The 51,771-nt window shown below is 42.5% G+C and carries 50 protein-coding genes and 1 tRNA gene (1 of these 51 cut by a window edge); 27 read left to right on the top strand and 24 right to left on the bottom strand.

The features are described from left to right. Positions 1-513: 513 nt before the first annotated feature. A complete protein-coding gene (locus tag ACFSR5_RS14015; RefSeq protein WP_380904835.1) occupies positions 514-1,281 on the top strand; it encodes a hypothetical protein in 768 nt (255 codons plus the stop codon). A gap of 185 nt (positions 1,282-1,466) precedes the next feature. On the opposite strand, the gene ACFSR5_RS14010 is transcribed toward ACFSR5_RS14015, so the two are convergent. The 4 genes from ACFSR5_RS14010 to ACFSR5_RS13995 form a co-directional block, all read right to left on the bottom strand. After that, entirely contained in the window at positions 1,467-2,090 is a 624-nt protein-coding gene (locus tag ACFSR5_RS14010) for an AbiU2 domain-containing protein (protein ID WP_380904833.1), read from the bottom strand. A 99-nt stretch (positions 2,091-2,189) separates the two neighbouring features. Further along, positions 2,190-3,752, bottom strand: coding sequence for a hypothetical protein (locus ACFSR5_RS14005; protein ID WP_380904831.1), 1,563 nt, complete (start codon positions 3,750-3,752; stop codon positions 2,190-2,192). 47 nt (positions 3,753-3,799) lie between these two features. Further along, positions 3,800-4,177, bottom strand: a complete 378-nt coding sequence (locus ACFSR5_RS14000) for a DUF2513 domain-containing protein (RefSeq protein ID WP_380904829.1) — start codon at positions 4,175-4,177, stop codon at positions 3,800-3,802. Positions 4,178-4,309: 132 nt separating this feature from the next. Then, positions 4,310-4,462, bottom strand: coding sequence for a hypothetical protein (locus ACFSR5_RS13995; RefSeq protein WP_380904827.1), 153 nt, complete (start codon positions 4,460-4,462; stop codon positions 4,310-4,312). A gap of 271 nt (positions 4,463-4,733) precedes the next feature. Here ACFSR5_RS13995 and ACFSR5_RS13990 point away from each other — a divergent pair, with 271 nt between their 5' ends. Then, the gene (locus ACFSR5_RS13990) at positions 4,734-6,203 is read left to right on the top strand and encodes a recombinase family protein (RefSeq protein WP_380904825.1); all 1,470 of its coding nucleotides are present in this window, start codon (positions 4,734-4,736) and stop codon (positions 6,201-6,203) included. A 2-nt stretch (positions 6,204-6,205) separates the two neighbouring features. Continuing rightward, positions 6,206-6,403, top strand: coding sequence for a hypothetical protein (locus ACFSR5_RS13985; protein WP_380904823.1), 198 nt, complete (start codon positions 6,206-6,208; stop codon positions 6,401-6,403). Positions 6,404-6,561: 158 nt separating this feature from the next. On the opposite strand, the gene ACFSR5_RS13980 is transcribed toward ACFSR5_RS13985, so the two are convergent. After that, a tRNA-Glu gene (locus ACFSR5_RS13980) sits at positions 6,562-6,633 on the bottom strand. A gap of 121 nt (positions 6,634-6,754) precedes the next feature. Between ACFSR5_RS13980 and ACFSR5_RS13975 the strand changes: the two genes are divergently transcribed. Further along, the gene (locus ACFSR5_RS13975; RefSeq protein WP_380904821.1) at positions 6,755-9,235 is read left to right on the top strand and encodes a family 20 glycosylhydrolase; all 2,481 of its coding nucleotides are present in this window, start codon (positions 6,755-6,757) and stop codon (positions 9,233-9,235) included. On the opposite strand, the gene ytxJ is transcribed toward ACFSR5_RS13975, so the two are convergent. The 5 genes from ytxJ to ACFSR5_RS13950 all read right to left on the bottom strand — a co-directional run bounded on the left by ytxJ (position 9,225) and on the right by ACFSR5_RS13950 (position 13,788). Beyond that, positions 9,225-9,554 carry a bacillithiol system redox-active protein YtxJ gene (gene ytxJ, locus ACFSR5_RS13970; RefSeq protein WP_380904819.1) on the bottom strand — a complete coding sequence of 110 codons (330 nt, stop codon included), beginning with the start codon at positions 9,552-9,554 and terminating at the stop codon, positions 9,225-9,227. The genes ACFSR5_RS13975 and ytxJ overlap by 11 nt on opposite strands. 11 nt (positions 9,555-9,565) lie before the next feature. Continuing rightward, positions 9,566-10,294 (bottom strand): hypothetical protein, encoded by a 729-nt coding sequence (locus ACFSR5_RS13965; protein WP_380904817.1) that lies wholly within the window; start codon positions 10,292-10,294, stop codon positions 9,566-9,568. Positions 10,295-10,530: 236 nt separating this feature from the next. Beyond that, positions 10,531-11,019, bottom strand: coding sequence for a 6,7-dimethyl-8-ribityllumazine synthase (gene ribH, locus ACFSR5_RS13960; RefSeq protein ID WP_380904815.1), 489 nt, complete (start codon positions 11,017-11,019; stop codon positions 10,531-10,533). Between the two features lie 94 nt (positions 11,020-11,113). Then, positions 11,114-11,782, bottom strand: coding sequence for a tol-pal system YbgF family protein (locus ACFSR5_RS13955; RefSeq protein ID WP_380904813.1), 669 nt, complete (start codon positions 11,780-11,782; stop codon positions 11,114-11,116). An 83-nt stretch (positions 11,783-11,865) separates the two neighbouring features. Beyond that, a complete protein-coding gene (locus ACFSR5_RS13950; protein WP_380904811.1) occupies positions 11,866-13,788 on the bottom strand; it encodes a polysaccharide biosynthesis protein in 1,923 nt (640 codons plus the stop codon). A gap of 128 nt (positions 13,789-13,916) precedes the next feature. Between ACFSR5_RS13950 and ACFSR5_RS13945 the strand changes: the two genes are divergently transcribed. The 3 genes from ACFSR5_RS13945 to ACFSR5_RS13935 are packed head-to-tail and all read left to right on the top strand — an operon-like array spanning position 13,917 to position 16,478. Then, positions 13,917-15,128, top strand: a complete 1,212-nt coding sequence (locus tag ACFSR5_RS13945; RefSeq protein ID WP_380904809.1) for an alanine dehydrogenase — start codon at positions 13,917-13,919, stop codon at positions 15,126-15,128. 4 nt (positions 15,129-15,132) lie between these two features. Continuing rightward, on the top strand, positions 15,133-15,987 hold the full coding sequence (locus ACFSR5_RS13940; protein WP_380904807.1) for an alpha/beta hydrolase: 855 nt from the start codon (positions 15,133-15,135) through the stop codon (positions 15,985-15,987). Next, on the top strand, positions 15,969-16,478 hold the full coding sequence (locus ACFSR5_RS13935; protein WP_380904805.1) for a TlpA family protein disulfide reductase: 510 nt from the start codon (positions 15,969-15,971) through the stop codon (positions 16,476-16,478). The genes ACFSR5_RS13940 and ACFSR5_RS13935 overlap by 19 nt, the downstream gene beginning before the upstream one ends. Before the next feature lie 4 nt (positions 16,479-16,482). Here the strand turns inward: ACFSR5_RS13935 and ACFSR5_RS13930 are convergent, their stop codons facing one another. From ACFSR5_RS13930 to porX, 6 genes are all read right to left on the bottom strand, one after another. Then, positions 16,483-17,532, bottom strand: coding sequence for an ABC transporter ATP-binding protein (locus ACFSR5_RS13930; RefSeq protein ID WP_380904803.1), 1,050 nt, complete (start codon positions 17,530-17,532; stop codon positions 16,483-16,485). 102 nt (positions 17,533-17,634) lie between these two features. Then, positions 17,635-18,429, bottom strand: a complete 795-nt coding sequence (locus ACFSR5_RS13925) for an outer membrane beta-barrel protein (RefSeq protein ID WP_380904801.1) — start codon at positions 18,427-18,429, stop codon at positions 17,635-17,637. Between the two features lie 2 nt (positions 18,430-18,431). After that, positions 18,432-19,160, bottom strand: coding sequence for a hypothetical protein (locus tag ACFSR5_RS13920; RefSeq protein WP_380904799.1), 729 nt, complete (start codon positions 19,158-19,160; stop codon positions 18,432-18,434). After that, positions 19,157-19,690 carry an RNA polymerase sigma factor gene (locus ACFSR5_RS13915; protein WP_380904797.1) on the bottom strand — a complete coding sequence of 178 codons (534 nt, stop codon included), beginning with the start codon at positions 19,688-19,690 and terminating at the stop codon, positions 19,157-19,159. Before ACFSR5_RS13915 ends, ACFSR5_RS13920 begins: the two co-directional genes overlap by 4 nt. Positions 19,691-19,764: 74 nt before the next feature. Next, complete coding sequence (gene tsaE, locus ACFSR5_RS13910; RefSeq protein ID WP_380904794.1) at positions 19,765-20,166, bottom strand: tRNA (adenosine(37)-N6)-threonylcarbamoyltransferase complex ATPase subunit type 1 TsaE; 402 nt, start codon at positions 20,164-20,166, stop codon at positions 19,765-19,767. 77 nt (positions 20,167-20,243) lie between these two features. Further along, the gene (gene porX / locus ACFSR5_RS13905) at positions 20,244-21,800 is read right to left on the bottom strand and encodes a T9SS response regulator signal transducer PorX (RefSeq protein ID WP_380904792.1); all 1,557 of its coding nucleotides are present in this window, start codon (positions 21,798-21,800) and stop codon (positions 20,244-20,246) included. A 356-nt stretch (positions 21,801-22,156) separates the two neighbouring features. Here porX and ACFSR5_RS13900 point away from each other — a divergent pair, with 356 nt between their 5' ends. The 7 genes from ACFSR5_RS13900 (at position 22,157) to ACFSR5_RS13870 (ending at position 28,684) form a co-directional block, all read left to right on the top strand. Further along, on the top strand, positions 22,157-23,401 hold the full coding sequence (locus ACFSR5_RS13900; RefSeq protein ID WP_380904790.1) for an HD domain-containing protein: 1,245 nt from the start codon (positions 22,157-22,159) through the stop codon (positions 23,399-23,401). Positions 23,402-23,444: 43 nt separating this feature from the next. Further along, complete coding sequence (lpxD, locus tag ACFSR5_RS13895; RefSeq protein ID WP_380904788.1) at positions 23,445-24,488, top strand: UDP-3-O-(3-hydroxymyristoyl)glucosamine N-acyltransferase; 1,044 nt, start codon at positions 23,445-23,447, stop codon at positions 24,486-24,488. A 23-nt stretch (positions 24,489-24,511) separates the two neighbouring features. Then, positions 24,512-25,909 (top strand): bifunctional UDP-3-O-[3-hydroxymyristoyl] N-acetylglucosamine deacetylase/3-hydroxyacyl-ACP dehydratase, encoded by a 1,398-nt coding sequence (locus ACFSR5_RS13890; RefSeq protein ID WP_380904786.1) that lies wholly within the window; start codon positions 24,512-24,514, stop codon positions 25,907-25,909. 1 nt (position 25,910) lies between these two features. Then, a complete protein-coding gene (lpxA, locus tag ACFSR5_RS13885; protein WP_380904784.1) occupies positions 25,911-26,708 on the top strand; it encodes an acyl-ACP--UDP-N-acetylglucosamine O-acyltransferase in 798 nt (265 codons plus the stop codon). A 10-nt stretch (positions 26,709-26,718) separates the two neighbouring features. After that, positions 26,719-27,342 (top strand): ABC transporter ATP-binding protein, encoded by a 624-nt coding sequence (locus ACFSR5_RS13880; protein ID WP_380904782.1) that lies wholly within the window; start codon positions 26,719-26,721, stop codon positions 27,340-27,342. 69 nt (positions 27,343-27,411) lie between these two features. Further along, positions 27,412-27,972, top strand: a complete 561-nt coding sequence (efp, locus tag ACFSR5_RS13875) for an elongation factor P (protein ID WP_380904780.1) — start codon at positions 27,412-27,414, stop codon at positions 27,970-27,972. Positions 27,973-28,105: 133 nt separating this feature from the next. Further along, on the top strand, positions 28,106-28,684 hold the full coding sequence (locus tag ACFSR5_RS13870) for a 5-formyltetrahydrofolate cyclo-ligase (protein ID WP_380904778.1): 579 nt from the start codon (positions 28,106-28,108) through the stop codon (positions 28,682-28,684). A 49-nt stretch (positions 28,685-28,733) separates the two neighbouring features. Here ACFSR5_RS13870 and ACFSR5_RS13865 read toward each other — a convergent pair whose 3' ends face one another. Further along, entirely contained in the window at positions 28,734-30,029 is a 1,296-nt protein-coding gene (locus ACFSR5_RS13865; RefSeq protein ID WP_380904776.1) for an HAD-IB family phosphatase, read from the bottom strand. A 24-nt stretch (positions 30,030-30,053) separates the two neighbouring features. Then, positions 30,054-31,022, bottom strand: coding sequence for an NAD-dependent epimerase/dehydratase family protein (locus ACFSR5_RS13860; RefSeq protein ID WP_380904774.1), 969 nt, complete (start codon positions 31,020-31,022; stop codon positions 30,054-30,056). 114 nt (positions 31,023-31,136) lie between these two features. Between ACFSR5_RS13860 and ACFSR5_RS13855 the strand changes: the two genes are divergently transcribed. Then, entirely contained in the window at positions 31,137-32,324 is a 1,188-nt protein-coding gene (locus ACFSR5_RS13855) for a formimidoylglutamase (protein ID WP_380904772.1), read from the top strand. 107 nt (positions 32,325-32,431) lie between these two features. Then, on the top strand, positions 32,432-33,748 hold the full coding sequence (locus ACFSR5_RS13850) for a DNA recombination protein RmuC (protein ID WP_380904770.1): 1,317 nt from the start codon (positions 32,432-32,434) through the stop codon (positions 33,746-33,748). Positions 33,749-33,787: 39 nt separating this feature from the next. On the opposite strand, the gene ggt is transcribed toward ACFSR5_RS13850, so the two are convergent. Further along, positions 33,788-35,482 (bottom strand): gamma-glutamyltransferase, encoded by a 1,695-nt coding sequence (gene ggt, locus ACFSR5_RS13845; protein ID WP_380904768.1) that lies wholly within the window; start codon positions 35,480-35,482, stop codon positions 33,788-33,790. A gap of 223 nt (positions 35,483-35,705) precedes the next feature. Between ggt and ACFSR5_RS13840 the strand changes: the two genes are divergently transcribed. Next, positions 35,706-36,467, top strand: coding sequence for an endonuclease/exonuclease/phosphatase family protein (locus tag ACFSR5_RS13840; protein ID WP_380904766.1), 762 nt, complete (start codon positions 35,706-35,708; stop codon positions 36,465-36,467). A gap of 47 nt (positions 36,468-36,514) precedes the next feature. On the opposite strand, the gene ACFSR5_RS13835 is transcribed toward ACFSR5_RS13840, so the two are convergent. The 3 genes from ACFSR5_RS13835 to ACFSR5_RS13825 form a co-directional block, all read right to left on the bottom strand. After that, positions 36,515-36,841: a nucleotide pyrophosphohydrolase gene (locus tag ACFSR5_RS13835; RefSeq protein WP_380904764.1), complete on the bottom strand. Its 327-nt coding sequence runs from the start codon at positions 36,839-36,841 to the stop codon at positions 36,515-36,517. A gap of 14 nt (positions 36,842-36,855) precedes the next feature. Continuing rightward, on the bottom strand, positions 36,856-37,314 hold the full coding sequence (dtd, locus tag ACFSR5_RS13830; protein WP_380904762.1) for a D-aminoacyl-tRNA deacylase: 459 nt from the start codon (positions 37,312-37,314) through the stop codon (positions 36,856-36,858). 293 nt (positions 37,315-37,607) lie between these two features. Further along, positions 37,608-39,995: a TonB-dependent receptor gene (locus ACFSR5_RS13825; protein WP_380904760.1), complete on the bottom strand. Its 2,388-nt coding sequence runs from the start codon at positions 39,993-39,995 to the stop codon at positions 37,608-37,610. Positions 39,996-40,384: 389 nt separating this feature from the next. Here ACFSR5_RS13825 and ACFSR5_RS13820 point away from each other — a divergent pair, with 389 nt between their 5' ends. From ACFSR5_RS13820 to ACFSR5_RS13810, 3 genes are all read left to right on the top strand, one after another. Beyond that, the gene (locus tag ACFSR5_RS13820; RefSeq protein ID WP_380904758.1) at positions 40,385-41,554 is read left to right on the top strand and encodes an amidohydrolase family protein; all 1,170 of its coding nucleotides are present in this window, start codon (positions 40,385-40,387) and stop codon (positions 41,552-41,554) included. A gap of 171 nt (positions 41,555-41,725) precedes the next feature. Further along, on the top strand, positions 41,726-42,010 hold the full coding sequence (locus ACFSR5_RS13815) for an acylphosphatase (RefSeq protein WP_380904756.1): 285 nt from the start codon (positions 41,726-41,728) through the stop codon (positions 42,008-42,010). 45 nt (positions 42,011-42,055) lie between these two features. Continuing rightward, on the top strand, positions 42,056-43,525 hold the full coding sequence (locus ACFSR5_RS13810) for a lipopolysaccharide biosynthesis protein (protein WP_380904851.1): 1,470 nt from the start codon (positions 42,056-42,058) through the stop codon (positions 43,523-43,525). 50 nt (positions 43,526-43,575) lie between these two features. Here ACFSR5_RS13810 and dusB read toward each other — a convergent pair whose 3' ends face one another. Together dusB and ACFSR5_RS13800 are read right to left on the bottom strand one after the other, a co-directional pair. Beyond that, on the bottom strand, positions 43,576-44,571 hold the full coding sequence (gene dusB / locus ACFSR5_RS13805) for a tRNA dihydrouridine synthase DusB (RefSeq protein ID WP_380904754.1): 996 nt from the start codon (positions 44,569-44,571) through the stop codon (positions 43,576-43,578). Positions 44,572-44,664: 93 nt separating this feature from the next. Then, positions 44,665-45,234: a DNA-3-methyladenine glycosylase I gene (locus tag ACFSR5_RS13800; protein ID WP_380904752.1), complete on the bottom strand. Its 570-nt coding sequence runs from the start codon at positions 45,232-45,234 to the stop codon at positions 44,665-44,667. 62 nt (positions 45,235-45,296) lie between these two features. On the opposite strand from ACFSR5_RS13800, the gene ACFSR5_RS13795 reads away from it, so the two are divergent. The 7 genes from ACFSR5_RS13795 to porM form a co-directional block, all read left to right on the top strand. After that, positions 45,297-46,217 (top strand): DUF4271 domain-containing protein, encoded by a 921-nt coding sequence (locus tag ACFSR5_RS13795; RefSeq protein ID WP_380904750.1) that lies wholly within the window; start codon positions 45,297-45,299, stop codon positions 46,215-46,217. An 11-nt stretch (positions 46,218-46,228) separates the two neighbouring features. Further along, on the top strand, positions 46,229-46,996 hold the full coding sequence (locus tag ACFSR5_RS13790; RefSeq protein WP_380904748.1) for a uroporphyrinogen-III synthase: 768 nt from the start codon (positions 46,229-46,231) through the stop codon (positions 46,994-46,996). A 561-nt stretch (positions 46,997-47,557) separates the two neighbouring features. Then, positions 47,558-48,247: a hypothetical protein gene (locus ACFSR5_RS13785; protein ID WP_380904746.1), complete on the top strand. Its 690-nt coding sequence runs from the start codon at positions 47,558-47,560 to the stop codon at positions 48,245-48,247. 46 nt (positions 48,248-48,293) lie between these two features. Then, the gene (gene porK / locus ACFSR5_RS13780; RefSeq protein ID WP_380904744.1) at positions 48,294-49,595 is read left to right on the top strand and encodes a T9SS ring complex lipoprotein PorK/GldK; all 1,302 of its coding nucleotides are present in this window, start codon (positions 48,294-48,296) and stop codon (positions 49,593-49,595) included. Between the two features lie 27 nt (positions 49,596-49,622). Next, a complete protein-coding gene (gene porN, locus ACFSR5_RS13775; protein WP_380904742.1) occupies positions 49,623-50,747 on the top strand; it encodes a type IX secretion system ring subunit PorN/GldN in 1,125 nt (374 codons plus the stop codon). A 70-nt stretch (positions 50,748-50,817) separates the two neighbouring features. Beyond that, positions 50,818-51,630: a type IX secretion system motor protein PorL/GldL gene (gene porL / locus ACFSR5_RS13770; protein ID WP_380904740.1), complete on the top strand. Its 813-nt coding sequence runs from the start codon at positions 50,818-50,820 to the stop codon at positions 51,628-51,630. Between the two features lie 31 nt (positions 51,631-51,661). Then, positions 51,662-51,771 carry the 5' portion of a type IX secretion system motor protein PorM/GldM gene (gene porM, locus ACFSR5_RS13765; RefSeq protein ID WP_380904738.1) on the top strand. Its footprint extends 1,423 nt past the window's final position, so the window shows 110 of its 1,533 coding nt (coding positions 1-110); its start codon is at positions 51,662-51,664; the stop codon falls past the right edge of the window.

Genomic DNA, 51,771 nt, shown 5'->3' with positions numbered 1-51,771 from the left:
TGAACCCATTCCAATGGTTAATGCATACCTTGGAAAACATCATGTCAATAAACCATAAAAACTTAAAGGATCTTTATCCTCAGAACTTCAAAAAATCAGCGAACCTGTAGTTCATAGGCCGCATACGTTGACTACAGAAAAATACTTTACGTCATTATACTCTCTTTTTAACCAATTTTCAAAGAGTTGTGAGCAAAAAGTTTCGAAAACTCTTTCAGGGGCATTATTATACGTGTTGATGTTCTTAAGTTCCATGCTAAATGCAATTCATAGTAGGCAATATAAACATTTATAGTTCAAATTTTATATCTTCCTCACAACCAATTGCTACAACCCTGAATCACCCAGTAATCTGTTTATTGCCGAATGAGAGATTTCTTGGATATTCTATTTTTCATATTTTGGTAATTTCGCTGCATTATATGATAACATCTCCTTTGAAAACGACCTTGTTTAAAACCACATGTAATAAAACCTTTCAAATCAATTATATTTGTATTTCAGAGCGATTTTATGAATGCATTTTATGACATCAGTGACCAGACGGACTTACCAATCGATGCACTGCAATTGAGTAACCTTGGAAGTGAGAAGGTCTATGCTAGCATAGGCACAACTACAAGGGATGGTTGGGGAGGAAGGAACACCGAATGGAGCCGGCATACAACAGCCGTCCAGCCTGAGGATTACGATAGGCAGTTTGCCTATAAGCTCAATAAATACAAGCCTGTTTATGATATGGGTAAGATTCTGGATTATCACTTTAACCACTACTGTTCGACCCATCTGCAGGGTCAGAGTGATTTCCTTAAACATATGCGTTACGTTGTCTTGCCTATATTAAAGAAGCTAAACAACAGCGAAGTTTGTGCAACACTCTTAGAACAATGGATCGAAGAAAAAACAACAGTTAAAAAAGACATAATCCCTCACACTGTGAACAATAACACCATTAATATCGGTACGGTTAACGCACCAACACAATTTCAACAGAACTCAGATTATTCAGTTCAGACACAACATAATCATTTACAGAAAGAGCAAATCAAGGAATTTCTGGAGGTATTGCGTGAGGATATCCAAAACGTAGATGAAAGCATCCGAAACGACTTTGCTTTGGAAATGGATTATGCCGTTGCCCAGCTCAACAAAGACAGGGATATTAAACCTCAGCTTTTGACGATCGGTGGACTAATGAAAGATGTTGGGATAGGCACTTTTACGAATGTACTGGCCGCACCGATTTACGAAATGCTAAAGCCCTTGCTTGGTATATCCTAATTAGGGCATAATGAGTAAAGTACAAACTTTATCAATCCATACAGGATTCGCTGTCACATCCGCTGAAGCCTGAAAATTCTTGTTCGGTTTGTATAGAGAGACCGATATCTACTCTATTGTTAAGTTTTGACGGAAGGTTTTAATAAACGCTATTAATTCGTCCATCTTTTTCGAGAACAAAAATACTAGAAAAATCCCTGTTCCATCGCCAATCTACGATTTTGGGAATAAAATTCCTGATATCTGGCGTGAAACTTCACGAAGTTGTCGGTCCGGTCATCTTCATGTGTAAACATAAACTCAAAATCATATACCGAGGTACAGTTATTGAACACTTTTTTAACTTTTTCTACTATCCCTATTACATCATCCAATTCATCGTCGCTAAGCGGAGAAATTCGATAGGGTTGGCTTTGGCTACCATCCAAATGGCCAAACTTGGTATTGCGATTTTTACGGATTAACTTATGGATATCGCTTTTTCTTATCTCGTTTAGGATATGTCTATTTTCCTGATAACGTTCGTTGAATTGTTGTCCCACTTCTTTTAATGTATATTCGTTCAATTTCATTAAAGATGCAACATTTTCTTCTGCCTTGTTGCTTGTTTCAAGTAACTTACAGAACTCCATCGTAAACATATATTGGACGCTGACCGCATAGAAAGTAAAGAGGTGGCTGTTCAACAGTTTCAATTCCGATCGGGAAGTCCGGGGTTTGCTTAGAATCCTCAGTTCAGTCAAGGAATGAAACATCAAATGTAAGGTCATTTGCACGTGATTCATGTAGGGGTATTTCACATTCTCCATAGCTGTTTAGTCAAAAAATTGAATTTCATTGTAATCCCGACAACTGAAAGCTCTCTCACTGCTGTTATGTCATGGTGGACCAATAAAGAAAGTGTCAACTCAAAAATATATATTGAAAATAAAGTGATAGATTTTCTTGGGTTTAATCGAATTTAGGTGCTGCGACTCAAAATAGCTGAAACTAGTGTTGGCAACTTGATGTTCCTTCCAGGAATCGGCGAGATATTGCATTTCGGGGGCGATAACCAATTGTTTATACGCTGAACCGATATCCTTTGATTTCAAATTATTGATCATGATAATAAACCCATCAGCATCAAACTCGGTAAGGTAGCCGCAAAGTTGACGGGCTGTATTATTTTTATCTCGGTTCCACCAACCCTTGAATTCGATTACAGTTGTGCCTTTTTTATCGTTGTGTATTTTTAGATCCATTCTCCCGATGCCTTTTTCTTCTTCTACGGTAATGGGAATATTCCCAAATCTAGCCACCAAAAAATTCTTGAACCAATACCGAAATGCTGATTCTTTATTCTGACCATTGTTCCTGATGTTTTGAAGACAGGGTTCGTTGCTGTCATTACTCTGCAAGAGGCGAAAGCCATCAACGATGGCTTCTATTATTGAATTGCTCCCGTAACCCTGAGTTAACAGAGGTTTAAGTTCTTCGATGAATTTTCTTTCGCCTGTAAGCCAATCTGTAAGGATATTTGCGTAGGCGGAGTTTGGATTACCCTCCTTCCCCAACTTTTGTATCTCCAGCTTCCTTGCTGCAAGCATCAAGTCCAACTCCACCTTTCCGACGTCTTTTAGTTCTCCATCGGTATAAAGTTTCAATGCATTGATTTCCTTGATTATTTCCAACGTGGTGGATTTCAAAAATTCGTATATTTCAGGCTTTGAAAGCAATTTTGCACACGAAACACCCGTATACATGTTGGTTGTCGGTTCCCCCGTAACAAGAGGCAATCGATTTTCAAACACCGTTTTGAGGTGTCGGAGATGGCTTAGCTCGAAAGGGAATGTTTCAAGCCATTCGTTATATATCCCGATAAGTTGCCCCAAGTCTACCACATCCTTCTTAGATGAAGGCTCTACAGCGTATTCGCCTTCCAAGAATTTTTGTAACTGTCCTTTTTTTACGGAGTCGATATCAATTGATTCGATTCGGGCTTTTAGGGCTATGAGGTATTCATTTGCGCCGAGCGGTGGACCGAATCCGGATGGGAACTGCCCAAAACTTTTTACTGCATAGGTAATATAGTCTGTAATCTCCTTAAACCAACTTCTCCTTTCTATACACTCCGTGATGCAGGATTCGGTGTAGGCAACAGTTTTGAGTACCTTAGTCGGCATATAAAAATAATTCCGCTTATCAAACCATGTTTCTGTTGCGAGTCTCCTATGGAGATCGCAGCAATCCGGAAAACGGTTGAGTTTGTCAAGCAGCATTCGATAAGTACTCCGATGGTATTCGCAGCATTCGGGAAAATCTACCGGAAGTTCAAGGCTGCTTATCGGTTTGGTGTCGAATGCACGGATTTCGAAACTTTCCGAAGATATCTCATAAAACAACTCTCCTTTCCTTAACGCCAGAGGTTTGACGGAATCGCAGTTTATGACCTTGATTAAACCGGTATGTTGAAAAGTCTCTCTTCCCATCGACGTCAAATATTAATACATTTCATTTTCGTTAAACGCACATATGATTAATTGATCAAATCACCAAGCTGTTCTAAATTCAATTTTGACAAGACCTTAGTCCCGAGTTCAAATGTCCAAGAAAGCCCTTTCTCCAAGAATGTTTCTTTAGCCTTGTTCCAAATTTTGCTATTCCTGCTTAAATCGAGGAACTGGTGTCCTTGGTAGGTGATATCGGCTATTTTAGCGCTTTTGTATTTGCTATTCCAACCGGGTTTACTATGTTCCAACACAATGAAACCAGCTTCTTCCATTCGCTTCGCATTGTAGAAAACCTCGTCGTCGGAATAGCCCTCGATTTGTGGCACCCTGTTATAGCCGTCCACTGTTCCTTTTTCCTCAATGTAAATCAGGATTTTCCGTATTAAATCGGGTATAAGTTTCATAGTATTCAAAAGATTAAAGTCGTATCCATTCTTAATCGTATTAAAACAAAGATAAATAACATATCTCCGTGGTACACACTAAAAATATTAATATTGCGTGTATTGATTCGCTGCATGATAAATGTTCTCTGGTCACTGAAAATTTCTCCCCTTATAGGACACTCTACCCACCGTATCGCCGTCCTCCGGAGCAGCCAACCCACGCAGCCACCCGTTCAGGTTGGTGCAGTGCTGTACAACCACATGGATGACCTCACCCTCGATTTGCAATTTACCCGTCACCATCAGTAACCGAGATTGCGGGATCTTCCTCCTGTACTTTTCAAATATCTTCCCCCCTCCACTGCGAGATTGGCAAATCCCGTTTCGTCCTCGACGGTTACGAATAACAGATCTTTTATGATATCCGCTCCCGCTCTCTATCCCACTTCACTTTTTTAGCTACAAACTATCAAACCGAAACTCAGCATGACTTTGTTTCTTCTTTTCAAGAATAGAATAGTTGAAAATCTATGAGAAATCCCGACCTTAAATATCAAACATATACACTATTTACATGAAGACAGCTTACCTATACGTCCGCGTAAGCACGGACGAACAAAAAAGAAAGGGTTATTCCTTACCGGAACAGGAAGACAGGCTATTAAAATATTGTGAGTACAACAATATAGCAGTCAAAGGTATCTATCGTGAGGACTATTCAGCAAAAAATTTCAATCGCCCCGAATGGAAAAAGTTAATCGCAACGGTCAGAAGCAAACCAAAGGAAGAAAAGAACATACTGTTCATCAAGTGGGACCGGTTCAGCCGGAACACCGAATACGCATACGAGATGATAGGAATGCTCCGCAAATACAAAACGACGGCAATGGCCATTGACCAGCCCATCGATTTCTCCGTACCGGAAAGCACGGTCATGCTTGCCGTTTACCTATCCGTGCCGGAATCGGAGAACAGCAGAAGGGCCATGAACACGGCAAACGGTATCCGCAGGGCAAAACAGATGGGCAGGTATCCGAGCAGAGCCCCCATGGGTTTCATCAACCTGACTACGGTGGACGGCAAAAAAATTATCGCCCCTAAGCAACCCGAGGCAGGTATCATAAGGTGGGTCTTCCACCAGCTTGCGAAGAACGTCCATAGGGTAGAGGACGTTCGGAAGATGGCGGATGGCAGGGGGCTGAAATGCTCGCAATCACATTTCTTCAGGCTTATACGCAACCCGGTCTACTGTGGCCTTATCCCAATAAAACTCAATTCCCAGGAACAGCACATGGTAAAGGGAATCCACGATCCATTGATTTCGGAGGCACTGTTTTACGAGGTACAGCGCATCATCACCACGAGGAGGAAGGTCACCGCTAAAAAAGATGACCTGAAAGCAATGTTTTTTCTAAAGGGTACCCTGGTCTGTCCCCTTTGTAAAAGAAACATTTGCGGAAGCTTTTCCCAGGGCAAAACAAAGAGATACCCATACTACCATTGTTACGGAAGATGCAAGACAAGAATAAATGCACCCTTCCTCAATGACCGTTACCAGCGCAAACTCCAGCAGATGGTGCTTTCAGGCAACGCGGTCGATCTATTCAATCGCATCCTGGAAGATTGGAACACAAATACACAAAAAGCCGAATACCTGCAGGAACGGAATATGGTGGTGAGAAGGCTGAACGAACAGGAATCGATCCTTTCCCAAGGTCGGAAACTGTTCGTGGCCGCGATACTGAAACTCGACGATTACACCGAACTGAAAAGTGAGTGCCGGGCCAAATCCAAATGCCTGAAAAGGGAGTTGAGTAATATCAATGTTAAATTGAGGAATATTGACAAACAGGGCCAATTGGGGAACGGGCCATTTGTAGACATCTTTCAAGGGTTCCCAGGCTTGGATACAGCGGACAGAAAACATCTCGCCAGCCTGATCCCACCGCTTAAGGTCGACTTCCAAACGGGGGATATCTCTTTGGATCTGAACGGTGCGTTATCAAAAATACTATTGACAAAACGAAAAGCGAAAAAGCAATAAACATGAATTTCATCGACAAAAAGGTTTCAGTTAAACGAGCAATTGCGATATTAGCAAAAAATGGCATCCAAGTGGACGAAGACGAAGGGACTGTTATACTCGACTTTCTGTATCTCATGGCAAAGAATTACAAGAAACCTGAGGAAGAAAAAGACGTCGAATCCCTAAGGAGAAATCGAACTTCGGGAAAAACGCTATAGAGATGCCGTGAAGCAGGTTTTTTAGGCAGTCTTACACGACCGTCTAAGAATTGTGGTTACAAAATTCGAACTCTAAATGACCAGATGGTAACAGTTTGGGTCACAGATTCTTATTGGCATAAAAAAAGGAGATATCCATTATATGGAATCTCCTTAAGTAGCCCGTAGGGGAATCGAACCCCTGTTTCAAGAATGAAAATCTTGCGTCCTAACCCCTAGACGAACGGGCCATTTGATTTTGGTGATGCAAATATAGAAATCATTATTTATTGTTCAAAATAAATTTTAAAAAAACCGAAAATCTAAAAAAATAGGTATTTTCGAAAGTATAAAGGAAGGCGGCAAATGCTCATGAAACAATTGAAAATTATGCGTGGAATTGCGCTGGCGTTACTGATGACAGGATATGGCGTTGATGCAATAGGTCAATCTAACGAAGTGAAAAATCTATCGTTGACGTGGAGGGCAAGCTCTGTGTATGATGGAAAAGACAATCTTGATCTAGATATAGTGTTAAAAAACACCACTGAAGTACCTATTTCTTTACGGGAGTCGGATCTTTGGTTCAATGCGATTTATCCGATACTAGAAAAAGAAACATCAAGGTATCAGCTCTCTGATGAAAATGGTAACCTGTTCCGTATTCGATTTAAAGAAGGTGTTAAAGTTCAGCCGAGCGACTCCCTAGTAGTAACGTATACAACGAAGTATCCTATTGTGAATGTATCCAACGTGCCCAATGGTTTTTATTTCCAAGATCGTAACGACGCATCGGAAGTGACTCCATTGGCAATCTCTGCTCGGTCAATACTTCCAAGTGGAGACGTTAACGACATCTATTGGGCGACCTTGTACGAAAAAAACAAAAATCGTCACACGGGTAACAATAAACACGTTGTGTTGCCGTCACCGAAAACGGTGAAAAAAGGAATAGGTACGTTAACGCTTAGTGGTACTTATGCCATAGCACCTGCATTTATGGGAGAGGAAAAGAATGTGCGTGAGATTCTTGATGGTCTTGCTGATATGCCATCGCTAACTGATCCGAAGACCGCGCAGATTAATATTCGAGAAAAGGCGGGCTACGGTCCTGAAGCTTATTTTTTAAAAATTGATGGAGCGAGCGTGACGATCGAGGCTTCTCATGCCGCCGGAGTGTTTTATGCCTTGCAATCATTGCGTTCACTTCGTACGATCAGTACTGGAGGACAAAGCTCGGCGGTTGTTCCTTGTTTGGAAATACGCGATGAACCTCGCTATGCTTATCGAGGTTTTATGATGGACATTGCTCGCAACTTTAAAGATAAATCTATCATATTAAAGTATATCGATCTGATGTCTCGGTATAAATTGAATACCTTTCACATCCATTTTATTGATGATGAGGGGTGGCGTATCGAAATTCCTGCATTGCCGGAATTGACAGAAATTGGCGCAAATAGAACTCCATTGTTCAGAGAAGATAAAGGAATACAGCCATCGTATGGATCAGGGGCGACTTCAACGAGCCGACATTATCTCAGTCGTCAGGACTTTATAGAAATTTTAAAGTATGCGAAGCGGCGTCATGTAACGATCGTTCCGGAGATTGAAACACCAGGGCACGCTCGGGCATCAATAAAAGCTATGGAGGTTCGTTATAAGAGGTTTGTGGCGAAAGGAGATAAGGCGGAGGCCGAGAAGTATCTACTCCATGATTTTGAGGATAAATCCGTATACAGTTCTGCTCAATATTGGAACGATAACGTGATGAATGTGGCATTACCATCTGTATATACGTTTATCGGGGAAGTTTTGGATGAATTCAAACGTATGTATGCTGAGGCGGGAGTTCCACTAACCAAAGTCTCTTTGGGCGGTGATGAAGTGCCGACGGGTTCTTGGGAAAAGTCACCTAAAATTAAATCTTTGATGGACAGCCTTCAAATGGGATCCGTATACGAGGTGTGGCCGTACTATATTGACAAGGTGAATAGATTATGTCAAGCGAAAGGACTGCAACTTGCGGGTTGGGAAGAAATGGGTATGGTCAATAAGGGGAAAGGGATGGAGGTGAACCATCAACTGGCTTCGGATAACATACAATTGGATGTGTGGAATAATTTAGTGGGTGGGGGACAGGAAGATTTGGCTTACAGGTTGGCGAATGCCGGCTATCCTACAGTGTTCATCAGTGCTAACAATAATTATTTTGATATGGCATGGGATACCAATTTTGAAGAACCTGGATTGAAATGGGCAAGTTATTCAGATTTATACCAATCGTATACCTTTCTGCCGGAAGATTTTTTTGCTACGATCCATCATAGTATTAATGGTGCCCGCTTGAAGAAGGGAGATTTTAACGGAAAAACGAGATTGACTGAGAAAGGGCGAGCCCATCTTTTAGGAATCAAAGGTGGACTCTGGGCTGAGACCGTTGTTTCTGAAGATCGATTGGATTACATGATATTTCCACGTTTTTTTTCGCTTGCTGAGCGAGCGTGGTCTCCGCGCCGGAGCTACGAAAGTGAATCTGCCTTTGACCTTGACGCGTTCAACAAGGATTACAGCGCGTTGCTCAACAAAATCAGCGAAGACGAGTTGCCACGCATCCATTCGGTCGTCGCGTATCGGTTGCCCGCTGTTGGCGTTAAAGAGGAAAACGGGAAACTATACGTCAATACCGAATATCCCGGTTTCGATGTGTACTATACAACCGACGGAAGCGTTCCTACCCAAGATAGCAGACGGTATACAGATCCGGTAAATATCAAGGAAGGGGCTACCTATCAATTTGTCGTGATTAGTCCCGATAACCGGCGGGGTACGGTCTCGACTATTAAGAGATAAAGGGTAGAACAGCCGTCAACTCAATATCTTGATGCGAAGCATGATACAGGCAGGAATCTCCTTGCAGAACCAACAGTTGAGGAGATTCATGTCGTACATGCCAATAGTCGGCTATGTAATTTGAAAGGTCGCGGTGAGCAATCAGATCAAGAAAATAAACTGGAAAACTATCAGGGAGTGCACCGAAATCGAACTCTACACTACGTTTGGCCATACTGCTGACCGAACAACGTGTGCTGTGTTTGAAGACAACAAAAACGCTTCCTGAAGTGGCCAATTCGTGTAACTGTTCTATAGCAGTTAATGTTTTCCAATTCATACAATAAAAAATTATAAGTTCGAGAATTTAGACTCTTCCATATCGGTGAAGGCGGCAACGGTTGTAAATAAGGTGCTTCTCGCTTGATTATCCATATTTTTAAAAGTCGTGGGCAAAATCAGTCCCCCGCCAATGTCCTTGTATCCGTTGACAAAATATGTATTCCCATCCCGATCAACAACCTGTTTGATATATCCCGTTTCCCCATGAAAAAACAGTTCTCCGGATAAGATGCTGTCCTTCAATTGAAAAGGAAGTGATTGCAATTTTTCTGCATTGACAATCTTAGAAGAAACTTTGCCGGTTTTTGTATCCGGCTTGTCGATTAATGTCGGGAGGAATATCAATGCGGCATCCTTACGGAATTGTTCCTTGATCTTCGCAAAAATTGCAATTACATCGGCATTTAGTGGCTTCACTTCTCCACCATTTGTAAAAAATTTGGTCAACTTATCCGTTTTGAAATTGAAGAGCGCTACGATATTATTTCCATCTTCTGTTTTTCCTTCAAAGCGTGCTTGTCCTGACCTTTTGTTAATCAGGTATTTTCGATCACCTTGTAGGTGTTTAGCATCGTTTCCGTTGGCCGTGAAGAGGATATAATTTGTACTGTCCCACTTCGTTTTTCCACCGACACCTTTCCAAAGCATGGTGCTAACTTCCGTGTTGCTCTGCGCCGATACACCAACCGATAGGAATGACAGCAAACTGAATATTATTACTGTTAGGACTGTTTTCATTGTTAACTCCTATAATTATAAAGGAACCCATATTTCTCTTTTAATACCAAGAAAAATGGATTCCTGTTTTAAAAATATCGTATTATTTTATCCTGCTTTTTTGCTATGGATACGTACTGTACGCTGCACATTGCTGTGTCAAGCACGCTGAAATATAGAGAGATTCTAAAAAAAGAAGCCCCCGCAGGATTGTACCACAACATTTCGTGTCCGTAAGTTAAACAAAAATGGTACCATTAGTACTCCTTGCTCAGGTTGGCCATTTGAATAGCCGTGATCGCAGCCTCCTCGCCTTTGTTACCGTGTATTCCACCTGCGCGATCCATAGCTTGTTCTATGTTGTCTGTTGTGAGAACGCCAAAGACGACCGGTTTATTGTATTTGAGGGATACATTAGCAATGCCATGGGCCACGGCATCACAGATAAAATCAAAGTGTCTGGTCTCTCCCTGTATCACGCAGCCTAGACAGATGACGGCATCTATCTCTTCGTTGCGGAGAACAATATCCGCTCCGGAGATCAACTCGTAACTTCCCGGAACCTGAACAACGTCAATGTCATTCTCCAAAGCCCCGTGTCTCTGTAAGCCATCTATCGCGCCGCTCAAGAGGGCGCCTGTTACCTGTGCGTTCCACTGTGAAACGATGATCGCAAATTTTAATCCTTTGGCGTTGCCGACTTCGATATGCGAAAAGTCTGACAAATTTTTCAAGCTACTTGACATGGGGGCAAAGATAAATAAAAAAGGCTGCTTTATAAAATAAGCAGCCAGTCGTATATTTTGAAGCCTGGTCGTTGAAAGGCTTTTTTCTTCAAGGTTATTGCTTTGCTTGTACGCGTGCTAATGGGCCATCGATCATGTTTGCCTCGGGGCTTTCCGGATAATCAGATTTGATGGATTGATAAGCCTTTTCTGCGTTTTTAAAATCTTCCAAAGCTTCGTAAACTAATCCAAGTTTTTTAAGAAACAAAGGTGTGGTATACGAGTTTTTACTTTTGTCGGCCGCTTTTTTATAGTAATCTGCGGCACTTTTATAATCTTTTGATTCCGAATAAGCGTCGCCAATTAATCCGGTCACGAGTGGGTCTAACATGTCACTTCCGGTGTCCGAATATTTTTGAAGGTACTTTATGGCCTCTTGGTAATTTCCTTGACGTAAGTATAGACCGCCAAGATAAGCATTTGCGATGTTTGCTGTCTTTGTGTTCGAATACTCGTCTGCGATTTCCTTGAATCCCAAAAACGATCCATCGCCGTTGATTGCCTTAGCCTGAAGCGAGTCGATCAATGCATACTCTTCTGCTTTATAAATTTGGTTTGCGGCTTTTTCGGCACGTGGAGCAAGATATAATTTTTGATAACCCCAGTAGAGCACGATTAGAACGACGATTGCGCCTACGATAAAGGTTATGCTTTTTTGGTTGTCTTGAAAAAATGAACCTGATGATTTTTTAGGTTCAGTTGGATTTACATTTGTGTTTGACATCTGTTATTCTCGTATAATATGGAACGCAAAATTACACTTTTAAAATTTTATTACAAGTTTAAGTGAAAATTCTCGTCTTTATATCAGTTAGTTGTGGTTTGTACTTCTTTGTCGAGTTGTTCATAGACGGAATTTTGGCTTTTGAATTCGGGCACGATAGCTTTCATCTGGCGAACAACATCCATGTTGTTGCTGGTTTTGGTCTGTTCAAAAAGTATTTGTATCTGTTTGCTTACGAACAGATAATTGTTCTCTCTCACTTGAGCGATCATAATCTTTTGATGATGTGTCGGTAGGGTATTTTCCAAATCGTTTAGAAGTTCCTCGTACAATTTTTCACCGGGACGCAATCCGGTAAATTTAATATCGATATCTTGATAGGGTACAAAACCGGATAATTTGATCATTTTTTCGGCAAGATCCACGATTTTGACCGATTTTCCCATGTCGAACACAAAAATCTCTCCTCCATTTCCCATGCATCCCGCTTCGATGACGAGTTGACATGCCTCCGGGATGGTCATGAAATATCGGGTTATTTCAGGGTGTGTCACGGTAAGTGGTCCCCCTTTTTCGATCTGTTCACGGAATCGTGGAATCACTGATCCATTAGATCCTAATACATTGCCGAATCGTGTGGTGATAAAACGGGTTCCTTCCTTGTCACCTTGATTGCCGATATGATTGTTAAGGGACTGTACATACATCTCAGCAATACGTTTGGTCGCTCCCATGACATTGGTCGGGTTTACTGCTTTATCCGTCGACACGAAGACAAATTTCGAAACGCCGAACTCTACCGCTAAGTTGGCTAGTGTATAGGTGCCTAGGACATTGGTCCGCACACCCTCTATGGGGTGGCTTTCCATCATGGGCACGTGTTTATATGCCGCGGCATGATATACATATTGGGGTTTAAATGTGTCAAAAAGCAAGCGCATGCGATCTTCATTTTTTACGTCAGCAATAAAAGAGTGATACGATTGGTTTTTGAAACGTTCCTGCAAATCCAGATGAAGGTTGTGCAATGGAGATTCGGCTTGATCGCAAAGGATAATGAGTTGGGGATTGAAAAGTCCAAGCTGTTTGGCGATTTCACTTCCAATGGAACCAGCTGCACCGGTGACGAGTATGCGTTTGCCTTCAAGCTGATCCCGGATGTTGTCATGAGACAAGGTGATGGGAGCCCGTTCAAGTAAATCTTCAATTTTTACCTTTTTGATTTGACTGGGAGAGAGGGTGCCGTTGATGATCTCACTGACTGGCGGTAACGTGAGTACATTCACTTTTCGTTCTAAACTAATGTCTATGATCACGTCCTTTTTTTCCAAGGCGACGTTATGTGAAGCGAAAATCAGTTCATCGATAGCTAATTTTTCGATCAGCCTTTCCAGATCTTTAGAGTCATAGATTTTTACCCCATCGATGTATTTTCCGATTTTCGTTTCATCGTCGTCCAAATAAGCGACAATGAATTTATTGGACTTTAGGTCGTGGTCGAAGGTCCGCTTAACCGCGATGCCCAAATCGCCAGCACCATAAACGGCGACGTTTTTCTTCTCGGCTGTTTTCGTTTTGCTGTACTGAAAGAATATCTTGATGAGTGTGCGGTAGGTGGTCAGCCCTGTAAATGCAAATAGGCTATAGATTATGATAACATTCGTAGGAATGAGTGTCGGGATTTGTAAGGCAATTAATATGAGTTTAATCGCAAAAAGAATAATGACATTAAACAACAAGGTGGATAAGATCCGAATCGAATCGACAGCACTTGTGTAACGGACAATGCCGGAATAAAGCTTAAAAATTAAGAATGAAAATGACGTGATGCCCAAGCAGTAAATAATTTCTGTTGCGAAATGTACCCGCGCGTAGGCGTTTAAATTAAAGGAATAAAAAACGGCATATGCGAAAACAAAGGCGATCGCAGCTATGGTCAGGTCGAAAATAAAAATAGTCCATCGAGGAACTATACCGATTTGATTAAAAATAGGAAATTTTTGCATCCGCACGTCTTTACACTAAATGTAAATTTATACAAAAAAAATGGAATTGCTAATCTAGGTCTCTTAAATATCAATAATAATCTTTAAATTCACTAGTTAAAAAAATGATAAAGTGATCGAGAGGAAACATGAATGAAATATCAAAATTGGCGCAGAAGGCTATATTTCAACCGCAAGAGGCACTGGCCAGTGTAGGTAAGGGACGTCATGCGTTGAGTATTGGCGTTCCTAAGGAGATCTCCTTTCAAGAGAAGAGAATACCGCTTACACCGTTGTCTGTCGCTTTACTGGTCGAGTATGGACACGAGGTGGTTATTGAATCGGGAGCGGGGGATGCATCTAATTTTTTGGATCGACACTATAGTGAGCAGGGAGCCCGGATTGTGGACAACAAACAAGAGGTTTACCAATGTGATGTGGTGATCAAAATAGCGAGTCCGACGTTGGAAGAGGTGGGTATGATGAAAAACAAACAGGTCCTGTTATCTTCTCACCAGCCTTCTTTAATGCACTTGAAGGTCTTGCAGGCGCTCATGCGCAAACAGGTGACGGCTCTTTCGTACGAGTATTTAAAAGATGAGGGGGGGCACTTAACGGTTGTGCGGGCCATGAGTGAAATTGTCGGTGCGACCTCTGTTTTGATTGCAGCCGAATATCTGAGCAATATATTTGATGGTAAAGGCCTCATGCTCGGGGGGATTACCGGCGTCCCGCCGACCGAAATGGTCATTATTGGTGCCGGCACAGTAGGGGAATACGCGGCAAGGACTGCCATCGCCTTGGGGGCGCAGGTGAAAGTGTTTGATAGTTCCGTGTATCGGCTGCGACGTCTGCAGAACAATGTGGGAAGTCGCGTGTTTACTTCGGTGATGCAACCCATTGTCTTAAATAAGGCCGTACGTTCTAGCGACGTCGTTATCGGCGCGGTGCGCGCGACGAACGGCCGCTCGCCGTGCATTATCTCCGAGGATACCGTCTCGAAAATGAAGCCAAATTCCGTGCTGATCGATGTTAGTATCGATCAAGGCGGATGTTTTGAAACGTCCGAGGTAACCACACACGATAAACCCATTTTTCGAAAGTATGATGTTATTCATTATTGTGTGCCGAATATTGCGTCTCGAGTCGCAAGAACAGCGACCTACGCGCTTACGAATATCCTGACTCCGCTGTTGGTACAGATTGGAGAATACGGTGGTATGAATAATATGATTTGGTCCGACAAATGTATTCGTAGTGCTATTTATCTGTATCAAGGCATGTTGACAAATAAAGATATGGCGGAGAAGTTCAATTTACCGTCCAAAGACCTTGATCTCCTAATTGTTGCTAATCAATAACCCGATGAAGTTTTATCTTTCCATACTATTTTTTGTGGTGTTAATCAATTACTATACGCTCGCACAGGAAAAAGTGAGCTTGTACACAGCGATCCCCAATTCGACCAAGAGCGCGGAAGCATTGGGCGAGGAAAATATTCCCGTGCTCTATACGTATGACTTACCCGGTGCGAAAAGAGCGGTGCTGGTGATTCCTGGCGGCGGTTATTCGCATGTGGCCATCCAGCACGAAGGTCACGAAGTGGCTAAGGAATTCAATAAGCACGGCTACAGTGCGTTTGTCCTCTATTATCGGTTGCCAAAGGATGAAAATATGCCCGTGCGAAAGATAGGCCCCTTACAGGACGCACAGCGAGCCATGCAAATAATACGGGAGAATTATGCGTATGATTACCTTGGCGTGTTGGGATTTTCTGCAGGGGGGCACTTAGCCTCCTCACTTTCCAACCACTATAATGACGTAAAAATAGATAATCCCAAAGGAACGGACTTACGGCCTGATTTTTCTGTTTTGGTATATCCGGTGATTTCTATGGACGATGCGATTACACATAAAGGCTCAAAGGCGAATTTAATAGGGGCAACTCCGCCGCCATCGGATTTGTCCTACTTTTCGCTTGAACAACAGGTCTCCCAGAAAACACCGGTTACTTTTTTGATTCATGCGCAAGACGATAAAGCTGTGCCGATTGCCAATTCCCTTCGTTATAAAGAAGCACTTGATAAAAAAGGCGTCCCGAACGAGTTGTTCACCTATACGACGGGTGGGCATGGATTCGGACTTATTAATAAAACGGATGACCGAAAATGGGCGGATCAGTTATTTAAATGGCTTGACAAATGGAATGGAAGAAAATAAGCTGTACGGTATTGTTTATGGTGGCTTGTGTTTTTGCGCAAGCGCAGGAGTGGAAGGTGCCATTGAAAGGCGTTGTACCTGATTTTTCGGTGGAAACAAAGACCGGGGATAAAATAGAGATCAAGTCCTTGCGGGGAAAGGTCGTCCTTCTTAACTTTTTTGCAACTTGGTGCCCCCCTTGCCGTCAGGAGTTGCCGAGATTACAGCGGGAAATTTGGGAAAAATGGGGTAAGCGTGAAGATTTTGCGGTATGTGTACTCGCACGAGAAGAGGGGTGGGACAAACTGGATCCCTTCATAAAGAGCACAGGTTATACGTTTCCGATTTATCCGGATTTAAAGCGCGGGGTTTTTGGGCTGTTTGCGGAATCGCAGATACCTCGAAATATTTTGATTGATCGAGACGGTAAGGTCATCTATCAGTCTATTGGTTATGAAGAAGCCGAGTTTACTCAACTAATCCACATCATAAAAGCAGAACTAGACAAGTAGTTCGTCAAGACATAAACGTACTATACCGATCCACAGTGACGGAAAAACGTTGTCCTATAGGCAAATAAACGATGGGATGCAAAATGGCATGTAACGTGAGTGATCCATTGCCGAAAACGACCTCTTTGTAAAAACCGCGAAAACGGATATCTTTCAGGATAAACGTGCCCTGGGAATTTTGCTCAAAGCGGATATCCTCTTGGTGGATTCCGATCGTTGATTCGGTTTGTATACCAAGGCTAGCTGCTTGTTGCGGTGAGAGGATGTTACTTTTTGCCAAGAGCTGAGCGGTGTATCCGTGGGCAGGATTATAATATAATTTTTCGGGTGTTCCCTGCTCCAGTATTTTTGCGTTTTTCATCACTATCAGTTCGTCAGACATAGCGAGAACTTCGGTTGGATCGTGGGACACTAAAACAATCGTTAATCCCGTTTCATCGACAATATGTCGGATATCTTGTTGGAGTGCATCTCGAAAAGCCGCGTCAACCTGATTGAAGGGTTCGTCCATAAGCAACACCTCTGGTTCGTTAATGAGTGCCCGAGCGATAGCAACCCGTTGTTTCTCGCCTCCACTGAGATCCGCGACACGTTGCTGCGCGAGATGGGAAATCTTAAGTTTTTCCAATGTTTCCTGTGTTTTGGATACTTTTCGTTCCAGGTTCGTGTTCGGAAGTTGGGAAGCGATATTGTCCCACACTTTTGCATATAAATTGAGGTCATCAAAACCCTGTGAAACAAGTTTCATAGCATCATGGCCGGGGATGAGCTTATCTTTCCGCGTGGGAACCAGCCAGCCTTTATAGCGAATTTCGCCCGTGTCCGGTTCCAGTAATCCATATATGAGTTTCAGCAACGTACTTTTGCCACTACCGGACTCGCCAATGATTGCCGTAATCTTTCCTGCTGTAATGCCAAATTCGACTCGATCTACAGCGGTTACTTGTTCCTTGGCATGAAAAACGTGAGAGACGTTCGCGCCATGGATCAACGGAAGGCCGAGTTTTTGTTGATCGCTTGGGATATACTGACAAGATGAGGGTTGTTGTGCCATAAATAAATGTGCCGGATTCATTGTCCGGCACAAAAGTACGTATTTAAATATTAAACCCGAATGCATTTTACGGGGTATGACTTTCGTAAGTCCGTGGTCGTTTTAGAATCCTAACGTTAAGCCGAACGTGAAATTGCTCAGGTTTTGCTGATTCGGGCTGTTTTCGAACATATCGTTAAGATAATACTTGGCGAAGACTCCTAATGATCCAAATCCTACGCGGGCAAACGCTCCATATTGAAATGTAGCCAAATTATAATTATCTCTGTACTTCTGTTTCCCGAATTCTTCGCTTTTTAATCGCTGCGTGCCTTTTAGGAGAATACCCGTCATGGCTCCAAACGCAATTTTCGCTCGATCGCCGTGTTTATTTTTTCGCGTCCGGAATTCAAAGCTAAGCGGTACGCGTAGATACGTGGAAGTCAGTATGTTTTTTTTATACGCAACATCCGATGCACTGTAGGTTAATGTAGTGGCATCTTGATCCAAAATGACATTATTTTTCAAGCGCAAATAATTCCATTCAAAGCCCGTGGAGAGATACATCTTGAACTGGTCAGTGAAGCGAAGTCCGATCTGGGCGATATCGAATCCGAAGTTTGACGCTTTCTTGTAGTCTAGAAACTGGTTCTCTTCCGAGAGATTAAAACTGCCGTCATCAATCAACCGGGAGAAACCCCAATCAATCCGTGTAAACGTCAGTCCTCCAAAGACGCGCGGATACTTGATCTCTTCGCCTCGGTCATCGTAATCCTTTTTTCCCAAGGTTGGTGTAAGATCCATTTTCCTATCTGCTATCGTGTCTGGCGGGGTATCCTGTGCATGTGCATTGTTCAGGGTAAGAAGGCACAATGCTAGGACTGGCCAGAGATAATTGGTAAGTTTTGTCTTCATCATGGTTATTTCTTTTTTCTTCTGTTTTTTACTAGTGAATGATATATATCTATTCGAAAGGATCCTTCGTCGTCTTTGCTAAAGTGTATTGTTTTATTGTCGTCCGGATTAAGAACATCGGATATCTTGTTAAGAAGGTTCGGAACCAATCCCCCGGCGGAAGGTGGTAGAGCCGCCACCATGGTTTCTTCTTCTTCCGGATTATCGATCAGTGGTTGGATGGGCGCGGCTTCTACGACCCGACGTGTCGGTAATTTGGCCGGTATGCTATCTGTGTTTTTACGTAGTGAAAGACTCGCTAATGACACTTCCGGAAGGTTTGGTTCATCCACATCCCCAGATTTTCGAGTCGAAGTTGTTTTGATCTTCCGTGCCCCCTTAATTGATGCTGTCCGCTGAATGGCAGCGTTAGGGATCGGTGGCTCGTTGATTGCGATCCGTTCTTTTTTTAGTGGGGCGGATACAGGTCGTTCATCAGTCCGCTGTTCTTGTGGAATGGTCACATGTGTTGCGCTCACCTTATTTTCTAATTGTAAAGCTCGGTAGGTTAGGATACCTGCAAGAACAAAAATTGCCAAAGCGGCTGCGTAACGGGTCCAGTAGCTCGTCTTTAATGTTACGCCACGCTTTCTGTCGAGCTGCGTATCGATGTTTTTCCAGACGTGGAGTGGCGGATTTTCTTCTCCGTTTGCGAGCCTATCGCGGAATAGTTTGTCAAATTGATTGTCGTTCATCGCTCTAGATCCTCCAATTTTAATAGTTTGTCTTTCAGCCATTGTCGCGCCCGCGATAACTGCGATTTGGAATTTCCTTCCGAAATAGACAGCATCTCTGCGATTTCCCGGTGCGAATACCCTTCAACAGCGTAGAGGTTAAAAATTGTCTTATATCCTACGGGAAGATCGTGCACTAATGCTAGCAAATCTTGGTACTGGAGATTATCCTGAAGCGTGTATGGAATCGCTATGTGTTCGTGTCGCTGTTCGATAGGATCTGTAAAATTGATCCTATTTCTTCGATGCGTTTCGATAGCCGTATGGACGATAATCCGTCGTATCCAACCTTCAAGAGAACCTTGTCCTCGATAGAGTTCCCCTTTGGTAAAGACTTTTATAAAACCCATTTGCAAGATATCTTCTGCTTCCACTTGATCTTGTGCATAACGCAGGCAGACTGCAAACATTTTCTTGGAAAAGAGTTGATAGAGTTGAAACTGTGCTTTTCGGTCTCCGATCAGGCACTGTTTCCATAGCGTATCCAACATATTTTTTTCCAAGGTTAATTAGTCTTTTATAAGGAAGACGATGGGAGGGTCAGAATGGTTGCATGCGCGCATAATTATTTTACCACGACACGTCTGCTTTCAGGAGATACGATATGGATCGTGATGCATCGGGCATGGGCCGGAAGGAGATTGGGAATCTTTTCTGGCCATTCTACAAAACAGTAAGCATCGGCGTAGAAATACTCTTCGTAGCCTAAATCATACGCTTCACTTTCCTCTTTGAGGCGATAGAAATCAAAATGATAGACCGGACCGTGTGACGAAGCGTATTCATTAACAATAGAGAACGTGGGGCTAGACGTAGTTTCGGTGACCCCTAATTGTTGACAGAGTGCATTGACCAACGTTGTTTTGCCTGCCCCCATCGCTCCGTACAATAAAAAGATACGATCCTGTGAAAAGGTAGCTAAAATTTGCCCTGCAGCACGTTCTACGTCGTGGAGGCTGTTCATCATGATTTCCATGTCCAAACTTATGCATTTTGTTATTTTTTTGCAATGTGGACCGTGCCTTGTGCGGACTTAGGCCTAGACTATTTAGGGGTGTATACAGCATAGGGAATGATCATTTCCTCGAGAGAAATACCACCGTGCTGGAATGTTCCGTTGTAATAGTTGACAAAATGATTATAATTATTGGGATAGACGAAGTAGTAATCGTCTTTTGAGAATACAAAGGATGAGCTGACGTGTAATTTTGGTAGTTGTGCATCGTGTGGATTCTTGATAAGAAACACTTCTTTGCCGTTGTAGTTGAGGTTTTTTCCTTGTTTGTAACGAAGATTGGTGTTGGTATTTCGATCGCCAATGATTTTGCTCGGTTTTTTTACACGTATTGTTCCATGGTCTGTGGTGATGATTACCTTTACATGACGCTGTGCGAGCCATTTCAACGCATCTAATAATGGCGAATGCTCAAACCAGGACAGCGTTAGTGAGCGGTAAGCACTTTCATCGTTTGCCAGTTCCCGGATCATCGCCATGTCGGTTCGGGCGTGTGATAGCATATCGACGAAATTATAGACCAATACATTCAGGTCGTTTTGCATCAGGTTGTTTAACGAGTCGACGACATCCTTGCCCTGCTCTAGTGTCAATATTTTATGGTACGCGTGTTTAATTTCCCGTCGATATAAACGGTTGACCTGATCCGTTAAGAATTTGTCCTCGTGCATATTTTTCCCTCCCTCATCATCATCGTTTTGCCATAGGGCCGGAAATCTTTTTTCCATCTCTAACGGTGTTAATCCACTAAAGATAGCATTTCGGGCATACTGTGTAGCGGTGGGAAGAATGCTGTAATACGCATCTTCCTCTTCTAACCTATAGTAGTCTGTGATGATCTCGTTGACCACCTTCCATTGATCGTACCGTAGATTGTCGATGAGGAAGAAAAAAGTGGGGCGTTCTGCATCTAAGGATGGGAACACCTTCTTTTTAAACAGTTGGTGGGATTGTATAGGTCCCTCTTCTTTGTTCTGTATCCAGTTGATGTAGTTTTTCTCGACGAATTTGGAAAAAAGAGTATTGGCATCCGCTTTCTGCATCGTTAATATCTCATGCATATTGGCATCCTCCAGTTTTTGTAGCGAAAGCTCCCAATAGATTAATTTTTTATACGCTTCTACCCATTGTTTGTAGTTCAGATCGTCGTTGATGGTCATGCCTAGGTTCCTGAACTCCTGCTGATAAGCCATTGAAGTCTTCTCGTTAACAAGGCGTTTGTTTTCGGTGAATTTTTTGATGGTTAACAGGATTTGTTTCGGGTTGACCGGTTTGATCAGGTAATCGTCTATTTTTGATCCAATTGCATCTTCCATCAGGTGTTCTTCTTCATTTTTCGTAACCAGAACTGTTGGAATAGTCGGATTAATTGTCTTGAGGATGGCCAAGGTCTCCAAACCCGTCTTCCCCGGCATATTTTCATCGAGAAAGACTAAGTCAAAAGGCTCTCGTTGAAACGCATCGACGGCGTCGTTCCCATTGTTCACGGTCTTAACACGATACCCTTTTTCTTCCAGAAGCAGGATGTGTGGGCGTAAAAACTCAATCTCATCATCTGCCCAAAGAATATGTATTTTATTTGTCATATAATATTTCTCATTATGTTGTGTAATAGCCCTTTTCCGACGTAGAACCGAGCAAGGTAAGGAGGTTGTAATTTGAATCTAATACTAAAATAGTCAAAAAGGAAGATTATTGCTTGATTTTTAACACTTATTAACTTCATTCTCCTTATCTTTGCCTTTAATTTAGACGCGTCAACGATTGACGAGCTAGCGAGAGCGTTAATTTCGATCAGGTTACGTAACCCATCGTCTTTTTTCGCATGATCTGTGTAAAAACTTATGCGGGTTCTTTAGAAGCCTGTGCTGCATTTGATTTTTTTTCAGAACGTTTCGTTCCTGTCTCAAATTTAAGGATAATAAACTATAGCGGCTGCAACTTGAACAAGAAAAAGATCATAAATGACCCTGTGTACGGATTTGTCAGCATTCCGTCGGCTTTCATTTTTGATCTTATTCAACATCCTTTTCTTCAGCGACTGCGTTTTATTAAGCAGGTTAGCATGACGCATTTAGTCTATCCTGGAGCGTTGCACACGCGTTTTCAGCATGTTGTCGGAGCTATGCATTTAACGTGTTTGGCCATTGACACGTTGCGGAGTAAAGAGGTGGATATTTCGATGGAAGAGGAGGAGGCCGTCTTAGCGGCGATTCTGTTGCACGATATCGGTCATGGTCCATTTTCGCATTCGCTTGAGCATACACTCGTAGAGGGGGTTTCTCATGAAGTTATTTCATCGCTGCTGATGGATCGCTTGAATGAAGAGTTTGGAGGACGACTGTCGCTAGCCATTACTATTTTTAACGATCAATATCCTCGAAAATTTTTTCATCAGTTAGTTTCTAGCCAGCTCGATACCGACCGCATGGACTACTTGAATAGAGACAGTTTTTTTACGGGAGTCTCTGAAGGTGTGATTTCATTTGACCGTATTATCAAAATGCTGAATGTAGAGCATGGGGAGCTGGTGGTTGAAGCGAAAGGGATTTATTCGGTTGAGAAGTTTTTGATAGCGCGTCGATTGATGTATTGGCAGGTATATCTGCACAAAACGGTGATTGGTGCCGAACAGATGCTTATTAAGATCTTGTATCGGGCCAAAGCATTGAGTGGACAAGGCCAAGAGCTGTTTGCTACCCGAGCGTTGCGGCATTTTTTGGTGAATAAGATCACTATCCATAATTTTTTGGAAGATCCGGCTCATTTAGCTTGGTTTACCAAATTGGATGATACGGATATCATGTCTGCGCTAAAAGAGTGGATGTATGCGGAAGACAAGATCCTGAAGACATTGTGCAGGAAATTGATGGATAGAAATTTGTTGCGCACGGAGCTCAGGAATACGCCTTTTTCCGAATCGGAAATAGCGAAGGTGCGGAGCCGTGTAAAGGCATATTTTGAGCTGCAGGATGATGAAGTTGATTATTTTGTATATACACAAGTGATTCAGAATAGTGCATATGACACACAACACAATAACATTAAAATAGTCAACAAACAAGGTGACATCCAAGATATTACCGAGGCATCTGACCTTTCCAATTTGGAAGCGTTGGCCAAAAGGGTGGAGAAATTTGCGATCTCCTATCCCAAGGAAGTAGGCTATCCGCTACACGAAGGTTAATAATTTGGTAAAAAATAATTAAGAAAAAGTATACATTTGTAAGATGCAATTTACTGCAAATCAAATAGCAACATTATTAGGTGGATACGTTGAAGGTAATCCCGATGTGGTTGTAAATCAGTTGGCTAAGATCGAAGAAGGAGAGCGTGGAGCATTGGCATTTTTATCGAATCCCAAATACGAGCAGTTCCTTTATGAGACGAACGCATCAGCCGTCATTGTGAACGAGGACTTTCAACTATCGAAGCCAGTTCAGGCCAGTTTGATTCGCGTGAAAGATGCGTATTCGGCTTTTTCGGAATTATTACGCATCTACCATCAGCTGCGAAACGAGCGTAGTGGCATCGAGGAACCGTCGTTTATTCACGAGTCGGCGCAGATCGGTCAAGATTTTTATCTCGGTGCTTTTTCCTATATCGGACGAGATGTAAAGATTGGAAATGGTGTCAAAATTTATCCTCAGGTGTATGTAGGAGATGGAGTGACTATTGGCGATCAATGCACCTTATTTCCGGGAGTCAAAGTGTACTACGATTGTAAGCTCGGAAAACATGTTGTCATTCATAGCGGTACCATAATAGGCAGTGATGGATTCGGCTTTGCCCCTCAAAAGGATGGTTCGTATAGCAAGGTGCCTCAAATAGGAAACGTAATTGTAGAAGACGATGTTGAAATCGGTGCCAATACAGTGGTGGATCGGGCAACATTGGGTTCGACAATTATTCGAAAAGGTGTAAAACTAGATAATCTGATCCAGGTTGCACATAATGTAGAGATCGGGACCAATACAGTCGCCGCGGCTCAAACTGGGATCTCCGGAAGTACCAAGATCGGCGAGAACGTTGTATTAGGTGGACAAGTAGGTGTTGTCGGCCATATTTCAATTGCTTCTGGAAGCCAGATCCAAGCGCAGTCTGGGATTAATCGCTCCATCGGAGACGAGAATAAAAAATGGGGGGGGACACCTGCCATGCCTTACAATAGTAACCTACGCTCACAAGTTATTTATGCCAAGCTTCCCGCGCTTGAGCACCGGATTGCCGTATTGGAAGAACGGCTGAAAGAACTAGATAACGAAACTCGATAAATTTGCTAAATAGAATGTTAGATATGAATGTAAAACAGCGGACTATACAGTCTGAAATATCTATTTCAGGGATTGGCTTGCATACAGGTAGGGCTGTGAACCTCACCATCAAGCCTGCACCGGAATTTCATTGGTATAAATTCAAACGAGTAGATCTCGAAGGTATGCCGACCATAGCTGTTGATGCGGATAATGTCTCAGATACTTCTCGAGGTACAACAATCTCCCAAAATGGAGCATCGGTGAGTACGATTGAACACCTGATGGCGGCTTTGGTGGGGCTCCAAATAGATAATGTGTTAATCGAAATTGATGGCCCCGAAGTGCCAATTTTGGACGGTAGCTCTAAAATTTATGTGGAGAAGCTGTTGGAAGCTGGCTATATTGACCAGGATGCAGATCGGGATTATTATGAGATTAAGGATAATATTGCATATATAGAGAAAGATCGGAAAGTAGAAATTATTGCTATGCCATTGGATGGCTATCGCTTGACGTGTATGATTGATTTTAATTCGCCCGTTTTAGGAAGCCAGCACGCCTCGATAAGTAATATCACGGAGTTTAAAAATGAAATTTCGGGTTCACGGACGTTCTGCTTTCTTCACGAATTGGAAAGCTTACTGAATCACAATTTGATAAAAGGAGGTGATTTATCCAATGCAATTGTTATTGTTGACAAAGAAGTAAGCAAGGAAGAGCTCGATAAACTATCTGGTCTATTTAATAAGTCGGTGGACGTCGCTAATGAAGGGATATTAAACAATATTCAGTTGCGTTACCAAAATGAGCCTGCACGTCATAAACTGTTAGATATGATCGGAGACTTGGCACTGGTCGGACGCCCGCTGAAAGGACATATCATGGCAGCCCGTCCTGGGCATGCGGCCAATGCAGCCTTCGCGAAAAAAATCAAAGCCCAGATCAAAAAAGATAAAAATCGTAAGAACATGAAGGTGTATGATCCAAACATGCCCCCTGTGTATGACACCGTGCAGATCATGAAGATTTTACCGCATCGTCAGCCAATGTTGATGGTTGATAAAATCTTGGAATTGTCGGAAACGCATGTGGTTGGTCTAAAAAATGTGACCATGAATGAAGATTTGTTTATGGGACATTTTCCTGAAGCTCCGGTTTTTCCTGGTGTTTTACAGATCGAAGCGATGGCACAGACAGGAGGCATTTTAGTGCTAAACACTGTTCCGGATCCAGAAAATTGGTTGACACTGTTCCTAAAAATAGAAAACGCACGTTTTAAGAATCAGGTAACACCTGGTGATACGATTATTTTCAACTGTGAATTGTTGGAACCTATCCGTAGGGGAATCGCCCGGATGAAGGGAATCGGCCTGGTCGGAGATAAGGTCGTATGTGAGGCGGAGTTAATGGCTCAAATTGTTAAAGTAAAAGGTAATTAATATGATACAACCGTTATCATACATACATCCAGAGGCTAAGATAGCCCAAAATGTTGTCGTAGAACCCTTTTCTACCATCTATAAGGATGTGGAGATCGGCGAAGGAACATGGATAGGATCCAATGTGACCATAATGAATGGTGCTCGTATAGGTAAGAATTGCCGTATATTTCCAGGGGCGGTGATCTCGGGAGAACCGCAAGATCTGAAATTTGAAGGGGAGATTACTACCGCTGAGATCGGCGACAACACGACGATTCGGGAATGTGTTACGATCAATCGTGGCACTAAAGATCGATATAAGACCGTGATTGGGAAGAATTGCCTGATCCAAGCGTATAGTCATATTGCGCATGATTGTTTTGTGGGCGATAATTGTATCTTCTCGAATTCAAGTACCTTGGCCGGACATATCACCGTGGGTGACTATGTGGTGCTAGCCGGTATGGTTGCTGTACACCAGTTTTGTCAAATTGGTTCACATGCCTTTGTGACTGGCGGGACGCTCGTCCGTAAGGATGTTCCCCCATTTATCAAAGCGGCCCGTGAACCTATATCGTATGCAGGGATCAATTCGGTGGGATTACGACGTCGTGGTTTTACTGCCGAACAGATTACGGAGATCCAGGATATCTACCGGGTCTTATTTGTACAGAATCGAAACTTGACAAAGGCTCTTGACTTGATTGAAGCTGAATTTGCACCAACGGAGTTGCGGGACGAGATCCTATCGTTCGTTCGTAACTCTAATAGAGGGGTGATCAAGGGATTTAATCAAGGAAGAATTTCATCACTTTAATGTAGACTTATTGAGTATAATTTTACAAGACTTAGGTAGACGGTATAATAGGGAGTGGATTTTTCGCCATATCAATTGTACCTTTTCGTACGGAAAAAAATATGCAATTCTGGGGCCTAACGGTTCAGGGAAATCTACTTTTCTCAAAGTTATTTCAGGAAGCTTATCTCCAAGTGAAGGTCAGATCGCCTATCGATCTGCTTTAGCAACGGATATTTCGAACGATGCTATCTATCCATATTTATCGATTGCAGCTCCATATGTTGAGCTAATCGAAGAGCTTACCTTAAAAGAAATGTTGGATTTTCATTTTAGGTTTAAATCCTATCTCAAGGGATTTGATGCTGCTGCCGTTGTGGATTTTCTGCAGTTGGATAAGGCAATAGACAAGGAGATCCGGTTTTTTTCCTCGGGTATGAAACAACGGCTGAAGTTAGCGTTGGCCTGTTGTTCAGATTCATCGATAGTCTTGCTTGATGAGCCAACCAGTAATTTAGACGTTGCTGGAGAGCGTTGGTATTTATCCTTATTGGAGCGCACAATCGGTCCGGACCGACTGCTTTTTATCGGTTCGAACCAAGAAAAAGAATATGCTTTTTGTGAGGAAACGCTCGACATGCTTTCATATAAATAGGGCGAACTACCATTTTCATAAGAACAGTATATTTTGTAGTTTTGTATCGATAAAATCAAAGAAATTGTTATGTCAAAAGCATCTGAAGTAAAATCAGGAAATATACTTCGTTTCAACGGAGAGTTGGTTTCAGTAGAAGAATATATTCACCGTACCCCCGGCAACTTACGTGCTTTTTATCAGGCGCGTATGCGGAATGTGCGTACCGGGAAATTAGTCGAATATCGCTTTAGAACGGATGAAGAGGTCGAAATAGCACGAGTGGAAACGAGCGATTATCAGTACCTGTACGATGATGGCGAGTTTTTTGTTGTCATGGATAACAACACCTATGAACAATTTAATATTCCAAAAGGGTTATTCGGTGATACAGCCCGTTTCTTGAAAGAGGGAATGAATGTAATCATTGCGTTTGAGAGTGATGAACCGATCATGGCGCAGGCACCGACTACAGTTGAATTAGAAATTACGTATACAGAGCCGGCCGTAAAGGGGGATACATCGACCAACGCATTAAAAACGGCAACGGTTGAGACGGGCGTGGAAATTCGGGTGCCACTTTTTATCAATCAAGGCGATAAAGTGAAGGTGGATACACGTACTGGAGACTATATCGAGCGTGTAAAATAACGTAGGGCATTGTGCCGGTAGCGTAAGAAGAATGTCGTAGACAACGATATAGGTCCTCCGGACAAAAATTTTAGGTTTAGGTTGATTATCGGTCTTGTTAGCTTCTCCAAGCGCAAGGCCGTTTTTTTTAGGTATGACCAAAGCAGAACTTAGGAAGCACTATCGGGCGATACGATCGTCGTTGACGGAGCAAGAAACAAACCGTTTCAACGAACAGATAATATCACACCTCCTAGCATTTAGTTGGGAAGATGTGCGCTATGTACATTGTTTTCTACCCATAGGCCGGCATAAAGAACCTGATATGTGGGCCTTTATGGATATTGTTCAAGAGCGTTTTCCGAACCTCCAGATGGTGGTGAGTCGATCGAATGTGATCGATTTCTCTATGGTGCATTATTTGTTTTCGAGAAGTTTGATCTTAACAGAAAATGAATGGGGTATCGTCGAGCCCCTCGACGGGGAACGTGTTGTAGAATCGTTGCTAGACGTGGTCTTGGTACCTTTACTAGTTGCAGACGACAGAGGAAATCGTGTAGGATACGGTAAGGGTTTTTACGATCGTTTTCTTGCTAGATGCAGGCCGGATTGTGTGAAAATTGGCATATCTTTCTTTGAGCCAGTCGAGTTGATTACCGATGTCGACACATTGGACATACCGCTCGATAAACTGGTTACCCCCTTGTCTGTTTTTGATTTTAAAGCTTCGTAATCTGTTCGGACATTCGCGGGCGAATTGTCCGAACAAGTATATTTGGAACCTATTTGTATAGGATGCGGAACTTAATGGTATTATCGATCTGTTTCAGCTGTTTTAACATATCCTTATCGTACGCGGTATGTATGTCTGTGACAGCATATCCGATTTCTCCTTTGGTCATCAGGAACTGAGAGATGATATTGATGTTGTTTTCGGCATAGACGTTATTTATCTGGGCCATAATACCGGGCACGTTTTGGTGGATATGTAGCAAACGATGTGCTTGCGTTAAACGTGGTAATGTTAAATTTGGGAAATTTCGACTCATGTATGTGTCCCCATTGTTGATGAAGTCTGCCATACGGCGCGGGATGAACTCCGCATTTCTTTTCTTGTTCTTCTTGTCATCAAAGACGACAATACCTTTTTCGTTGCAGACCTTTTTGCTGATATGTCCTTTGACATCGCCTAAATAACCAATGGTTTTTAGCTTATCAGCCCTTGCCAGTTGTTCTTCTTCAATAGTCACGCCCTCGGCAAGAAGAAGCAGCCCCACATCTTTGGTGTATTTTTCCTCGAATGTATCCTTCACCCGAACGGAAAAACCGTCACGTTTCAGAATGTGAACGGCGATTTCCGGGACATCACCGACTATCAGACATAAAATACGGTTCTTTGGGTAGGAAATGGCGCGAGGCAAATCATTGACATATAAGAACTCGTCGAAGCTTGGCGTAATGTGGTCGGCTTTGTCCGTGACACTTTTTCTTGATATATTCTCCGTAAAGGCAAAGAACTTTTCGATCAAGCCGGACTCTTTAAGTTGGAAATCCGAGTATCCATCTCCAATTCCAAATATACGTCCGGCTATCTGCAATTCCTTTAATAGCTTGACTTTACCGCCTTCGTCGGAAAGGGGATTTGTTTCGTCATATCCGATAATGTTTCCCGCTTCATCGAATTTGAAGGTATTGGCGTATATATTTTCTTTTTTGATGTGATAAGGCGTAACCACCGGAGTGATAAACTCTTTAAATCCTCCGGAGACAATCCAAGCGGTTTCTTGATTCTCTTTAAAAAAATCTTTATTACGCTCGAAGGAGCGCGATACCTTTTTTTTCAGGTGTGTAACCAATTTGTCCAGATGCGATTTGTTCGCGTTGAGTAACTGTACACGCCCTGTCAAGCTCTCCCGGAAGGAGATCTTTCCTTCCATGGCTAAGTTAGTGAAGTCTTCTATCTGTTGATAAATTTTGTCCTTATCGGGATGGTTTTCGAGGGATATGCGGGCCAGTTCATCCAGAGCTTCGACTTGTGTGAATGTACTATCGAAATCAATGATGTAATAATTTTTCACGATGGTTTAGTTTGATATTATAGATTACGGTTTAAATTCTAGACTCATTTCTTTCAAAGTTACGTCAACGGGCTTGAATTGGTATCCTGTGCTGTCGGTTATCTTCTTGTTGGAGTAGGCTAATTTTGCGGCCGAAGCTTTCGCCGCATCCCGGGTTAACGCGGGCCTTTCTCCTTTTAGAAGCGCGATCATCTTGGCGACACGCCAAGCAATGCTAAGCATGAAAGGCTTGGCTTCCATCCGCGGTACAGGTTTGTCAAGCAGTTTTGCGATACGTTCCAATAGGCTTTTGTTCGAGAGGTTTTCACTGTTCAGTACATAACGCTCTCCGGAGATTTCCTTCGATTGCATCAGTAAGATCATCAGCTTGGCAACATCAGCTACATCTACAATACCTACCGTGCCAGGAGGATAAATTTTCAAACCTTTTTGCACCATTTGGAAAATAACACCGGACGCTTTTTTTCCTGTCCCTACACCCATGATAACCGATGGATTAACGATCACAGCATCTAGACCTTCTACGACTCCCCGCCAAACTTCCATTTCGCTCTCGTATTTGGACAGGGCATATTTGGAGTTGTCGGCGCCGTCATCCCAGTGACTTTTTTCAGTAATCAGTTCATTGGCTTTACTTGATCCCAATGCGGCAATGGAACTGACGTGGACCAGTCGAGCCTGATGTTCTAAGCACAGATTCACGATATGTTTTGTTCCTTCGATATTCGTATGGAGCATAGCTGCTGCATCCTCCTTCTGGTAGGAAATCATGGCCGCACAGTGGTATACCTCTGTTACGCCCTTAAATAGATCGGATAGGGCAAAATAGTCGGTGATGTCCGCATTTATCCACTGGATTAAGGACGACGCGAGCAGACTCATTGGGATTTCTGAACCTTCCCGCTTCGTCGCGATTACGGACACTCCGTTATCGATCAAAAATTTGATCAATGTCGATCCCAAAAAGCCCGTTCCACCTGTTACTAATATCACTTGCTAACTAATTGTTGAAAACTTATTCTTTCCAAAAATAGCTTAATAAATGCATATTTGCGAAATACTCAGTACATTGTTTCTGTTTTTTGTTTTAAAAATATCACACATCGTATGTCGTTAGCTGATTTCTTTACGCCTGTATCTCCGAAAGCGTTCTGCGCTGGAAATGATTTTTACAATTCTCAATTTGGAAAAATTATTCAAGCGCATGGGGAGTCGTTTCCCGATCTGGAAGATCCTGCGCGTAAACCCCATCTGGCTTTAATCGGGGTGGAAGAGGAGCGGGGTGCGGTAAATAATGCAGGAGCAAAGAAATCGCCCGATGCGGTTCGAAAGTATTTGTATAACCTGTACCAGGGTGATTATGCCGTGCGGATAGCAGATTTGGGGAATATTCAGGCTGGTGCTACTGTCCGTGATACCTATGTAGCGTTGAAAACCGTGATCGAAGAACTGGTGAAGCAAGATATCGTACCTATCATTATCGGCGGTGGGCAGGATCTTACCTATGCCCAATATACAGCATATGAAAATTTAGAACAGCGCGTGGAAATAGCTGTTATTGACGCACGATTTGACCTTGATCAAGATAATGGAGAAGATACGGCCTTGAATTCAAATACCTACCTCAACCATATTATTTTACATCAGCCCGACTATCTGTTTAACTTGAGTAACCTGGCCTATCAGACGTATCTCGTCAGCAAGGAGTCGATTAACATGTACGACAAATTGTTTTTCAGTACGATGCGGATTGGAATGATGTCCGGCAAACTAGATCAAGCAGAGCCCCTGATCCGTGCTGCCGATATGTTAAGCTTTGATATAGGCGCCATCCGAGCCTCTGAAGCTCCTGGCAATGCAAACGCGAACCCGAATGGATTGTATGGCGATGAGGCTTGCCAACTAGCCCGCTACGCGGGGATGTCGGACAAATGTTCATCCATAGGATTTTATGAATATAACCCCACGTTTGATCCAATGGGACATACGGCAAGCCTAGTAGCGCAGATGATTTGGTGTTTCGTTGATGGGTATTATAATCGGAAGAATGATGCTCCATTAATACCTAAATCTGCCTATATTATCTATCGAACTACGTTGGAAAACGACGATTATGAGCTGGTGTTCGTAAAAAGTAAGAAATCGGATCGGTGGTGGATGCAGGTTCCGTATTTCGGTTCAAAATCGGTGAACGAACGGTATTATTGGGTGCCATGTCGGTATGAAGATTATCAGCAAGCTGTGGGTGGAGATATGCCCGATCTCTGGTGGAAAACACATCAAAAGTTGCAGTAAAACCGGATATATGCGGTAGGTAAATGTGATTTACGGAGATGGATGAGGCTGTGCTTCTCCCGAGGCGGTCCTTCATCTTGTTTTTTGTTCATTCAATAAATTAAGCTATGGAAATATTGTTGTTGATCATCATTGGCGTTCTTGTGCTCGGAATCCTTTATTTGATGCGAGCGAATGGACAGGGCGTTAGCAAAAGTATGATGGAGCAAGCGCTTGCAGAGCGGAATGACGCGTTATTGGAGCTGGCTCGTTTGCGCGAACGGGAACGTTTACTGAGCGAATCAAAAGAAAGTGTGGAGCGTGCTTGGGATAAGGAACGGCAAGAACGGGTTGCTGTGGAAAGAACACTAGAGAGCACTCATGCGTTTCTTCAGGCACAACAAGAGAAATTTCAAGCTCAAGAACAAGAAATAACCAAACTACGGGCACAATTTCATTTGGAATTTCAACACATGGCTAACGCTATCTTAGAAGAGAAAACGGAGAAATTTACGAGTGTTAACCAACAACAAATGGAGCAAATTTTGACACCATTGAAGGAACGGATAAAGATGTTCGAAGAAAAAGTGGATCGCACATATCAGCAGGAGTCTGCAGAACGTCATGTGCTAAAAGGAGTGGTGGAACAGCTGATGCAACAAAGTCTACTCATCAGGGATGAGGCAAATAATCTGACCAAAGCGTTGAAAGGGGATTCAAAAAAACAAGGTAATTGGGGAGAGATTATTCTGGAACGGGTGTTGGAACGATCGGGTTTGGTAAAGGACCAGGAATATTCATTGCAAACGGTTTTTCGAACGGATGATGTACGAAAAATTCCCGACGCGATTATATTGCTTCCGGAAGATAAACATCTGATCGTGGATTCGAAAGTATCGTTGACAGCGTACGAACGATGGGTAAATGCAGAAGAGGAAAATGAGGAAGCAGACTATTTAAGACAACATGTGCAATCTATTGAAAGTCATGTGCGCGAATTGTCTGCCAAGAACTATCACGATCTGTATGGTATACATTCTCCAGATTTCGTGCTGTTGTTTATGCCTATAGAGTCTGCGCTAAGTGTCGCTGTGCGCGAAAAACCCGATTTGTTTTCGGATGCATGGGATCGGCGTGTGGTTATAGTGAGCCCATCTACATTGCTGGCGACCCTACGGACCATTGCCAGTATATGGGTGCAGGAGCGGCAGAATAGAAATGTATTGGAAATTGCGAAAGAAGCCGGAGCGTTGTATGATAAATTTGTTGGCTTCCTATCAGATATGCAGCAAATTGATATCCACCTGCAGCGGGCGGCGGAGAAACAGCAAGATGCCATGAAGAAACTATCGACTGGTCCGGGAAATGTCATCCGGAAAATCGAGAACCTCAAAACGCTTGGAGCCAAGGCGAATAAACAAATCGATAGCCGTTTTCTTGAGTAAAAATATAAAAACAGCTATCTCATGACGAGATCGAGCTTACTAATATCCAGCCGCGAAGTCGTCTCCTCTCGGGTCTGCGCCGGTTTGCCGTTTTCCATTCGGGAGGATGATAATGTTTTCCATACGACCGATAGAACCACGTTTGTAGAGTGTATATCCATCTTTTTCGAGGCTATGACGTACGGAATCACTGATGGCTCGCTGCTCTACATCAATACGGTCTGGTTGCCACTGGTGGTGAAAGCGGGGGCTGCTGACCGATTCTTGGGCGTTCATACCAAATTCCAAAACGTTCAGTATGCCTTGAAATACCGAGGTAATGATCGTAGATCCTCCGGGGGTTCCAATCACCATTTTGAGTTTGCCATCTCGCTCGATAATCGTGGGAGACATCGCACTAAGCATACGTTTTCCCGGTTCAATTGCATTGGCTTTGCCTCCAATAAGTCCGTACAGATTGGGTGACCCCGGTTTTGCAGAGAAGTCATCCATTTCGTTGTTTAAGAGGAAGCCGGCGCCACTTACCCATACGCAAGAACCATACGATCCATTTAACGTGGTTGTTAGCGATACGGCATTTCCTTCTTTGTCCACAATACTGAAATGTGTTGTCTCTTCCGATTCATAGCCGGGAAATACAGCCGCTTTAACGGCGCTGCTCGGCGTTGCTTTGGACAGATCAACGCCAGCCATGCGATCTTGATTTAGTTTCCTGTCGGTTAGGTAGTCAACGGGCACTCGGTAGAAATCAGGGTCGCCCAAATGCGTTGCCCGGTCAGCATAGACACGCCGTTCCGCCTCAACCATAACCCGAACGGTACTGTCGGACTGAAATCCCCATTTTGCCAGGGGATAGGGCTCCACAGATTGCAATAGCGAAAGGAGGGCTATCCCTCCGCTGGAAGGGGGAGGCATGGAAATCAACTTATAAGCTTTGTAGGTGCCGACAATTGGCTGACGCCAGATGGCCCGGTAGTTGGTGAGATCGGCATGCGAAATAATTCCGTTTCCGCGTTTCATTTCCTGAACGATGAGGTCGGCTGTTTCCCCTTTGTAAAATCCATCGCGTCCCTGCAGAGCAATGCGTTTTAATGTATACGCCAGCTCTTGTTGACTGAACACATCGCCTTCTTGCCAAGGCACGTTTCGGATGATAGCTATACCCGGAGCATTCAACGCTGCAAATTTTTGCTGATAGTGATTGAATTCGTTGGCCTGCCGTTTCGTGATCTCGAAGCCGTGTTGCGCGAGCTCAATCGCGGGATGGAGCAATTCAGCCCAGGGTAGGGAGCCATATTTTTGGTAAGCTTCTTCCATGCCGGCAACGGTACCCGGGACACCCGCGGCAAGTTGACCATATAAGCTGAGATCTGTGATCGGATTGCCGTCTTCATCGAGGTACATATCGCGAAAAGCCTTTTGCGGTGCTTTTTCCCGAAAATCTAAGGAAGCTACCTCACCTTTACTGCTGCGGTAAACCAAGAAGCCGCCGCCGCCGATATTTCCGGCATTTGGATACACCACAGCCAATGCGAACTGGACGGCTATCGCTGCATCAATCGCATTTCCTCCTTTTTTCAGTATATCCACACCGACCTGTGAAGCAATAGGATGTGCCGTGACAACTGCGCCGTGGTCAAACTCCTTTACTATGGAAGCGTGGCGCTTGACAGATTGTACAGTACAAGAAGTGACTAAAAAGAAGACAATAAAGAGTCCGGAAAATAGTTTCATAAAGTAAACTTAGAAAATTTGAATTTCTATCGCAAATTCGAAGGTCTCGTACAGGAAATATAAAAATGTACAGGTGGAGAAACAAAATTAGTTTGTATCTTCGGTTGTCAATCGACCAACACCGGTTCGTAACGGTGTTTAATTGAAAAGCACGGCATGCTCCCTGTTTCTATAGACGGCATGCGCATCGAAGAAAGACGCATACTAAAAGAATGGATCTGTTATGAATAAAATTTTTTTGACGCTCGTATTATCCTTATGTCTGGTTGGGCTTTATGCACAGTCGATACGAATTCTATCCTATAATATCCACCATGGAAATCCTCCGGCGGAAAGCGGCAAGATCGATTTACAAAACATCGCACGGATTATTACCGAATCAAAAGCGGATCTGGTCGGTCTTCAGGAAGTCGATGTGCGTGTTTCCCGTTCACAACTGATAGACCAGGCGAAGGAATTGGCTGCACTAACAGGGATGTCGTACTTCTTTTCGAAAGGTATCGACTTAGAAGGTGGGGAATATGGCACGGTAGTTCTTTCAAAGCATAAAATTGTCGGAAACAGACGCTATGATTTGCCTATGGCCGTCGCGAGCGAAAATCGATCGTTGGCCGTCGTAGATGTTGAGCTTCCGGGTGGTAAAGTTATCTCTTTTGCGAATACACATTTGGATTTGAAGGAGGAAAATAAATTGGTGCAAACGAAATATATTACTGAACTTGGTGATTGGTACGATCGTCCCTTCATCTTGGTCGGCGATCTAAATGCGCGTCCCGATAGTAAACCCATACAGATTCTAGAGGAATACTTCGTACGGAATACAAAGACAAACGGTCCCACCCATCCGAACACCAAAGCGACAGGTGAAATCGATTATATTATGGTTGGCAAGCACACCCCATTCCGGTGGACGGCCTACAAAACATTGCCTGAAAGTACGGCATCTGATCATCTCCCTTTATTTGCAGAAATTACATTGGACTAGTAGTAAGCGCATTGTGGTCGCGTGATGTATGGTAAAATAAGGAGCGATTATTTTAGCTTTTCATTGTTTTTATGCCGGTCGGCATCCCGAATAGATTTTTTTTCTAGGTTTTTTTCTAAAGCTTCTGTCAAATCTATGCCGGTTTGATTGGCTAAACACATCAGAACAAATAGCACATCAGCCATTTCGTCGGCTAAGTTGACTTCCGTATCTGATTTTTTGAATGATTGCTCGCCGTATTGTCTTGCCATGATACGGGCCACTTCTCCCACTTCTTCCATTAAAATAGCGGTGTTGGTTAACTCATTAAAATAGCGTATTCCTGTCGTTGTGATCCATTTGTCGATGATCTGCTGTGCTTCTAGTATAGTCATGATTGTTGTAGTCCTTAGTGGTTTTCTTTATCTTTTGTGTTCATCACAATGGTTACCGGGCCATCGTTGCGTAAGTCAATCTTCATATCTGCTCCGAAAACTCCAAGCTTGATTTGCGTCCCGAGTAGATCGGACAAGCGGGTGGCCATGTTGATGTACATAGGTTCGGCGTAACTTGGTTTTGCCGCCCGAATGAACGAAGGCCTATTTCCTTTTTTTGTTTGCGCAAAAAGGGTAAATTGAGATATTAAGAGGATGTTTCCTCCGACGTCTTGTACGGATTTATTCATTAAGCCGGCTTCATCAGAAAATACGCGGAGATTAACGAGTTTCTGGGCTAGCCATTCCAAATCTTCCGTTGTGTCTTCTTCTTCGACGCCAAGTAAGACCAAAAGGCCTTGTTCGATTTTTCCGGTGCATGTATCATCAACCATGCAGGCCGCATGCGATACGCGTTGTACAACAGCTCTCATCGTAATATTTAACGGTTATATGCCAAAAATAGAAATAAGGATTTTGTAAACAAAGCGATTCCATACCGCTAAGCTTCCATTTCTACCTATTTTTGTGACGATTGTCTTTCTTGCCTAGCGTGGATGTCACCTCTACCTCCTGCGTCCTCACCGTCATGATGATTGGTAATGCACCATCGTAACCCGTGCGTGACGCAGGAGAGTAAGGTTGATAACATTGTTGTGTAATTTGGCCTAGCGATAGGGGTGTGCGCTAACTCTTCTTTTTAGTCGTCTATGTTTCATTTCTAGTCTTAATTAAACCGGATGTTTAAGCCTAAAAGAAAGTTGGTTTCGGCCTGTGGATAGTAAACGTTCCCAAACAGGAGGCTCCCATCAGATTCTGAGATTCCGCCGTAGCTGTAACCGTTCGACTCATATTTTTCATTGAAAATATTGTTGATAGCTAGGTTTGCATCTATATTTTTGATTCCCCAGATCGTAAAATTATACCTCATCCGTAGATTGTTAATGAAGAAAGCATCGATGCTCCGATCTTTAGCCTGCGTGTTGTCCAAGAATTGACGGGAAACGTATTTACTGGCTAAACTGAGCGTGAATGCGTTTATTGGAGAATAAGATAATTCATTAGATAATACAACGGCAGGAGAGAAGGAGATTGTCGTTGATTTATATAAGCGTTCCACTTGTGGAGCGCCCGTGTCTTCCCAGTTTTCGTCCAAGATGCTCAAAAATTCTGTGTAGTTTTTAATTTTATTTTGGCTCAGGCCTGCGGTTGCTCGCCAGTTGAACTGCTGAGTGACCTGCCATGCGCCATCTAGTTCTAATCCGATACGATAGCTGTCAGGCACATTTTCTCGTATCACGGCTCCGACGTCATTGATCTCTCCCGTACGGATTAACTGATCCTTGTAGAACATACCGTAGGCATTTACACCCAGGTTCACCTGTTGGTTCCGTAAGCGGTAGCCCACTTCGATATCGTGCATTTTTTCGGGTTTGGGTCGAGCATTGGCAGACGATTCGACATAATCGTCGCGTACCGGCTCCTTATTTGCAAAAGCATACGAGGCATAGATATTGGCGGCCGGCGACAAAAAATAGGTGGTACCGATTTTCGGGTTGAAAAAATGGTGTTTTACATTAATGTCTGCCAGCTGTTGGTTATGGTTATACCCTTCAAAAGTATAGTCTACGAAACGGTACTGTAAGTCTGCGTACACATGTGCGGCGCCAAACTTGCCATCCCATTTGCCGTAGATATTGGCGTCATTTTTCTCGGCATCGTTAAAATAATATTTATCCCCTAAGCGACTGGTCGAAGCATATTGCGCCCAAATAATTTCTCCGTAATGATCGCCGCGGTACTGGTTGGCCGCACCGCCCAGCGTGAGGTTTTGATTTTCATTTAGCTTATGGTTCAGCGAAAATACGGTGCCATAGAAATAATTATCTAACCACCGACGACGAACGAGATCCGTTTTTTCGACCATAGCTCCTCCGATTGAGGCAGGGGGAAGATTATAGCTATTAAGTTCTTGTGCCTCTTTGTATTCTTCGTAATATCCTTTGCCCCGTGTGTAATGTAAGGCTACATTCAACGTTGTATTTTCCGATGCAAAATAATTATAATGTAGGTGGTGGTGTGTTTGCGTATAATTATCCGTTTGATTGTCATAGGTGAAACCATTGTAACGGCGGTTTGTTTCCAGCATATCTTCTGGGACACCATCCCAAGCTTGGTAGGTCTTCTCTTTTCCCGAGAAAATCGTCGCTTTTAGATGGTGTTTTTTTCCGTAATAACCTCCATCGACGTAGAAAGACTGGAGATCGGATGTGGCGCGGTCGATGTATCCGTCCGAAGCGATACGTGATAAGCGTGCATTGAAGGCATATCGATCGTTAATTAGTCCTGATCCCGCCTTGATCGTGTTTTTCCAGGTGTTGTACGATCCGAAAGTGTTGTTGATTTCGGCGTAAGGGGCGGTTTCCAGGGCATCCGTTTGTATATTGAGCGATGCGCCGAATGCGCCGGCGCCATTGGTAGACGTGCCTATACCACGCTGTACCTGTATGCTCTGTGTACTCGATGCAAAGTCGGGCAGGTTGACGAAGAAAGATCCCATACTCTCTGCATCGTTTAACGGTATGCCATTGAGTGTAACATTGATGCGTTGGTTATTCGATCCACGGATAGTCATATTGGTGTAGCCTATCCCTGCACCTGCATCCGATCCAACAACAACAGACGGAGTTTGATCAAGCAAATAAGGAATATCCTGTCCCAAGTTTGTTCGTTGAAGCTCGTCCTTGGCTATGTTTTTGAACGTCGTGGCCGAGTTGTCCGCAGCGCGTGTTGCCATCACAAAAACCTCGCCGGTAAGTCGGCTGTCCGAATGTAGGTAAGCATTGATGATGGGCTGCTGAATCGGATCAACGCGCTTACTGTAGCGACCATATCCCACGTATCGGATAGATAAATCGGAAGGTTGAGGTGCGATATTCTCGAATATCGCTGTACCTTTTTGATCCGTAGATTTTGTTTGGCCTTGATACAAAACCGTGGCGCCTTGAAGTGGCGCATGGTTGTTGTCGAAGACATGGACAGTCACACGTTGCTGTGCAAAAGAACTGAAGCCTAGTAGCAAGGCTACGAAGGTTGTTGTTACCTGTTTTAGCATAATTAAATAATCGTATTTTTTATAGTTAAACCTACTGTAGCCAGGGGTAGACGACAGCCATTAATTTAACCAACCTTTCCCTACGCCAGCATTATCTGGATCAGGTGCGTCCCGGAATAAAACGGAACTGGGTATAATCTCAGCCTGTGTTTGTGTTTAAAAACAAGGCACCCCTTTCGATGCCGCAAAAATAGACATTAATTTGGTAAACACAAATTGTCTGTTTTATTTAAAATATTTTGAATAAAATTTTTAACTAATGAAATTTGTTGTTCTTTGAATAAAAATTATAAATTAGCAGATGTATTTTTAAGAAATACTTTTACGGACGAGATCATGGCTCCATTTTTGATTTCTTTTAAGTATCACAAAATTAGTTAAGTAGGGAGATGAAGTACATTTCAGCGAGTATTGTTGTACCTGTTAGGGGCAACTTTATAAAAAATGGTGTCGTAGCGATTGACAATTCGGGTATGGTGACGGGCGTTTACGAAGAGGATGATCCGGTTGTTCAATCGGTAAAGACAGAGTTCTACGAAGGTGTGCTCGTTCCTGGATTTGTGAATGCACATTGTCATATTGAGCTGTCGCACATGAAGGAGAAGACGAATCGTCATACTGGGCTGCCTACCTTTCTCTCCGAGGTTATGAAAATGCGCAGGGCAAGTGAGAAGGAGATCGTTGCCAGCATGGAAGCCGCAGATAAACAGATGTACGAACGAGGCATTCAAGCCGTGGGCGATCATGTCAATACGGAAATCTCGGCGACCCTTAAAACGCGGAGCAAGATTATTTACCACACCTTTGTGGAGGTCATGGCGATGGTAAAAGAGGACATACAGCCGCGTATTGACCGTGCACGCGACATTGAATTCTTTTTTGAGCCTGACTTTGCCTCGATCACGCCACACGCTCCATATTCCTGTTCGAAGGACTTTTTCAAGGCTTTACGCAAAATGATCGGAGAAGATAACCTCTTGAGTATACATAACCAAGAGAGTGAAGAGGAGAACAAACTATTCCGTTATAAAGAGGGCGATTTTTTGGATTTTTACAAAGAGATGGGGTTAAATGCGGATGCGTTTAAAGCGCAGGCAAGAAACTCGGTGCAGTCTTATTTACCCCACCTTCCCAGAAATAATAAGCTTATTCTAGTACACAATACGTTTACATCGTTGAAAGATTTGGACTTCATTAACAGACAGGGACGTGATGTGTTTTTCTGTATATGCCCGAAAGCAAACCTATACATTGAAAATCGGCTGCCTAAGATCCTTAACTTTATTCCAGATCAGGACCGGATGGTTATTGGTACGGACAGCTTGGCTTCAAATGATACATTGGACATGTTAGAAGAGATGAAGGTGTTGGTAGACAGCTTTGACCATTTAGATTTTTTGCAAATTTTGCAGTGGGCTACTTGGAACGGAGCAGAAGCTCTGGGATTATCGGATGTTTTGGGTTCAATCGAGGTGGGAAAACGTCCCGGTTTGATTTTATTGGAGCAGATGAATAATTTACGACTGACAGAGAAAGTCGTGTCACGGAGAATTATCTAATCTCCGGAAATCAGTATGTTGTCCATGATGTTGCGTTGTTGTTCATGGGCGGATAGTGTACGTGACTCTGTTTTTCACCCGGTCTCTATTATTTTCTATAGGGTCCCATTCTTCCTGGTGAAACATAATAAGATTTCATTTTGAAGGAAATCTTCTCTAAGTTTGCTTCGTATGAAGAGACATTTCAATATACAGGTCAGCGGAAAGGTTCAAGGTGTGTATTTTCGAGCTACATGCAAGGCAGTGGCCGATCAACTAGGCGTAAAGGGCTTTGTCGTTAATCAACCCGATGGTGGTGTATACATAGAGGCGGAGGGCGATGATTTCGCCCTGGAATCTTTGCTGGAATTCTGCGAAGAAGGCCCGGAGCATGCCATTGTTGAGGCTGTTGATGTGCAGGAAGGTGAATTGAAAAGCTTTCGTAATTTTGAGGTGATTAAAAGAATACAAGCCTAATTTTTTTTCAATTTGTCAGTACTGAAGAAATTTGCTGGGCAGACCATGATTTATGGCCTGAGCACAATTATAGCACGGCTGCTATACTTTGTGATGACTCCCCTGTACGTCCTTAAATATCCGCCGGCTTCTTACGGTATATTTACGCATATGTATGCTTGGGCTTCCATGATTAATGCAATACTTGCATTTGGGATGGAAACAACATTCTTTAGATTCCTTCAGAAAGTTGAAGAGAGAGACAAACACAAGGTCTTTAATAATAGTTTGATTGTAATTGCCGTATTAGCGACGCTTTTTTTTGTATCAACTTTTGTTTTTGCTGGTTCTGTCGGTTCCCTGCTGAACAAAGGGGAATATAGTCCAGACTTCGAACGATATGTGAAATATTTTGCGTTGATATTGGGAATGGATGCTTTGGCCATTGTGCCTTTTGCTAAACTCCGCGCGGAGGGCAGACCGTTTCGATTTGGAGCCATAAAATTGGCGAATATCAGCGTTATGATAGTCCTAAATTTGTTTTTCATCGTGCTCGTTCCCTATTTGATTCATCAGGGCGGGGCACTCGGAGACTGGTGCCTACGATGGTACCGGAACGAATGGATAGGCTATGTATTCATTTCCAATATCGTAGCTAGCGCAGTTACACTTCTATTGCTTTTGCCGCAACTGAAAGGTTTTTCTTTTAAACCAGAGAAGCAATTGATCCTAAAAATGCTGTCGTATAGTTTTCCTATTTTAGTAGCAAATGTCTCCTATATCATCAACGAAAACTTAGATAAAATTGTCCTTCCAATGTATCTGCCAAAGGATATCGGAGATCGGGATCTCGGCATATATGGTGCGGTCGGAAAATTGGCTATGTTCCTGAGTATTTTTGTGCAAGCCTTTCGACTAGGCGCCGAACCATTTTTCTTTTCTTATGCAAAGAACGCAAATGCGAAGAAAACCTATGCTTTAATTATGGAGTATTTTGTTATCGCGATGATGTTAGTAATGCTTGGCATTACGGCGAATATCGATTGGCTTAAATATTTTATAAAAGGAGATATAGCCACGCGTGAATTATACTGGTCTGGCCTTTTAATTGTCCCGCTTTTGCTATTCAATTATGTATTGCTGGGCATTTATATGAACTTATCCGTCTGGTATAAACTTTCTGATCAGACGCGTTATGCGTTATACATCTCATTGATCGGCGCGATTATCACTATTGTAGCCAATTATTATCTGATTCCAAAATACAGCTATGTAGGGGCGGCAATTGTCACATTCCTTGCCTATTTTTCGATGGTTGTGCTCTCGTATATCTGGGGACAAAAGAATTACCCTATACCTTATAAATTGGGGAAGATCCTGCTGTATATCGTCGTGGGCGTCTTATTTTCTTATTTATCTTATTTCGTCTTCGAACATCATATCCTTATCGGAAACGGTTTATTGCTGCTGTATACCGGTGGGGTCTTTTTAATCGAACGAGGTCAGCTAAAACTGTTTCTGAAAAAAAGTAGGTAAAAGAGTCCGCTCCAGAGACATGTCGGCAGGAACGGAATCATTCTTTCGGATTATACCATTTCGGAAGCAAAATGGTGCTCTATTTCATGCAGCACGTCTAGGATTTCGTCTTGCGTTTGAAGGCTAACAAGTTTCATTCGGTGCTCCTTGAAATTTGGGATTCCCTTAAAATAATTTGCATAATGCCGACGCATCTCGAAAATGCCAAGTTTGTCACCTTTCCATTCGATGGATTTTAGTAAGTGTGTTTTGCAAACTTCCACACGCTCCGCAATTGTCGGACCCTGAAGGCGTTCGCCCGTATGAAAGAAATGTTTAATTTCTCTAAAGATCCAGGGATAGCCAATGGCCGCACGGCCAATCATAATGCCGTCCACTTCATATTCTTGTCTCCATGCCGCAGCCTTTTCCACAGAATCTACGTCGCCGTTACCAAAGATAGGGATTTTGATGCGGGGGTTGCGCTTGACATCACGGATCATAGACCAATCTGCTTCTCCTTTATATAATTGTGCACGGGTACGTCCATGTATAGCAAGTGCTTTGATGCCCACATCTTGCAATCGTTCGGCAACTTCATATACATTTTTGGTGTTATCGTCCCATCCGAGACGGGTTTTGACGGTGACAGGTAAATGTGTTGCTTCGACGACAGCTTTGGTCATGGCGACCATTTTATCGATATCTTGTAACAGCGAAGAACCAGCTCCTTTGCAGACTACTTTTTTGACAGGGCAGCCGTAATTGATGTCGATTAGATCAGGATTTGCTTTCGTGCAAATAGCAGCCGACTGCCGCATGTTCTCGATATCACCACCAAATATCTGTATCCCGATGGGTCGTTCATATTCAAAAATGTCAAGTTTTTGCACAGATTTAGCGGCATCGCGAATTAATCCTTCAGAGGAAATAAATTCGGTATACATTAAATCAACTCCATTTTGTTTACAGACATATCGGAACGGAGGATCACTAACATCCTCCATAGGAGCCAATAACAGTGGAAACTCACCCAAATCAATATGTTCGCCAATCTTAACAGCCATCTTTCCAATTTTTTACAAAGGTACAAAAAATTGAAGAGTTGTGATTCCGCCCTAGTTTCTACAGTTGGACTGGTTTCTGCATTTGGATACCTGCTAATTTTTAAAAGTACAGTTATCCAGGTGATCATTGACCATACCTACAGCTTGCATAAACGCGTAACAGATAGTCGTTCCGAAAAATTTTATGCCACGCTTCTTTAAATCTTTTGCGATGCGGTCGGAAATTTCGGTATGAGTCGGAGCGGAGCGTAAATCTTTTAGTGAATTAGTCATGGGTTCGCCATTAGGCATGAAGGTGTACAGATACGCGAAGAAAGATCCAAATTCTTTCTGTATTTGCATAAATACTTGTGCATTCTGAACGGTGGCCTCAATTTTACCGCGGTGTCTTATGATGTCTGGATTATGAACTAATTTTTCGATTTGCATGGGGGTAAACTCTGCTACTTTTTTATAATCGAAATTGGCGAACGCTTTGCGGTATCCCTCACGACGTTTTAAAATGGTTATCCAGCTGAGTCCCGCTTGCGCCGACTCAAGTACGAGGAATTCAAACAATACCGCGTCATCGGTGACTGTTTTCCCCCATTCCTCGTCGTGGTACCGCATGTACAATTCGTCATTACCACACCAAGGGCACCTTACAATTTGAGTTTGGTCCATGTTTTTGCTTTTTAGCTTGCTAATATTATTCTAACTTTACAGCCAAAGTAAGGATTTTTCGTATGTATCGAATCAAAAGTATTGTTCTCAGCGGCTTTTTTTGTTTGCTGGTGTCGTTCGGCTTTGCGCAAGCAGATTCAACGGAGCGGGTCCAACAGGCGCAGCAAGCTGTTGCATCAGAGCGAGATTCGTTTAATTACGTATTTCCTCCGCCGGATCGCCCCAATCAGCTCCTTGATCGGTTTTTAGCTGTCGTCCAGGCGCAAAGTATTAATCCGATGCAAATGATCGCACAATTGTCTAAATCGTCGGGTCACACTGATAGCCAGCAAGGTTACCTGAAAAATGCGCGACCGGCATGGGTTTTATTGGTTGTTTTCCTGCTTTTTTTATCGGTCGCTATCGTACGATTGCTATTTCCCGCAGACTTTGCCCGTATCGTACAAGCGTATTTTCACGAACGCACGTTGCAACAGGTGAGTAAGGAGGACAACATGTTGACATCTTGGCCCTACATATTCCTTTACCTGATATTCAGCCTGGCGTTGGGGCTATTCATTGTACTGGTCGAATCATCCTTCGTCCGTTTGGACCTTTTGAGTTGGGATAACTATCTTCGAACGGCGTTGGTGGTCGCGTTTCTTTTCATTGTAAAAATTCTCTTAATTCGATTTATTTCTTTTGTGTTCGAAATAGACAGGCTTGTCAGAGAGTATATTACGGTGCTCTATTTGGTTTACTTTAACAGCATGTTATTTTTGATGCCGTTTTTATTGCTTGTAACATTTTTGCCTACACAGTTCTTTAAATTTGTGTTAATTTTATTTACAGTAGTCGTGTGTATGCTGTTCATCTATAGGTTTTTGAGGACGGCTTTGCGGCTTTTCGGAAATCTAAAGTTTTCAATATTTTATTTAATTCTGTATCTTTGCGCACTTGAAGTAGCGCCGATCTTGATATTGGTTAGAACATTGAGCAATTAAAAAAATTGAATATGCAAGTAGATGTAGCAAGAGCCAAGAAGGTAAAGAGTATTTTAGTTACCTTGCCAAAACCTGAAAATGATAAGTCCCCATATTTTACTTTGGCAGAAAAATACAACTTGAAATTAGATTTTAGAGGATTCATCCATGTAGAAGGTGTGTCGGCTAAAGATGTGCGCAAAGAAAAAATCAATTTTGCCGATTTTTCCGCGGTTATTTTCACGAGCAAAAATGCGGTGGACCATTTCTTCAGGGTGTGTGAAGAGATGCGTTACGAGGTCTCCTCGGAGATGAAATACTTCTGTATTTCAGAAACGATTGCTCTTTATCTACAAAAGTATATTCAGTACCGTAAACGCAAGATATTTTTTGGTAAACAAACGGCTAAAGATCTAGAAGAAGTGCTCAAAAAACATAGTAAGGAGAAATTTCTATTTCCTTGCTCTGATGTGGCCAATGAAGAAACGCAAAAGTGGTTACAGGATAACGGATATGATTTTACGCCGGCGGTGTTATTTCGTACCGTGATTAGTGATATTAAGGACTTAGAAAATGTATTTTACGATGTGATCGTTTTCTTTAGTCCGTCCAGTGTACAATCGCTGTATGAGAATTTTCCTGATTTTAAACAAAACAATACACGTGTTGCCGCTTTCGGCGCCAGCACGCAACAGGAGTTGTTGAAGCATGATCTTATTTTAGATATTCCTGCTCCTACACCAGAAGCACCAAGTATGACCATGGCGGTAGAACAGTATATCAAGCACGTTAATAAATAGGGTTTGCTATTTGTCGCCTTATATATAGTATGAGGCGACTTCTTTTGCAAAATAACTTTTGCTTTTGTTTAACCAGTAGGCCCATCTATATGCCGACAACTTCGGTTTTTTAGTTAATTAGACAAAAAACGTTCCCATTAACTTCTCTTTCTCTCCTAGTACTTATTCCCTTCCGCCTCATTTTGCATTATGAAACGTCTGTTACGGAGAAGTTAACAATAATGCAGTTTTAATATATATTGGATCGTCCCTTTTCACTATTATTATTCTTATTAGTACGTTGTAATTTAGATTCTTTTCTTTTAGTAATAATGTGTAGCGCAGCAAAATAGTAGTAACCTAAATCTTCTGTTATTTCATTGGTGGTTTGCAGCTACACTTCTTTTTTTTCTTATTCGATTTACATTGTACTTTTTTTTGGTCATTGTATGGTCAATTTTGGCAGGATTCTTGCCTCGTTATAAACCGATATTTTTCGGCTTAATGATAGCGCCTATGAAATCAACAGCCCTAAACTGGTCAAATTTGTAATGAAATGTTTTGCCAACAAGAATTCTTAATATGAAAAACTCAATTTTTTTTTTACTGATATTCAGTATCTGTGGTTTTAAATCCGTACATGCACAATTCTCCCGTCCCATTAGTGTCGGCATTGGAGGGGGAACTACGATTAACCTGACAGATTTAGCTAATGTTGAAGCTAAATTTGCGGGCAGTATTGATGTTGATGGCCTTATTACGCCCTTCATTTCAGCGGGTGTTCATGCCGAAAAAGGTATTCTAAGCGGAAATGGATATGACAGTAATTTCAAAAATGATTATTATGCGTTTAATGCTAATGCAAAGGTCCGACTTGGGACGTTTATGTCTTTACCGGACAACTATAGCTACTACAGTTTGCAAGCCGGTACGTTTCACAAGATTCTCTCCAATATATATGTAGGCGCGGGTGCCGGCGTAATGAAGAATAACATCGAAAATACCATTTCTACTTTGTATTCCGATGCTATTACTGCTAATGGAGGAGAGATTTCTGAAGATTTAGATAGTTGGCATTTTCTGGTTCCGTTAAATGTTGGTGTGGATATTCCTTTTGGTAGAGGATTATACGGCCCACAATGGGCAATCAATGTAAATTACCAACACACACTGACAACAAACGATAATCTGGATGGTGTAATTAACAGTAAAAAGGACCATTATGGTTATATTTCCTTAGGTGTAAAGTATGCTTTGTTTCAAAGGAACTGATATCTGGCTCGGGTTAATTAACGTAATACTATTATACTATTAAGCAATGAAAAATATGAAAGTAAAGTTCCTAAATTATATGTACATACCCGCATTATTAACATTAACACTCGTTGTTTGGGGATGTAGTTCGTCGAATAATTTTTATAAAGCTCCTAAGGTGTCAGCATTTAAGGGAGGTAAATTACCAGCCCCTCCTGGAATGGTTTACATACCCTCGGGAACGATTTTGTTTAAAGGTTCTTTAGACAGCGGAAATGTAGGGAAGAACGTAAGTTTAAGTGCATTTTTTATTGATGAAACCGAGGTGACAAATAAGCAATATCGCCAATTTGTGAACTGGGTTGCCGATTCAATCGCGGTTACTGATTACTTACAAGATGATCAATATTTTCTGGATGTCGCAAGCGAAGATGGTGAAAGGAGAAGAATTAATTGGAAGAAAATAAAAAGAATTTCTCCGATCTGGAGGAGCTCTGATCCTTCAATAGTGGAAAAAATAACCCCTATGTTAGAGCTTAAAGGTAGTGTGCGCTCATTAAATCCAGAGGTAGTAAAGTACCGCTTTTCTTACCTTAAAGCAAAAGGAAACATGAAAAAGGAATATGTTACGGAATCAGTACCCGTTCTTATTGCAGAAGATATTTGGTCAAAAGACTTTCCTAATTCTCAGTTAACTTCGCTAGATGCGAATTATTTTACTCATCAATCATTCGATTATTACCCTGTAGTTGGTGTTACATGGAGACAGGCACGGGCTTACTCTGATTGGAGAGGAAAAGAGATGATGGCAAATTTAATGAAAAATTCCTATTTGAGTGGTTATCAACTGACTTTCAGCCTTCCTACCGAAGCGCAATGGCAATACGCCGCGGGAGGTAGAATAGACGCAAGAGACACCGTCGCAGGTTCTCAGCTTACTATCGATGGTGATGATGGCAAAGAGAAACTTGCCGTAAATTATAAACAAGGAGAGGGGACATATTCGAGAGATGGAGCTACGTTTACACTGCCCGTAAAATCCTACATAGCAAATAAGTTCGGTCTTTACAATATGGCGGGTAATGTGTCTGAATGGACATTAGATGCATATAGCCCATCGGCAGTCGCATTTGTTAATGACTTAAACCCGGTTCTGCTTTATGATGCGGACGAAGACGATGCTGATGCTTTGAAGAGAAAAGTCGTACGCGGTGGTTCCTGGAAGGATAACGGCGAGCAATTGAATAGCGATACAAGAAACTATTCGGTAGATTATGAACCTCATTCATACATCGGATTCCGTTGTGTGATGTCTGCATTCGAGCTCCCTGCGGCTCAAAGCAAAACCCGCAAATATCAAAATTAGTCTAGGTACGAATTAAAGATTGTAAAAATGAAAAATTGGATGATGATACTGGCGATGTCTACAGTTATTTCTACTGTAGCCGCCCAAAATATTGACACAATACCAGTAAAAACTGATACGGTACTGGCTGTTTTGGAGACCACAGCAGACAGTGTCAGTGGCGATATTTTAGCAGATACTATTCCCACTACTGACGGATTTTACCAAGTCAATAATTTGGAAGATGCGGTACCGTTTGCCTATCCTCAGGTAAATCTTAAAAACATTAGATTTTACAAGCGAGTGTGGCGTGATATTGACCTGAAGGATGAGCGAAATTTTATCTATGCCATTCCGGGCAACTCTCTGATGGAAGTGATTATGAAAGGGATAGAAACAGGGAAATTAACTCCATATAATCCTGAAGACGATTCTTTCAAAGGTAGACTTTCCGCACGTGAGGGTATGGCACGATTTGCAGATTCTGTGTTGGTGCCGATTTTTGATGATGAGGGAAATCAAATAGATTCCAGAATGACGTTAAATGAATTTAACCCTGCAAAAGTAACCAAATTCAGAATTAAGGAAGATATATTCTTTGACAAACAAAGAGGAAGGCTGGAGACTAGGATTATCGGTGTAGCTCCTCTCATGGATATTACGACATCATCCGAACTGGCAACCTCTGTAGGTTCGACACCGGCGTTTTGGCTATACTTTCCTCAATTGAGGTATAGCTTGGTCAAGGTCGATATCTCAGATCCGGATAGAGGACTTTATGACATGACTATGGATGATCTTTTTGTACAACGTAAATTTGCAAGCAGTATAGTTCGTGAATCTTCCCCCGGAATGCTTCAACAGGCACTATATGCCGAAAATGATAGCTTACAGACGAATAACTCGGAGTCTATGGAAGACAAACTTGAAGCCTACAAAAAGAAATTGTGGTCAGCTCCAAAAGGAATCAAAGCCGAAAATTTAGAAGGATACGAACAGGATCTGCAACGAGAAGAAGAGGAAAGAAAGCAAAAGGAGCAGTTTGAGCAAGGGCGTCAGATTAACCAGTCTCAGGAGCATCAAATAGAAGAATTGTTGGAAGAACAGCAACAAAATAGCGAAGGCACGGAGCCTCCTGTTAGTAATGAACAGCAGGAAAATGAAAACCTGTAAGAAACACAAGTAGAAAAATCCATTTTTTTGAACCCATAAAATCTAGAAATTAAGTATTCAAATTTACATTATGAGTAGAAAGAAAGACAATTCAAGGTGGCTGCATGTAGCCATTTCTTGGGGAGCAAGTATCGTCATCGTTGGTGTATTGTTCAAAATTCTTCATATAGGAGGAACTACAGCGAATTATATGATTGGATTAGGACTCACCGTAGAGGCTGTGCTATTCTTCTTGATGGGCTTCACTCCACCTCCGAAAGAACCTGACTGGAGTCGGGTATATCCTGAACTAGACGACAATTATCAGGGCGAGTTGCCGGTTAGATCTATGCAAGCAGTGGCGTCCATCCAAGGACCATCAGCAACGGCATCATTGGATAAAATGTTCTCTGAATCTAAAATTGAGGCAGAAATGATTGAAAACCTAGGAAAAGGTCTTAGAGATTTTGGTGAAAAAGTTTCGGCTATTAATAAGATTACGGATGTTTCCCTCGCAACGGATGAATTTACTGAGAAACTTCGCTCCGCTTCGTCAAAATTTGATAATTTGAGCGCTACGTTTGAAAAAGCGTCGGCGAATCTAGCTGCTATGTCGAATACTAATGCTGATACAGCCAGTTACCACGAGCAGGTTCGGAAGCTAACATCTAATTTAACTCAATTGAACAATTTGTATGAAAAAGAACTGCATGAATCGGCTTCTCATTTGCAATCCATGAGCGGCTTCTATGAAAATCTAAGTCATACCATGAAAAACTTCAATGAGTCTCTTGACGACTCCAAAGCATTTAAAGATGAGGTAAACAAATTGGCTAAAAATCTAAACGCACTTAATGCAATTTATGGTAATATGTTGAGCGCTATGAACCAACCTCGAGTTTAATTCAACCAAATTAAATTTTAAAATATAAAATATGGCATTAGGAAGAGAGACGCCTAGGCAGCGGATGATTAACATCCTCTACCTCGTATTACTTGCTTTACTTGCACTAAACGTACCTGATTCAATATTAGATGCCTTTAA

Origin of the sequence: Sphingobacterium suaedae (assembly GCF_042684625.1) — a bacterium.
GTDB lineage: Bacteria > Bacteroidota > Bacteroidia > Sphingobacteriales > Sphingobacteriaceae > Sphingobacterium > Sphingobacterium suaedae.
Note: the sequence above shows the minus strand (reverse complement) of the source record. Positions and strands in the feature narration are given on the sequence as shown.

Excerpts from the sequence above, each read along its gene's own strand:
- ACFSR5_RS14015 (WP_380904835.1), top strand. The coding sequence starts at position 514 with ATGAATGCATTTTATGACATCAGTGACCAGACGGACTTACCAATCGAT.
- ACFSR5_RS14010 (WP_380904833.1), bottom strand. The coding sequence starts at position 2,090 with ATGGAGAATGTGAAATACCCCTACATGAATCACGTGCAAATGACCTTA.
- ACFSR5_RS14005 (WP_380904831.1), bottom strand. The coding sequence starts at position 3,752 with ATGGGAAGAGAGACTTTTCAACATACCGGTTTAATCAAGGTCATAAAC.
- ACFSR5_RS14000 (WP_380904829.1), bottom strand. The coding sequence starts at position 4,177 with ATGAAACTTATACCCGATTTAATACGGAAAATCCTGATTTACATTGAG.
- ACFSR5_RS13995 (WP_380904827.1), bottom strand. The coding sequence starts at position 4,462 with ATGGTGACGGGTAAATTGCAAATCGAGGGTGAGGTCATCCATGTGGTT.
- ACFSR5_RS13990 (WP_380904825.1), top strand. The coding sequence starts at position 4,734 with ATGAAGACAGCTTACCTATACGTCCGCGTAAGCACGGACGAACAAAAA.
- ACFSR5_RS13985 (WP_380904823.1), top strand. The coding sequence starts at position 6,206 with ATGAATTTCATCGACAAAAAGGTTTCAGTTAAACGAGCAATTGCGATA.
- ACFSR5_RS13975 (WP_380904821.1), top strand. The coding sequence starts at position 6,755 with ATGAAACAATTGAAAATTATGCGTGGAATTGCGCTGGCGTTACTGATG.
- ytxJ (WP_380904819.1), bottom strand. The coding sequence starts at position 9,554 with ATGAATTGGAAAACATTAACTGCTATAGAACAGTTACACGAATTGGCC.
- ACFSR5_RS13965 (WP_380904817.1), bottom strand. The coding sequence starts at position 10,294 with ATGAAAACAGTCCTAACAGTAATAATATTCAGTTTGCTGTCATTCCTA.
- ribH (WP_380904815.1), bottom strand. The coding sequence starts at position 11,019 with ATGTCAAGTAGCTTGAAAAATTTGTCAGACTTTTCGCATATCGAAGTC.
- ACFSR5_RS13955 (WP_380904813.1), bottom strand. The coding sequence starts at position 11,782 with ATGTCAAACACAAATGTAAATCCAACTGAACCTAAAAAATCATCAGGT.
- ACFSR5_RS13950 (WP_380904811.1), bottom strand. The coding sequence starts at position 13,788 with ATGCAAAAATTTCCTATTTTTAATCAAATCGGTATAGTTCCTCGATGG.
- ACFSR5_RS13945 (WP_380904809.1), top strand. The coding sequence starts at position 13,917 with ATGAATGAAATATCAAAATTGGCGCAGAAGGCTATATTTCAACCGCAA.
- ACFSR5_RS13940 (WP_380904807.1), top strand. The coding sequence starts at position 15,133 with ATGAAGTTTTATCTTTCCATACTATTTTTTGTGGTGTTAATCAATTAC.
- ACFSR5_RS13935 (WP_380904805.1), top strand. The coding sequence starts at position 15,969 with ATGGAATGGAAGAAAATAAGCTGTACGGTATTGTTTATGGTGGCTTGT.
- ACFSR5_RS13930 (WP_380904803.1), bottom strand. The coding sequence starts at position 17,532 with ATGGCACAACAACCCTCATCTTGTCAGTATATCCCAAGCGATCAACAA.
- ACFSR5_RS13925 (WP_380904801.1), bottom strand. The coding sequence starts at position 18,429 with ATGATGAAGACAAAACTTACCAATTATCTCTGGCCAGTCCTAGCATTG.
- ACFSR5_RS13920 (WP_380904799.1), bottom strand. The coding sequence starts at position 19,160 with ATGAACGACAATCAATTTGACAAACTATTCCGCGATAGGCTCGCAAAC.
- ACFSR5_RS13915 (WP_380904797.1), bottom strand. The coding sequence starts at position 19,690 with ATGTTGGATACGCTATGGAAACAGTGCCTGATCGGAGACCGAAAAGCA.
- tsaE (WP_380904794.1), bottom strand. The coding sequence starts at position 20,166 with ATGATGAACAGCCTCCACGACGTAGAACGTGCTGCAGGGCAAATTTTA.
- porX (WP_380904792.1), bottom strand. The coding sequence starts at position 21,800 with ATGACAAATAAAATACATATTCTTTGGGCAGATGATGAGATTGAGTTT.
- lpxD (WP_380904788.1), top strand. The coding sequence starts at position 23,445 with ATGCAATTTACTGCAAATCAAATAGCAACATTATTAGGTGGATACGTT.
- ACFSR5_RS13890 (WP_380904786.1), top strand. The coding sequence starts at position 24,512 with ATGAATGTAAAACAGCGGACTATACAGTCTGAAATATCTATTTCAGGG.
- lpxA (WP_380904784.1), top strand. The coding sequence starts at position 25,911 with ATGATACAACCGTTATCATACATACATCCAGAGGCTAAGATAGCCCAA.
- efp (WP_380904780.1), top strand. The coding sequence starts at position 27,412 with ATGTCAAAAGCATCTGAAGTAAAATCAGGAAATATACTTCGTTTCAAC.
- ACFSR5_RS13870 (WP_380904778.1), top strand. The coding sequence starts at position 28,106 with ATGACCAAAGCAGAACTTAGGAAGCACTATCGGGCGATACGATCGTCG.
- ACFSR5_RS13855 (WP_380904772.1), top strand. The coding sequence starts at position 31,137 with ATGTCGTTAGCTGATTTCTTTACGCCTGTATCTCCGAAAGCGTTCTGC.
- ACFSR5_RS13850 (WP_380904770.1), top strand. The coding sequence starts at position 32,432 with ATGGAAATATTGTTGTTGATCATCATTGGCGTTCTTGTGCTCGGAATC.
- ggt (WP_380904768.1), bottom strand. The coding sequence starts at position 35,482 with ATGAAACTATTTTCCGGACTCTTTATTGTCTTCTTTTTAGTCACTTCT.
- ACFSR5_RS13840 (WP_380904766.1), top strand. The coding sequence starts at position 35,706 with ATGAATAAAATTTTTTTGACGCTCGTATTATCCTTATGTCTGGTTGGG.
- ACFSR5_RS13835 (WP_380904764.1), bottom strand. The coding sequence starts at position 36,841 with ATGACTATACTAGAAGCACAGCAGATCATCGACAAATGGATCACAACG.
- dtd (WP_380904762.1), bottom strand. The coding sequence starts at position 37,314 with ATGAGAGCTGTTGTACAACGCGTATCGCATGCGGCCTGCATGGTTGAT.
- ACFSR5_RS13825 (WP_380904760.1), bottom strand. The coding sequence starts at position 39,995 with ATGCTAAAACAGGTAACAACAACCTTCGTAGCCTTGCTACTAGGCTTC.
- ACFSR5_RS13820 (WP_380904758.1), top strand. The coding sequence starts at position 40,385 with ATGAAGTACATTTCAGCGAGTATTGTTGTACCTGTTAGGGGCAACTTT.
- ACFSR5_RS13815 (WP_380904756.1), top strand. The coding sequence starts at position 41,726 with ATGAAGAGACATTTCAATATACAGGTCAGCGGAAAGGTTCAAGGTGTG.
- ACFSR5_RS13810 (WP_380904851.1), top strand. The coding sequence starts at position 42,056 with ATGATTTATGGCCTGAGCACAATTATAGCACGGCTGCTATACTTTGTG.
- dusB (WP_380904754.1), bottom strand. The coding sequence starts at position 44,571 with ATGGCTGTTAAGATTGGCGAACATATTGATTTGGGTGAGTTTCCACTG.
- ACFSR5_RS13800 (WP_380904752.1), bottom strand. The coding sequence starts at position 45,234 with ATGGACCAAACTCAAATTGTAAGGTGCCCTTGGTGTGGTAATGACGAA.
- ACFSR5_RS13795 (WP_380904750.1), top strand. The coding sequence starts at position 45,297 with ATGTATCGAATCAAAAGTATTGTTCTCAGCGGCTTTTTTTGTTTGCTG.
- ACFSR5_RS13790 (WP_380904748.1), top strand. The coding sequence starts at position 46,229 with ATGCAAGTAGATGTAGCAAGAGCCAAGAAGGTAAAGAGTATTTTAGTT.
- ACFSR5_RS13785 (WP_380904746.1), top strand. The coding sequence starts at position 47,558 with ATGAAAAACTCAATTTTTTTTTTACTGATATTCAGTATCTGTGGTTTT.
- porK (WP_380904744.1), top strand. The coding sequence starts at position 48,294 with ATGAAAAATATGAAAGTAAAGTTCCTAAATTATATGTACATACCCGCA.
- porN (WP_380904742.1), top strand. The coding sequence starts at position 49,623 with ATGAAAAATTGGATGATGATACTGGCGATGTCTACAGTTATTTCTACT.
- porL (WP_380904740.1), top strand. The coding sequence starts at position 50,818 with ATGAGTAGAAAGAAAGACAATTCAAGGTGGCTGCATGTAGCCATTTCT.